A 57,671-nucleotide genomic window follows, 5' to 3' on the forward strand; every position below is an offset into this window, starting at 1 on the left:
AAATTTTGCGAGATCGTCTTCGGATTTTTCCTCATTGCCAAGCGCCAGATCAGAATTCCCTGCAAGCAAGGCAGTCACAACAGCTTCGGCATTCTCGCTTTCCGCTTTGATCCGTTCTTTTTCGGCCTGCTCGTCTTTACGATCCATGCCTACAATGACTGAAACCGGGCGGTAGGCGAAACTGTCAAACATCACCCCGGGACCACGGAACATGCGCAACCAGTCCAACGCGGTTTGCAAGCGGTCAGGGGTGTGAACCTCCATCGCCTTATCAATCGCCTCAAGGAATCCATCGGGATAGCCATTGAAACGTCCGGCTACCGGGATGTATGGGTCGTCTTGTCCGTTGTTGAATGCGTTCAGACGTGTCTGACCATCAATCGGCCGCTCGCCACCAATCGCGTGATACAGGGTTGCAGCAAGCACATAAAGATCACTGCTAGGCCCTTGTTCCGCCCCACGCACGTAAAATTCGTGTGGTGAATACCCATCCTTGATCACGCGCAACGTCAACAGGGCCGCCGATTTGTTCGCTGCCTGTTCGCGTGCTGCGCCAAAGTCGATCAGGACAGGCTCGCCATTTTCGTCAATCAGGATATTGTCCGGCGATATGTCGCGATGCAACATGCCGCTTTGGTGAATGAACGACACCGCAGAAAGCATCTTTTCGGTGACCTGAACGATGAAATCAGGCCCGCTTTTGTTGTCAGGATTTTCGACATAGTCCAACAGATCGCAGCCACGGATCAGGTCCATAGCGATATAGGCGGTGTTGTTGTCTTCAAACACCTGATGCACGTCGACAATGTTTGGGTGGACTAGCCGCGCATGGTTGCGCGCTTCCTGAATAAACAGATCGATAATGGCGCGGAGATCATCCTTGTGGTCGGGATTGGCGGCTTCGACCAGATCACCATTCCGCTGACAAAGTGCGCCAGGATAGCATTCCTTGATGACTACATCGCGATCCAGACTATCGCGTGCGAGATAGGTTATACCAAATCCACCGTTGCTTAGAAAACGGAGAATTTCATACTGACCGCGCAGCAGCTTCGCGCCTGGCTGCAATCCTTCGATCTGAGGTTCGTCGTGCGTTGTGCCGACAGCCTGGTTGTGGCTCATTTCTTCCCGCCCATTCTACTCGTTTTTTGCGGCTTAGATAACCAGGGCTTTAGCCCGCGAACTCACAACCAAACACAACCGCAGGACACTTTAGACGGTTAGACGTTTCAAATTTGACTTTATTTGGGCCACCTGATGGCTTCACTAAGGATCAAAAATTCAGAAATCACACATATAGTAATGCCTAACGCTCTGCATACAATATATTGTATTCCCAAGGTGAACTAATCGGATTCTATATCTTCAAAAACCGCGCTTGGTCCACGATATCGAAACAATAGCGCGGTGATTCCGATCCTTTCGAATCGCTGCGTTGCGGCTCAATTATTGCGGGAAAAACTTACGTTCCGGTTTTCGAAGGGGCAGACGCGACAGAGCTGCCGGCCCATGCAAGGTTGTCGCTAAGCTGTGCAAGGATGCTGATCGCGTCTTTGAGAGGTGCATCGCCACTCTCGAATTGTAGTAGCAACAGCAGATCAGTTGCTTTTTCAAACTCAGCCGGAATCCAATCAGCCTCGGGGTCGATTTCGGATCCGGATTCCAACCTCTCGGCAAAATCCTCTACAATTTCCTGACAACTTTGCAGAAAGGCCGCAGGCTCGATATCCGAGCTTTCACGCAGGTCGTTGTAGATACTGGCGATGGCTGCAAGCCAATCTTCGAGAATTGGATTATCCAGAGGGGGCAGGGCGGTTTCTAAGCTTGATTGGACCGCAATGCCATCAGCCTTAGCGTCACGTTCTTCTTCAACCCCCGTGAGTTCTTCCAGATAAGGCAGAAATTCTTCGACCAAGTCCTTCTGAGCTGCTTCAAGATCATGGCGTCGATGGTCAGACGCAACGCTTAACACCTGTTCGGCCAGATTTTGGCCACCACAGGTCTCCCAAAGATCAAAGTCAGGCTCGGGTTCCTGCTCCATTGCACGAACGGCAACCGGCGTGCCAATGGGCACAACCGCACGGAATAGATCACCTTTTTCTTTATTCAGTCGGGCAACAACCCGATCCAGAGAATCCCGAACCGGAGGCAAGTCGGCGTGGGTTACGGCCAACAAGCTGTTATCGCGCAGCTTCTGTGGCACCTGCGCCCACAAGTGCCGTTCAGTTTCGCGCCAGGCGTTGGTTCCGTTGGTACACCAAATGGCGCAGTCCACATACTCCAGCAATCCCAGTGTCTGCTTGTATGTATCATCCAAAGCACCGGCACCGGGCAGGTCGAATAGCGAGATCTCTTGTAGGGCAGGGGTATTCAACCCGACCGAGATGAAATCAGGTTCGTCAGCTGCGGCTTTTTCCAGCGCTATCCCTGAGTAGACCTTGGGTTCTTTGTCCCACCAACCAACAGTGGTTTCAGGTGTATCAGCGTAAGCGACGATAACCAGCGGCAGTTTCAGATGCTGCGGCCCGGTGGGCAGAATGTCAGCACCTGCAAGCATGTTCGCAAGGCTGGACTTCCCGGCGCCAAATTCCCCGGCAAAACCGATGGACACCGCATTCGAAAGCCGCTCGGCATGAGCCAAGGCACGGGAACGCATATCGTCCAGCTCAACCGACGAAGGGGCGTTTTCAGTAGCGGTCAGGAAACGCTCTAACTGGCGCACTTCCTTCTCGGTTCCGGGGAATTCAATCATTCTGCGGCCTCTGCCTGTCGAGTGTCCACGGGTGCGGTTCCATGCACCGCACCCAGTTCATCGCTGATGCGGCGGGCCTGGTCAACCGCACGTTGAGCGTCGGCACGAGCATTTGTATCGTCGGTTCCGGCGCGATGTTCCAGATGTCCGGCAAGCAGTGCCAAATAGTGATCCAGCACCGTTTGCATGCGTTCGATCAGATCGATTCTGGCGGTATCCACCAGATCGTCACCAATCATCTCGAATTCCTGTACGATCATTCTTTCCGCCCGGTTCAGAACGCTGCGGCGCGAAATCAGTCGCGATAGCCATGTCACACGCAGTTCGACCGTAATTCCCCGCGTCAATGCACTGGTGTCTGGTCTGAACCAACGCACTGCGCTGGTATTCATGCGATTGTCCACCGGCTCCTGCCAACCAGGCAGGGCACGCAGGGCAGCATTGCTTTGCATGTCGATCGCATAGAGCTCACTAAGCATGCGTTGACGCACCACCTGAGTCGCGCCTTGAACAAGCTCTCGCATCCGCTCACGCAGCGGTGTGAAATTCAACTCGGTATCACCGTCTTTGGTCAACAGAGGGGATTGGCCATCGGGACCACGTACGACAATCGAAACGGCCTCGGCAACCGTGTCGTCCATTACGCCACGCAGATTGGCCAGCACGTCATCCATGTCGTTGGTGATCGCCCGGGATTTCTCTGCAATCAACGCGCGCAGATCTGTAAGTGTCTTGTTATTCTCTTCAACATTTGCCGTGTCAGGCCCGTCCTGCTCCTCAATCGCACGGAGCCTCGCGTTGCTGCGCTCAAGCTCACCCTGGGCAAAGCTGTTGAGGTGCTGCCAAGCCATATTGAGTTGTTCCTGACGCGGGCCTTCCGTCAGAGCTTTGGTCACATGGCGGCGCAAATCGGGCAGGCCCGACGCGATCATTGCGGCAAAACGTAATACGCCTTCGCGGCTGATAGGGCCGGGGCCTTGCTTGATCTCTTCGACGCCATCCAGGTATTGCTTCATCTGTTCAGGATGAGCCCGAAGCCAAGCGAGTATCTGATCGTGGTCAATGCCGGTTTCATCACCGGTCAGAGCGTAATGCGCCCATTGGGCACTGCCCATCAGGACATCGATATCCGAATTACCTAAAGCATTCTCAAGCCCGTCCAACACATCAGCGCGCACCTTCGTGGCATCCTCGGCACCACCGCCCAATTCATCGACACGGTTGATGAAAACCACAATCTGACCAAGCTCTAGCGCTTGCATCAAACGGAACAATTTCAGATCCGCGCGCGACAACGCCTGATGCGCCGAAAGCACCACCACAAAGAAATCTGATTCCTTGAGGTATTGGCGCGAAATTTCCTCGCGGATCAGCAGCGGGTCATTGACACCCGGTGTATCGGTAACGGTTACCGGATACGGGAAATGGCCGATGTCAAAATAGACTTCGGCCTTGCGGGTGATATCGCTATAAAGACCTCGGTCCGAACCGGGGTCATGTTCCCCTTCATCCGTTGGGTCATCTCCGGCACAAACATAACGTGCCAGATCGTCTGATGTTAGTTCATCGAGATCGTGATGCTGGCCCAACAAGTGTTTGTAGCTATCACCAAGACGCAGCTTGGCGCGGGTTTTCATCGCCTCAACCTGCTCTTCGATCATCTCGCGTTTATAGCTGTCTTCCTCGTCCGGGAACATATTGCGCAGCTCTTCGCCTTCAGCGATCAGAGCTTGCCATTGGCGATTGTCGAAGAAGTGAAATTCGGCACCCGATTTCCTGCCGGATGGATGGCCGAAATGCATGTCGGTGATCACAGTTGTCCAAGGGTTCACGTCTGAGGGTAGATATTCCGCCTGCCCGGTGAAACCATTGATCAAGCGAGATTTGCCAGCCTTGATCTGGCCTACGAAGGCGATCGAAGGCTTGAGGTTCGACAGATCGTCAACAATGCGTGAGATGAAATGACGTGTTTCGTCATTGCTCATCCCATTCATGTCTTCTGCGATGCGAATAAGCTCGCGGCGGTTTAACTCACTCATAAGATTTACCCTGGTAACTCGTATTTATCATCTAGCTTTGCAAAATGGACACTATTTGGCAGGAACGCGGTCATTCGACGGCGTTTTTCAAAGATTTCCACAGGTTGACAGCAGCGCCCAGCTTACGGGTGTCATGAAACGCGGCTGCAACGTCCTCATCATCGCGCAGGATCGCAAGGCCAACACCTTGACCCCCGGACGGTCGCAATACGATCAATTGCGGCTCTGACAGTATGTTAGATACATCTGCTTGCCAGCCGAGGAGATCTTTGGTGAAACGCGCCAAAAGGTTTTCGTCTGGATGCGTAGGCTGCCCTTCGGAACAAAGCCCATCAAATTTGACCTCATCGCTAATCAAAAAGCGTCCCAAAGCAAAGCGTTCAGAACCTTCATAGAATGCATCAGTTATCCCCGATGGGCTCTGTTGATCCGTTTCTGGTTCAGGTTCAGGGGTGGCATCCGGAACGATCGTCATACGCCGCTCATCCGGTAGATCAATATTTCCGCAAGCCGCCTCTACCTCAGAAAATGTTATGCCCACATCATCCGCTTCAAGCGCCGAATCCGGTCTGAGCGAAATCAACTCTAAAGGGCCGGGGGCGATCGCGATGTCAGAAACCAGTTGGGCTAGTCGGCCCGTCAAGTTTTCACGGGCATCGGTTTCAAAATCGGGTAACGGCCCCGAAACACAGCGAAAGACATCGGTGATCCGAGAGCTGTTCACTTCAACCGCCAGCATTCCTCCGTCGGCCGCCTTGAACTCTAGCCTCCTTGGCAGGATCGTGCCGCGAATAGCGTTCAGTACCTCACCTCGTCTTGCCTTCGCAGTTTCGCCCGACAGATATACTGCGGGAGATAAGCGCGCGACCGAAGATTGCCCGATTTCTTCGAGCAATTCGAGTATTTCGCCATCCATCATACCGTGAACCCCCTCTGGTTCCGTCTATACCGCAGCAGCCACCGAGCTGAGGCTGAGATGTGATTTTGTAAGCGCAAGCCCGGTATTCGCACTATCGCGACAGATATAGCAGACAACGTGATCCGGGTATTTCGGCGTTCTCAGAAAGATATGTATACGATCATTGGCGAACACCGCGATTTCCCCAAATCCGGGGTGTTCCGTTTCATCTATCTGTGCCGTGCGCAACAATTCCTCAAAGCCTTTTGTACCCCGGCTTTGAAACAGGTTAGCAACTGAAAGCGCCAGATTTTCTAAAGCATCTGAACTCTCTCGGTCTGTAGCATCAATGCCCAACAGCATCCCTGTTTCCATATCAACATACCCGGCTGCAACGCAGTCGGGTATGGTCTCGATGGCCGAGGCTAAGGCGGATTCTATCGACATTCAGATATCCACCTCAAAGAATGTTTCAGATCGCATGCCATTCTGCTCCACCGTTTTTGCGCGCTTCCGCCATCGGTCGCATGCTGGCTTCGCTATTGCGAGCGGTGTGCTCCAGCGCAATCTGATCATACTCGGACAAAAACGCAGCAAAAGCGCTTTTCAAGCCTTGGGCATCATCAGGCAGACTTTCCCGCGCTACGATCTCGCTCCACATCGCAGACGCGCTGAGTGGCGATTCCGAGGGCAGAACGCTTGGATCGACTGCTTGTTCTTCAGACGCTTCTTCATTCGACTTCGCTTCGCCACTCAATTCAACCACTTCGGCTGGCGTGAGTGAGTTTGATTCCGGTTCCGGCTCGTATTCTTCTGTAGATTCCTCAGATTGCTCAGAAAGCAAAGACGTAATCGACGAGATAGACACTTCGATGTCCGAACCCGAGCTCTCCTCATCGACCAAAGTCTCCTCGGATGTAGAGGCTTCTACCGTTGCATCTTGTTCATCTTCGGGACCGAGAATAATTAGCTCCGCATCCTCTTGGTCCTCTTCTTCATCCATGAAAGCAAACTCATCGACGTCAGGGGACGGGTTCGCCAAAAGGTTCAGATCCAGCGGGTCATCGGATTGTTCTGAGAATACGGAACGCAGATCTTCATCAGCTGGTTCTGCTTCAGAGGTCATTTCGGCGCGCATCCGTTCTGCCTCGTCTACGTCAATTCGCGGGCGCTCAGCTTCTTCTGAGCGGCGCTCGACGCGGGCAGGGCGGATTGGAAAGCTTGTGACAACATCACTGCTCGCTTCAGCCGGAGTGTCAGCCAGCGGATCCTGATGCACCAACGGTACATCTTCCATTCGGCTTTCCGGATGCAAATGGCTCACTTTTGGTGCTTCGGACAGGGATTTATCAATTTGATAGCGGGCTAGCATATCCGCTCGCTTGTCCATAATCTGCTCGGTGATCTCCAGGAAACTGTCGACCATCTTACCACCACCGCTGCGTGACCAAAGTTCGGCATCACCGGTTTTGTCACGGGCCATGATGGCATCACGGGCCGAGAACAGTATCGTGCGATTGAACAAATGACCCGCTTCGCGATTTACGCGGCGCAAGACCTTTTGCCTGTCTTTCTGATTTAAAGCATCCGCACGTGTCACCAACAGCAGCGATTTATGCTGCAGCCTTTCCGGCAGCGAAACCCAGGTGGCACGTTCAGTCTCGCGCCAGGCTTGGGTCGAGTGGGTGCACCACAACACACCATTGGCTTGGCCAACTGCACGCTGCCAGACATCCGTCGAAATCTTCGGGTCCGAAATGCCGGGTGTGTCGATCAAGTCGACCGCTTCAAGAATATCGGCCTCAAGGAAGATGCGAATGAACTGGGCGTCGTTGACACCAACCTGTTCAAGCTGATCCAACTCGATATTCTGCGTACTGCCATCATGGCGTTTGATATAAGCGGGTCGATTGCCCCAGCTGAACCAGATCGGCGGCAGCTGCGTAGCTGTGACCTGTGTTGGCAGTGCCTGTTTGCGTAGCAGGAAATTCATCAACGTCGATTTGCCTGCACTGAATTCTCCCATGAGCGCAAACACGGGTTTGCGGCGGGACCACTGCTCGATGCGGTTCCATGTCTTGGGAGAGACGAAGCGGGTTTGTGAATTTTTTACCATAACTCTTCTTATGCTGCTTCGTTACTAAGGTCTTTCAGGATATCGCCAAGAATGTCGTCACGCGATTTCTGTGGCTTCTGCTCGGCGATCTGTGCCGCAGCCCTGTCAGGTGAATGCGAGATGCTGAGCAACGTATCTTTCTGCTCGACCATAAAGTCGGTCAGCGTAGCACGTACATTCTCCAGCACGGCGGCAATCTGGTTCTCCTCGATATCTTTGGTGATCGAGTTCGCCTCAGATGCGATCAAGCGCGTGTAGTCTGCGGCATAGGCCTCAAAGCCCTTTCGGCGTTGCCACCATCGGCGCCACCATGTGCTTTGCAGGTCCAGCGCAATAGTGCGCCCAATCCCGAGTGGCGGAGGCACGCGTGGCACGATCGGAGCTTCGATATTGAATTCACCCAAATGGTTGCCCAATAGTTTCTGGTACAGAGCCTCAACATCCGCCGCAGCAGCCGAATACAGCGCACCGGCTTCCTTGCGCATCGAACGGGCAAAGCTGAAATATGCGGCTTTCTGCAAAGTTCGTAGCCCGGCCGGGTCATATTGCCATGTACCCTGCTCTCCATTTTGCTCAAGGTGTGAGATCAGAGAATCGGTCGCGCGCTTGACAAAATTCGCTTCTGCCGAGGCAAGTCGCTCCAGTACCTTGTCGCGTAGTTTGGTTGTCAGCTCGGAAGCTTGCTTTTCGTATTCGGCTGTAACCTTCGCAATCGCGTCTTCTGGCGACGCACCATCTAAATCCCGAACAATTCCATCCGAGTTTGACAAGGTCTTAGCAACAGCTGTCGCCCGAATCTGACTGGCGATATTGCGCGCCCGATGTCGGACGCGATCCAAAAGCCGCGTTCCAGCGCCTTCGGCGATACGCTCATTCATCGCGAGCAACAAATCGGGCAGGCCGGAAAGCGCCCAGATCTTGTCGAGTGACGCCGCCTGATCGCCGAAACCGGCAGCCAGGTAGAAAGTGTTCAATGCCTCGCGCGATTCTTCTGTCAGAATGTCCGGGTTTCCAGTGAGAGCGGCCTCAGCCCACAGGGCGCTGCCAAAGACAACGCTTGTGTTGGCGTCAATGTTGTTCTGCTTCAGGGTGTCCTGGATGCGATCGCGAATCTCGGGGACCTGATTGACCGGGTCAGACAATTCATCAATCCGGTTCACAAACAGAATGATCTGCCGGTTTTCGAACTGAGCGATAATACGCATCAGCGCCATATCCATCGTGGTCAGTGCCTGGCTTGCAGCCAATACAACTATGCAAACCTCTGACCCTCGCAGGCTGCGCAAAGTGATCTGTTCGCGCACCATGAATGTATCGTTCACGCCCGGCGTATCGCACAGCTTAAGCGAAATCGGATATTGCGGGATATCCATAAACAGCTCTGCTGATTTTGTCACATCCGCAAAGCGGCCCGTCTTTGGGTCGATATCTGGGTCATCCTCATCCCCAAGACAGACATACCGTTGGACAAGTTCATCATCGAAATAGTCATACTGGTGACTTTGGCCAAGGATCAGGTCGAAGTGTTTGCCCAACCTTTGCTCGGACTTAGACTTCATCTCCCCGATCTGACGACGGATGTCATCCATCTCATCATCAGCACCAGCACGGTTTGCGAGTTCGCCCAGGCGACCGCCGCCAACCATCAGGTTGTCCCATTCTTCCTGCTCGAAAAAGGTAAACTTGGACTTGGTGCCCCCTTCAGTCCGGGTATTGATATTCAGGGTGGTCACCACAGACGTCCATGGGTTCACATCCGAGGGTAGTAGATTTGGTCGCCCCGCTAGAATGTTGACAATGGATGATTTCCCGGCCTTTACCTGCCCCACCATTGTGACACTGGCTGAAAAATTCTCCATTTTAGTCTTGAGCGCAGCGAGCCGCGCGGAAGAACGCGCATCCGCCACCTCTGTCAGCTGGTCGATCTGCGTCGTCAACGAAGTCATGGTCTCTGTCATTTCGGACAGAGCCTCGTTTCCTACAGACAGAAGGTGGTCGTTACGCGCCATGGTTAGCCTCCGGTACCGGTTGCGGCAAATTGGTCCCCTGCCCCGTCCGGCAGGCTCGCAAGCGTGTCGATGCGCGCGATAAGGTCCAATGCGTTTCCGAGGATCACAGCCTCGGTTTGCGGTGAAATTGATTCATATGCGAAGGAATCAGCAAGCACTTCGATAGAACTGAAGCCTTCCCCATTTTCCAGGCAGGCGACACGGCGCCCCGTTGGAAAATCTTCTGATTTGTTTGCCGGCAAAGGCATGCGGGCATTCGCCAGCAAATAGCGATTGCCCGAATGGGTTTTGAGCGCAACGCCGAAACCAGTGCCAGGATGCTGGCGGTTCAGAGTTTTTAGCTCGCCGATAAAACTTTCTCGGGCAAGACTTACAACGTCCTGCTCGGAAGCAGCGGATTTGATCAGGTTGGTCACGACAGAGACCCTTGTTCTGGAGTTGAGCAGAAACTCGCACGGTGCCAGAAGGCAAAAAGACTCATTAACTCCTGCGTTCAATCAATTACGATTTCCGCGGTGTTATTTTGACGCGAATAGGATATTTTGGCGTTTGAAATGTGGCACAAATAAGGTGATGGACCTCATAAATACCTCAACCTATAAGAGAATGCCTAAAATGCACGCACCAACTGGACCCGTGACCGATTCCAATACTGACAACTCTAATCTGGTGCGCTGGATCAGAATTGAGTCTCAATATATCTTATATTTATTTGTTTTTTAACAAAATTAATCGATCCCCTTCACTAGGTGTAACTTTGCTTAAATTTCCTTCAGGCTACTCACACAACACCCAAAATATCACTCTGGCGACCCTTCGCCCACAAGCCTCGTGGTGAGCTCAACTTATAGGTGCAACACGCTTACGATCAAAAAAGGTCCACAAGTTCACTTTTTGGAAACAATAATAATGTCAAGATTGAGCCTACTCTGACATCTCAACGAACAGAAAATCTCTGCACTTTGATCTAAACAAACCCGCCCTTCAAAGACATTTCCTTTTCGACGGATTGCCACTTCGGACTTGCACTCGATTCTCAGGAGTTTGGATGAAGTGCAATTCGACGTCTTATTGTTTCTCGTATGGCGATAATAATCTTGTGTATTGTCACACTTTACCTCTCGCGCTCCCTCAAAAGCTTTGCTATTGAGCGCCTCGTCGCGATGCTTTGGCATCGGGTTGCGGGTGTGGCGAAATTGGTAGACGCACCAGATTTAGGTTCTGGCGCCGCAAGGCGTGGGGGTTCAAGTCCCTCCACCCGCACCAAAAAATACCAATAATTATTCAATTACAAAGGGTTATATGATTTTCTCTGCTGTTAGCCCCACTAACAGGCCAACTTTGGTTTTGTGATGGAATGCGCGAATCTCTGGTCTGCGAACTCGGAGAGCTATGGCAAGCTTTCTGGACCGGGATGACGCCAGATTTGCATCGCTCCAAGCACAGGGTGATGGAAAGGCGCCTCAAATTTAGCGCCCAAGCGTTTTACCAGGGCAAAAGATCGGGGATTGTTATCGACGATCAAGCTGATTGCGGTCGTCCAGCCGATAGTTGAATACGCAAATTCGCGAGCCGCAAGCGAGGCTTCGAAGGCGATGCCCTTACCCTCGCCGCCTTCGAAGACTGACCAAGCAACTTCAGGCTCAGGCCAACCTTCGGGAAACCACAACCCTACCACCCCAAAAGGCTCATCAGATAAGCGGTCTGCTACGATCCAACGACCAAATCCACGGAGAACCCAATGGCCAAACAGTTCACCGAATTGAGCATAGACCTCTGAGCGAGTGAAAGGACCGCCAACCGTCACAGCCCGTTAAGACATTCGGAACTCGGCGAATGGCTCGAAATCAGACGCCAGCGGTACGCGAAGGCGTAGCCGCTCTGTTTCGAGAATTGGGATATCTACCAAGTGCGGTGTCATGTTTTCTCAGACGCGGATTGTCTTAATGCCACTCATTTTAAGCTTCAGGCTATGTCTGCTTTGGACTCGGAGCAGCCGTTCGCCGCAACCCTTACAAACGATTGCTTCGCGGACAAAGTTGCCGATAAGTCAGTTTTTCGGGATGTGTGATAACGCCCCGAGCAGTCCTTTAATGCAAGCGCAGCGAACGACGGCTTGACCGACTTTACTTGCCGTCCTGATGCTCTCCGAAGACCGTTTCAACCTCTTTGACCTCTTCGAATATCAGTTCAGGCGCCACTACTTCCCAATTGGCGCGTTTCATCAGGTGATGAAAACGATCATCCGCATCCTCCTTACGCCAATTTATGATGGCCGCGATCTCGCCAGTGACAAATTTCGTGCCCATCGGGGGAGCGAATGCTTTTGCCATCCGCCCGAGGGCCCGCCCTTGAAGATCCTCGATCTGCCAGCGATCTCCGACACTGGAGAGCCTGATTGGCGCGCCGACCTGCGCTTCAGCGATCGCCTGGTGAACGATGTGCCGATCACCTTGGCGGCCTGCAAATGACAGGTCGACCATCTTCATTTCGGGCGATTGAAAGAACCGCCGTGCGCCGGGCCGCCAGCCAGGCGTTCAGATCGGCGCCGTGATAGGCGATCCGCCGACCGATGCGGATAAAGGCCGGGCCACACATGCGGTGGCGCCATTGAGCCAGCTTCTCGCGGTTTCCCAGCAATTTCATCTCAGGGTCTTCTGGGAAATAGACTCGGCTTCGTCTCAACTTTGAGTTTATACCTTACTTTCGCATAGCCGCCTTAAGACTCCTTTTTAGGTTGGTGTCTTTCGACTTGGCTTCTGCACCCAGTTCGCCATAGTGCTTCTCGTATTTCTTAATCAGCCCCTCAACCGCTTTGCGGGTCTTTGGAGATACATTGGGGTTCTTATGAACTTTCTTCAATTCATCTTGCAGCATGACCTTGTACTTCTCCAGCAGCCGAAGCCTCTTAGACACGCCTTCCCAAATTTGCACGTCACCCGAAAGGTTCTCCGCGTACTTCGCGGAAACCATATTCCAAACCTTTCGACGGTTAACTTTAGGCAAAAGTTCCCAATCGTCGCTGGCGAGAGCGTTTACACAGGACAGCATGTCAGAGTACTTTTTAGGGTGCCCAGCATTTGCTCCAGTGGCTTCCACGAGCTTTGGAATCGGGGATTTTATGCGCTTTAGAACATCGTTAATCGTATCGATGGTCACATAACCCGTATATTCGCGCGCGTCTTTTTCGACCTTCTCAATGATTTTCCACATCGGGATTGTTTCAGGCTGCGCTTGCAGCCCTTTCTTCATTTTCATGAGGTTTGTTTTTCCTAATCCCGCATAAATTGCCCCTCGATTCGGGATTGGCATGATCACTTTGCTATACTTTGAAAGCCAATTGTTGAACTCTTTCAAGTTTTGCTTCTGTCTGTATTCTACGGTAGCGTTTCTATCCATGATTCAGCCTATCATTCGACGGAAAACTTTTGATCTTCTGCATACCACGGCCATACAAACACCTCTTGTTCAGACACACACCTGTTGGTAAATGGCTATCATCGAAAACGCTGCACTGCGGCGAAATTCAAAGGATCGTTAAGAATTGCACCGAGATTGATTCTAACGGAATACTTTAGAGTGACACAATTTGCTTCAAGAGCTTTTTATCATCACTAATTATGGCTCGAAACTTCTTCAATTGTACTTCTGAGCTTTTCTTAAGCTTGCTAGTCTGCACTTGCAGGTCTTTTGCAGGATCCCATGTTACGGCCCGAGACCAAGCTGCCCAAGCGTCTTCAAACTTGCCCTTTGCTATATCTCGAATTATTCGGGATTCACTCAGTTTAACATAGGTTTTCGCCCAGAAAGACGGACTAGTGTAGTCAACCCAGGCTTGGAAATAGGCCGCGCCAAGCTGCTCAGCAGCAGAGTTAGACGATTTCAGTTTTTCTGCGATTGGTTTAAGTACTGGCTTGACGACCGCGTCCTCAAGGTAGTCCTTACGAAAGTCCATCATTTGTTTATAAAATTCTTTGTTAGCCTTGGCGAGTTCGTCTCCACTCTTTTTCATTGCGACAGAAGCCTTCGATCCCACTTTATAAATTTCACGAGTAAGGTTGATTAGTGTTGCGGCTAAATCGACAGCATCACCCGTCTTTTTTGCTTTCTGCAGAGCGGCGCTAATTTCTCGTACCTGTGCATCTCTGGTCTTTTCGATATCCGAGCAAATCTTCTCATAAGCCGCTATCCTACGTTCGTAGCGCGAAATTAATGCCTTTTTGGACTTAATGCCTTGCGAAGTATCAAGATGACTGGGGATTAAAAGTTTGCTACCGGGGATGATGAGTGCCGGGTTAGGATTTTCCTTTCGAAACTTTGTGTTAATCCCTGAATTGTAGATATCTTTGTGCGATCTAAAACCATACATTCGAGCAATTTTATCTAATGTCTCGCCCTTTTTGACCACATGGATACGAACTCGTTTAGACATAGTTGACCCCCCAAAAAGAATAAAGAATACACTCCCGATCTTCGTTTTACTCGCCCGCGAAAGACCCAACGGCACGAAAACCGCCGCTTTCCCCATCACTTAAGGCGAATCCTCCGACGAGCCCGCCGGGAACAGTTAGCGAACCGCCACCAACGGTAGTCTTTTCGACAGCGCCGCCAATAAAGCTTCCATTCAACTCACCGGATATCCCACCACTTCCAGTTACAGAGCTCGTGTAGTTGTCGAAACCGCCTCCGACTAACGAACTATTCCCTGCCACGGTCGCTCCACCGATTGACAATTCTGCTCGGCCTGTGCGGGACCCAAAGTCAAAGGTGTCAGAAAATGTCCCAGTCTGGGTTGAGACGATCCCACCCATCACAACATTTCCGATGGCATGACCAGAGTATTGAACAGTTGTGGGAAGGCCATTCTCCATGGCCTGTCTAACCGATTCGTTTATGAGTCCAGTTTCTGTTGTTGTCAGCCGGTTCCCCGCGGCGAAAGTTCCCATATGGGCATGTTCTCTGCTCTCAGAGCCCAATCCTGTGTCGATATCACCAAAAAAGAACCCCCACTTCACATGCTCATATCCATCCGTGGTCGATGAAAAAGAGTCACCGATGCCTTCAGCTACAAGACCACCAGATATTAACGCGGCATCACTCGCATCATCAGTACTGCGAGCCCCAAATTCAGTGTCGCTGACATATGCACTCGCTCCACCTTCGCCTCCTAACGTCAAGTCGTCGATTGAAACTTGGAAGCTATTCGAGGCGGCGTCGAAGTTGGAAAAGCGTAAATTGGGTGCCGAAAAGGTATCCGGAAGCAAATCTGGGTTTCCCATTGGTCGGATTGTCGAGCCTCCAGGAGTTTCCACATCAACAAGGCCTACCGCATATCCAATGGTGTCATTAAGAGCGACCCCAAAGCCGGTTCTGTTGCTGGGCAATGCGTCGGTCCCCGTCGCAACACCTAATCTTAATGCAGCGTACTGGACCGAAGGTCGGTTTTCTCCTAATGGGCTCTCTACCCCTCCCGCCAGAACCTGGTCAGTTCCTTCAACATCATCGTAAATCTCTCCAGCATTCTCCAACACGAAGAATCCCAACCGCCCCGGCGTTGGTTCTGATCCTGTAGAAATATTGGGATTACCGCCACCAGTGGCGGAGCTAGAGTAAAATGAGCTTAGTAGCACAGGGCTTTCGGAAGCGCCGCTGGACGTTAATCCACGCGAAGAACCAACTGCCTGAGCAGTAATGATGGCATCTACCATCTGCTCGTTCTCGAAACCTTGACCGGCGAATAGGTCATCCCGAAATCGATACCGAACTTCCCCAATAGTTGCGGAGATTGTCGAGACTTGGCGCCCATCTGAACTATTCGCTAAACCAAAATCTGCGTAGAGCAATTTGGACGTTTCTGGAGTCGTTGAGCCGTCCAAGTTGATAATGTTGCCCGACGGATTAATGATATACAGATCGCTTTGAGTGAGTTGTGACGTGTCCAATGAAAGCGAACTCGCTAAAAAGTCATCGTCAAGCTCGCTCCAAGTTTCTCCGCGAAAGAACGCACGATCATCCCCACCAAGGAACATTCCAGGGTTCAAATCTGACAAGCCGTTTGTGATAGGTCCGGCCATACCTGCAGAAAGGTGGAAACGATCCAAACTGGTACCAGGTACGGGATTCTGTATCACGCCATCCAAGTCGCCGGCGGCAAATATGAACCTTCTGGTTTCATCTGGATCTCGAATCAAGAATGCGCCGGTAGCCCCGGTTTCCGAACCGACAGTAGTTTCATAGTACCGTTCTTCATAAACCTCTGATTGACCAAGCTCACCCAATAAACGATCTCGTTCCGACTGAAAGCGGGATGAGCAATTTGCTCCGCAACTTGTTGCAGCCCAGTTGTAGGATGCAAGCACTTCCATATCCAAGAATATGAAGTTGTCGCCTTGTGGCCGTTCAGTCCTTGGTTCTTGCGCACCGTCCAAAAAGTCGGTTCCATAATTAAACCCTAGAAGTCCGACCCCTTTACTGGAATGCCAAATGATCCCCTCATCGGAAATCGGCTGCCTAGTAGCAGTTCCGAATGTCGTGTCAGCCCGCACAAGGTTTTCAATTGTTGGGATATTCGTAAAAAGTGGTCCTACAAAATGAAATGAACCAGATCGAAGTAAGCCTTCAGAAAACCTTGGAAATCGTACAAGCCCTCCATTTCTGCCAAAGTTGTTGCTTCTGTCCGTCAGACCATCGGCGCCTTCGTCAAAACTGGCAAACCCATAGTAGTATACGACACCTTCTGGGTCTCCTCCAGCCGTCAACGCCGTTAGTGGCTCTAAATCGTCGACCGCCAAAGATAGTGTATTCGTCGGGAAAATTCTATTCGTAATTGGGCCGGCATATCTGCGCACCGGAAGCGACAAATGGTCTTGGCGAATTCTTGTATTGGCTTCAGAGGTCGTGGTCTGGTTCTCCGTAATCGGCGTCGAAGTTTCACCAAGCGATGGTGAAAAGCCTCCGCCAGCAAGATCAAATGAAAAATCAATAGGCTCCGAAGAGGGCGATGAACCTGAAGAACCTTGGCCATTAGACTCAGATCCAGAACTTCCCAAATCATTGGGGCTTGAATCGAAGCCGACAGCATTATCCAAGCGAGAGATCTCTTCGACGGCCTCAGCAATCTGAACATTTTCGTCCGCGACCGATATATCCTCAGTTAATTGTTCACTTGGCAGCGCCGAAGAACCAACCCGTGTTGAACCCAGTCTGGGTAATGTCCCGGTCTGCAGCCCCCGACTAAGTGAGTTCAGATCGTTTACAATGTCTTGAGTGCTCATGCGTCTTGGAGCAGTGGTTCGCCCATTGCTAGCGACAATCTGAAATCCGGTGCGATAGATCGTTTGGCTGCGCCCGCCGCTCGACACCAATATTTCTTTGCCATTCAGCAAATGTGTGCGCGTACTTTCCGGGCCCACTTGAATAAACGCAGATCCAGACTTGAGAGAGAGAAGCGCATGAGGCGTCATGATTGAGATATTCTGCGTTCGGTTCAACAAACCCCCAGTAACTCTTAAAGTCCCTCGCTCAACGCGAATAGCAATCGGTTGATCTTTCGATGTGATCACGGTGACAAGACTGCCAGGCGCAATGACGACCGATGTGCCGTCCACCAAAATTATTTCAGCGGTCTCGTTTTCGCCTGTCTCCACCGTTCGAGATTGAGAAGAGCCGAGGACAAACTGTTTCATACGCTGGTCGGATGTTGCTGCACTAACTGCAAAATCACTTGTCGTTAGCGCCAATGTTCCGGCGAGGAGTATCGCAAATTTTGTCAATGAAAACTTCATGTTCTTCCCTCCCACATTCAAACTTAAAATGACTTGGTTACCGAAAATGCCAGGTACGTATTGTCAAATTTATCCACCGAATAGTTTGAGTTTTGGTCGAAATGACCCAGTTCGAGCTGAAGCTCTACGCTGTCTGTCAGCGGAACGAACATAGACGTCCTTAAGACAACCCTTTCGTCTTTTTGTGATGTATCATCATCGATAGCGAGGTCGGGCTCGTCGTACTTACGCTGTCCGTAACCTACAGCCGCAGAAATCTTCCAGGGATCTTCGGCTTTTCCTAGCAAAGGTGGAATTTCTCGAAGTACTTCCACAAAGAAACCGCTGTCACTATACGCTTCGAAACCTTCTTCTGCAGACTTGTCAGCGTAAGCAAATACGAGGTTTAGCCCTGTCTTTTCCGTCAGTAGTCTCGAATAACGAAGAGAGAACCCGTTTCTTCGACCATCGCGATTGTCGTTTGACGGATCTAACGTAGTCGCGTGATAATCTTGATCGAAAGTAAACGCAGTTACCTCGAAACTATTCTGCGCATTTGGAACGGCACGAAACCTAGCGACCCAACCGTCTTCACTAACATACCTTTCATCATCGCGACGCAGCGAACTCGTGGAATATCTCAGCGCTAATTCGGCGGGAAAGCTTAACGCTCTTGTCAAATTGAGATCGGTCCCGAATGCGATCCCCCCGCGAGACAGATTCAACTGAGTTTGATCACGGTAACCTCGGGCAAACAGATTTACGTCCAAAGCGAGCAGGTGACCTGCTTGAAGACCCAGATCGTACTTCAACTTGCCAGTTAGACCAACAAATGCAGATACGTCGGACTGGTCCGTAAACTCCGGCAGAACGACGAAACCCCTGACTTGGGTTCCGTTGTCCGGACCCGCGTTCGCATTTGAGTCCACGATCACACCGGCAGCAGCACGACCGGTTAATCGCCACCTGGAATTTGATCGTTCAGCGATGGCTAGAAGTTCTTCCGCTCTCGCTCTCACTGCGGGCGGCGCATCAGGTGATTTCAGTGCTTCGCTTATATAATTCTCAGCAAGCTTGGTAGCGCCCTGTCGTAGATATAGGACACCAAGTTCGAGCTTGATGTTCGCAAGTGCCGGGTTAAGCAGAAGTATCCTTTCAAATGCAGAAATCGCAGTTTGGAAGTCACCTGTTTGAGCAGCAATTTGCGCTAAACGAAACGATGCCTCTGGATCTGAAGGGTTTCGTTTAACTCTGTCTAACGCTGACAAATACTCTGAAGGTATTTGACTTGATTGCGCCGAAACCGTCCAACTGGTAGCGCTCAGAATACAAACAGCAACCAAAATTACCCGAATTGTACTAAGGAAGAAAGGATACCCACCAAACAACAATGTAACCAAAACTTACCAATCCCTGTAGCCGAAAACCTTTGCAATAAACTTAGAACAATATTTTGCTATAGTTTACGAATGAAGTGTGTTGAGTCAATCTGCCAGCTACTTTTGCGCTCCTCGAGCGCCTTAACGGCTGTTCTCTTTGCGTTTTTCTTAGGAATAACTGCGCCTGGAAACGCACAAACAAAGCAAATCGATTTGATAAATTTGCTCAGCGAAGCGCGCGATCTAGGCAATTCTGGAAAACCAGCCGAAGCAATCAAACTTCTCGAAGAATTGCTGACGAAAATTCCGAAGTCAAATGAGCGAGAAACTTATAACCACGCATTTTTGCTAAACGAGATCAGCGTCTTAAAGCGCGATGCTGGTCTATCCCACGAAGCTCTTGAAGATGTTCTACGCGCTGAAAACATTTTAATTAGAAATGCTTCAGAAAATGAGCTTTTGGTCGCTGTCATCCTCAACTCTGCTGAGGCTTTGAGCCTTTTAGGAGAGAGCGAAAAGGCAAACGGCAGGTTCCATCGGGCTGTTGTTCTTGCAGAAAAGCTAGAAATTGACTCACTCATTACTCATTCACGGATTCGATTTGCGGGAACCAGCCTAGAGCTTGGAAGCTGGAAAAAAGCTGTAGCTGCAGTTGAGCCGTTAGAGCATCTCAGCAAATCGCAGGCGACGCAAGTCGCAACGATTCTGGGTCAAGCATACCTTACTTTGCGACTGCCAAAACAAGCCCGGACTTCAATTGATGCTCTTGAACAAGTCGATAGAAGCGACCCGCATTTTGCCCTTATCAACGCTAGAATAGATCTTCAACTTGGCAACGTTCAGGAATCTTTGGATAAGCTAACGGCTCTTCTGGAAGAATTGGACGAGAGCCAAACCGCTCTTTTGGCTTCAGCCCGATACAACCTGTCGGAAGCCTATTTTCAGATAGGACTGTTACAGGAGGCGTACGCGAATAACGAGCACGCAATGTTGATAGCCGAGGAGAGTTTGCGCAAAAACGAGACACTGGTTGGACAAACGCTCCATCGGCGGGCCATGTTTCTTGGGCTGATCGGAGATATCGAAAACTCCATAAAGGGATTCGAGGTCGCTGCATCTGTTTTTACCGAAAAAAACTCGCGAAGCCGGCGCGCAAGATTTTATACAAAATTGGAACTTACAAGGGCATTAAGTTCCAACAACAGGAAGGCAGAAGCCTTAACTCTAGCACGCAAATTGATCCCTGAAGCGCCAATTATCTTCGGTGAAGAGGCTATAGAAAACATGTTTGCATTGACCAATTTGGGGTCTTTGCTGGTTGAAGTCAGAGAACTAGAAGAAGCCAAATCCCTATTACGCGATTCTCAAATGTTTGCGGTTGAGGGAAGATTTTCCAAACCTGATCTTGCACCAACTAAGGTGAGCCTTGGAAAAGCTTATATGTACGATGGAATGTTTGAGGAAGCTGAAAGTGTTTTTTTGGAAGTGCTTCAAGACTATAAGGAGTTTGGGGCAGGCGAAAGTGTTGAAAAGTCTGGTGAAATTAGACGGCTATTGAGCGAAATTTATTATTCTAGAAACGATATTGGGGATATTGAGAAAGCTGTGCACTTGTCGCGCATTAATATTGCTGGAATCAAACAAAGAATAAAGGAAGTTGCAAAATCGACTACCTACGCTCGACAGTTTTCTTCATCATCTATCGATCTTCAAATAGGCAACACTCTCACGGTGTTGAACGAATATCAACGAAAAGGCTTCGCGAACAACGAAGAAATGTTTGAAGCCGCTCAACTCACTCTTCTGAATGAGACTGCAACTGCAACTAATGGGTTTCTACGGCACTTCAAAGCTAAGGATCCGAAGTTAGCAGAACTGTTCGCAGAGCGGCAAGCTGCATCAGCTCAGATCCGCGCCCTAACAATTCAACCGGATCAACAAAAACAAAAGGTTCTCGATCAAATCAAACTACATATTCAGGATATTGACAGTCAGATTTTGTATACAAGTCCTGATCTCGTGGCTTACTTGTCGCCATCCGTCATCACTTTAAATGCAATTCAAACGCTGCTGGATCAAGATGAAGCTCTCTGGACGAACTTTTCGTTTGAAGGCGGCACATTTATTTTCCTTGTAACAAAGGATGAGGTTTTTGTTGAATCAACAAACGCTAACATCGAGCAAGTCGACCAACTTGTAAGAAAGCTCAGGGAAAATATGGACCTTGAAGGTCGCTCCACACCGCCACCTTTTGACTTTGAATCCTCCACCCGACTGTACAATGTTTTATTTGAGCCTTTTGACAGAGTACTTCAAAAAAAGAAAAAACTGCTTGTTGTCCCACAAGGTCCAGCGCAACAGATTTCTCTCGCAGTCGCGACTAGGAGTGTCGCACCGATCGGAAAAACACCCGAAAATGCAGATGCGCGTTTCTTGGGACTAACGCATTCGATTACAGTCTATACTTCAGTCGAGAACCTCCTGTTTTCCAAGTTAAATCCATCCAATGATGTTGAACTCAAAAGTATAACAGGATTTGCGAACCCCTGGTTTTCAAACCGTTCTTTAGACACCGGGGATCTCAGCCGCGATATTGAAATCAATCCCAAAGCGTTGCGGTTAGGCAGCACTGTAAACTACTTTGAGCCATTGCCGGAAACAGAGCGCGAGTTGGATTTAATATCCAGATCTTTGCCGGGTTCTTCCGCTACATATTACACCGGGAAAGATGCGTCAGAAGAGGTTTTTAAATTACACGAGATCAAAGGTGACGTTCTCGTTTTTGCAACACACGCAATTGTCTCTGGTCAGTTTGGCAACTTGCGAGAGCCTGCACTAGTACTCAGCTCTCCTGCAGAAACCTCCGGCATTGATGACGGATTTTTAACAGCGAGCGAAATTGCTCAAAAGCAGATCGCAGCCAAGATCGTCGTGCTATCAGCATGCAACACAGCATCCGCCTCAGGACAATTTGGGGCTCCGGGTTTGTCTGGATTGGCACAAGGTTTTTTTGAAGCAGGCGCTCAGTCTTTGGTGGTAAGCCATTGGACAATTTCCACCGTTTCACCTCTTTTGTTAATGCCGAGTTTTTTTGAAGGCATTTCCAATGGTCTAGCACCCGATGAGGCGATGAAAGAGGCAATGATTGAAGTGTCGACGCGGGAAGATTTGAAAGCGTTAGGGCACCCCGCCATTTGGGCACCGTTTTCCATAGTCGGTAACTACTAATCGCATTCATTTGAATGACGGTTTGACTAATATTCGATTTGTGCGTTCCAACAGCCGTGGGTATGAAATGTTTGGACTCCAAATGGCAATCGCTTGGCAATGAATACGAATACTCGGCGATAGGGGTTTGCCCCGACCATGGGCGATTTTCCGTTGCCTTTGCCCTGTTCGATGTAGGCCCGCCGAAGACGAGCGTTAAACATCTCTGATCTATTCTGTTTGAGAGACGCTTGAATCCCCCGGTGGCTCAAGTTCAATCAAATTCGAAGCTTCCATGAACAGTGTCGTAATTCACGTTTCGCCGGCCGACTGAAAACGCCGGATGGCAGTTCTTTTTGAATTCGAACGTAGATGGTTTGCAAAAACCTAAATGATCCGCTTATTCAGTTTTTTGTTGGCGCGGATAAGTTCATTGATCGTCTTGCGCATTTGCCTTTGGGAGACCGGCGCCTACTCATCGCGACACCTCCGTTGGAAATGCTCGGGCAGCGCGTCCAGTTCGGGAATATCGCAGCCGATATACGCCCGGACGAGCCGGGTTAGGCCTGATTTGGACGCACAATACCCGAGCGTGTCGCAGGCCGCTCCCCCGGCCGGAAATTGCGGTCTCTGACGCTGAAACAACCATTGGATACCGTCCCGACAAACTGCGACGCGGTAAACACCATGGCGAAAGAGCTCGCCCCGGTAGTTCTCAGCGGTTTCTCGATGATCGGTCTGGGAAAGGGGGCCGTCTTCCAGCCCGCTTTCATAGTTTTGATTGCGCGATTTGGAACAGGACATATCAACCATGCTCGATCCGTCCTTTCCGTACGATCACCCGTTCGACCGAATGGCTCAAAGGCGACCAGTAGTACCGGCGCTCGTTTTGTCTTGTCGGCGCGGGGCATCCTGTGGCATCAACTGAACTTGCTAGGGTGGCAGTTGATGTCACTGGAAAAGCCCCATCTCCGCGCTTGGAGTTGGGGTTTTTCATCAGATGACCTCCGGACGGTTCTCTAGCCACCCACGAATCAAGCTTTCTGGCCAGCCAACAGCTTTCGCGGTCAACCTGACCGGGCGGGGAAACTCTCCCCGGTTCATCATGTCGTAGATAGTGCTTCGGCTCAGGCCGGTGATTTCTTCAACTTCGGTGCGCCGGTAATGTTTCTCCAACATCTCGGTTGCCTCCTGCATGGTGTGGAACATGCAGGAAGGGTGGCGTCCTTATTGTTGTTTTTCAAAGATATGAAAGCCCAATACTCTGTGTCATCGGCCCACAATTGAACGGCAAAACCATATCCATTTTGGGCACTACTTTTGGGCAGACTATTTTAGGCGTCAGTTATGTGACATTAGCAAGCCATCGCTGCACTGAGGATCTGCTTACTTTTTCTTCAAGTATATATTCCGCCCATTCGATGGCGGCGTGAATATTGGCCTCTTGTTTATCTGCCAATTCGCACCGGTTCTTTCTTGCAGAGAACTCATTTTGGATTGCTGTGCGCACCAAACCGCTTCCTTTTGGGGGGCGTCCCAATCGCGTATTTTTTCGCGGCATTGAAGCAGAAGTGCCTTCCAAAATTATGCTTCCGGCTGAGAGTAACCCAGTTATCTCAACCGCCACCCCAATCGGCGACGGAAACAACTCAAACAACTTGCTAACACTTACCAGGGGCCCCCTGAACTCCTGAGCACCGGATTTTAATGTGACTTCCTCCCAGTCAAGATGTCTCAAAGTCCATTTTTCGGGTGAGATATCGACGAGCCTTCCTCCCCGCCCTCCGTTAGGCCCTTCACCGTCGTTCTGCGCCTTCTCAAGGTCCGAATATGCAAGCCAACCTCTCGCAGAAAGCCTACCAGATGCCAACGCATCAAATACCAACGCGCGGGCTCTGTCTATTGCAGCGTCAAAAGGCTCCTCCTGCGATGCAGCCCAATCATATTCTCGTGCTTCCGTTTTGGCCTGTGCCAACTGGGATTCACGAATCTTCTCATAGTCTGGGTTGATGGCCTTATTATCGTTCATGCGTTCCAACTCCTTGGTTCTAAGGATGTGGTTTCGAAGGTGTTCATCGCCAGGAACGCCGCATGTGCCATAGATTCCATTGATGTAGCGGTTGTAGTCTATATCAATTCCAAAGGCTCGAAATTCAGACTCAGATATATAGTCATCATAGTCTCCCACCTCCCCGTTCCACTCAGAATCTTCTCCGAGGCGATAATCGACATGTTCGTATTCGCCTGGGCGAACTCTCTTATCGACCATTTGAAATGCTGGTACGCGCCCCAACGCCACCCAATTAGCTGCTTCGGTGACGTAACATATCTCGGGCACCTCTGCTTCAACAAACAGCCTCATCAACCAATCCTCATAATATCTGCTTGCTTTCCCATCACGAAATCTGACCACCGCTGCATGAGTAACCGGCGCTGGTCCAGATGATCCGTCCGTCGGTACGCGCGCTCAACGGTGCCCCCCACAACATGCCCCAAACAGGTTTCAGCAACCTCATGCGGTGTGTTTGTTGTTTCTGCGACCCAATCCCGGAAACTGGAACGGAACCCATGTGGCCGCGCCTCCATTTCCCTGCGCTCCATCAAGCGGGACATTGTTGCGTCGGAGATTACGCCCTTGCGGACACTTGGAAATAGGAAGCCGTCGCGCGATTGCTTCTTCGTTGCTTCAATCACATCCAGCGCAGCATCTGTTAGCGGAACTCGGAAATCTTCGGTGGCATCTCTGCGCCCCTTTATAATCTCGGCAGGGATCGTCCAAACGTCACCTTCAAACTGATCCTTATGCGCTTTTCGAACCGGCCCAGAGCGTACGGCGGTTAGAATCAACAAGCGCAATGCGAGATGTGTCGTCGTGCCATCGTTCAGGCTGGAATAGAAGTTTGGAACAACTGGCCAAGGTAGTGCAGGTATGTTCTTGGGTTTATGGCGTTGCTTCCCCAAGAGAGCCCGTGCCTTCATGGTGGCCTGCAGATCCACGTCCAAACCAAGAGCGGCGGCATGCTTTAGACAGATACCCAGGCGATCCATTGCCTTGCTGGCGGTTTCGGCCTTCTCGTGCCAAATCGGGGCCAGCGTGTCCCGGATATCAATTTGGTCAATGTCAACGACTGGAACCTTTCCGAGTTTCGGAAGCACATGTAGTTCTAAAGGCGAGTACCACCGCCCTGCCTTACCATCGCCCTTTAGCTCTGCCTTGCGGGTATCAAACGCATCAAGGGCAATGTCTTTTAGCAGGTTCATATTCCGCTCTAACTGTCTACGCTCCCGCTCTCGCTCTTTTATCGGGTCCAGGTTCTTGCGAACGACGGCCCGCCATTTCTCGGCCTCTTCGCGCGCCTCTTTCAGTGTTACGCCCGGATAAGCCCCGAGGCCCATTTCCCTACGGCGTCCGTGCACGGTGACCAACAGCACCCACTTGCCTTGTTTGGTGTCCCGCTTATGCAGCCACAGCCCGCCACCATCGCCATACTTACCGGCATCGGCAATTCTGACCTTGGCTCCGCTCAGCTTGTTTGTTTGGCGCATGGCTGGATAGGCATTTCTATTAGTCCAACTTTCAGTCCCACTTCTATATCTTGTATATCACGGAGCACACCGGAACAATCAGGAACGATAAATATTAACGTTTATCGGTATTTGCGGAGTTGAGGGGACGTGCCGGAATACAAAAGAACATCGAAGAAGGCCTGTTCAATTCCCTCCACCCGCACCACAAAACTTCACAGAATCGATTCGTTGCTCTGACGTTGGGTCGTCAAACTCAAACGCCGTAGCGTGCCATAAACATATCGACCGCCTGCATAGCAACCTCGTCAATCTCGCTTTGGCTGAAACTGTTTTGGATACCAAAAGCGGCCCGTCCCCATAGCCTTACCTTACACAGCTCCGAAAACTGTTCGGCCGCAATATTGACGTCTTCGACAGCCAACTCTCCTTTTGCGACCGCATTGGTCAGATACTCTGCCATCTGCCGCCGACCATTCTGAGGGCCCGCTTCAAAAAAGGCCTTACCGAGTTCCGGGAATCTGTCTCGCTCGGCGACGCAAATGCGAAAGACTTGCTGCGCAAAGTCTGAAACCAGAAATGCAGTAAGCTGAGTTGCTGCAATTGTTAGCACCTCGCGCGCAGGTTTGGTCTCGTCAATCATTGACAGGATACGCTCGGACATTAACCGGCACTCAGTCTGGGCGACTTCGGTGAACAACAGACGCTTGTCGGGGAAGTAGCTATAGAGAGTGGCCTTCGACACGCCCGCTGATCGCGCAATGTCATCAACGCTCGCGCCTTCGAACCCATCCGCCATGAACACCTCGCGCGCCCCGCGCAAAACCTGATCGAATTTTCGGCCTGTACGCAGGATGGCGGCGGCTTGAGTCATGATGTCTCCTGAATGCGATATTCTACAACACTATAAACCGTTCGGTTCAGTTTCAACGCAATTCAACTGGATCGCGGTTTTGTCACAACGTTTAACCGTCAAGAGTAGCTTCTGCCGCGCGTCGCCCTTGCGACCCCGGCCTATCATGTTAACACACAGCTATGGTCGAGATCTTTCTGCGCACATTGCCCTTCTTCGCAATCATCGGCCTGGGATTTTGCGCCGGTCGCAGCCGATTTTTCCCGCCCGAGGCTACTGCTTATCTGACCAAATTCGTATTTTTCTTCGCCTTGTCTGCAATGCTGTTTCGATTTGCAGCCACCTTGCCCTTTGCCGAGATCTTCAATGGTCGTCTTGTGATCGGGTATCTGATTGGAACGGCGGGTGTTTATACACTGGCGACGGCCGTCGCCTATCTGCGCGGATTGGATATTCCAACGGCTGCCGTTGAAGCTCAATGCGCCGCGATCGGCAATGTGGGGTTCCTGGGCTTGCCAATGCTGGCGCTCTTGTTTTCTGAAGCGGCCATAGGACCCGTGATGCTGGTTCTAACCGTTGATCTTGTTGTGTTTTCCTCTTTGATCGTAATTTTGATCAACGGTGGTCGAGATGGCCGGCTCGGTCTTGCGACGGTGCGCTTGATTGGGGTTGGCTTGCTGAGAAACCCAATGATCTTGTCAATCTCTGCCGGGTTGATCTGGTCGGCATTCAATGTGTCCGTCCCGGCCCCATTGAACGACTTTCTAACAATCCTGGGGGGTGCGGCGACACCGGGTGCGTTGTTTGCCATTGGCGCGTCACTTGCCGACAAATCGGCGGAACGCATACAGATTGCGGGTTGGCTGAGTTTTTGCAAACTGGTTCTGCATCCCTTTTTTGTCGCACTTATGGTGATCTGGCTGATTCCGGTTGCATCCTTTCCAGCCATGGTCGCCATCGCGGCGGCGTCTTTACCCGTTGCGGGCAATGTCTACATGCTGGCCGCGCATTACAGAGTGGCCCCACAGCGCGCATCCGCAGCAATCTTACTGTCGACTTTGGCCAGCATCCTGACTGTCCCGCTGGTAATTGGTTGGGTCAGCACCCTCTGATCTTCAAACTTTTCTAATAATCCACCCGCCGGTAGCACTCGCACTTTACGCGGACGCGACAGAGCGATAGCCATGACGCCGACACAACGTAAGGATCAGAGCGATGGAAACCCTTTCGGAGAATGCCTGTTTTGGCGGTGTGCAAGGCGTCTATCGCCATGCCTCCTCGGCTTGCAAATGTGATATGACATTTGGCCTTTTTCTTCCGGCCGAGGCAAAGGACGGCCCGGTTCCGATTTTGTGGTATCTATCAGGCCTAACCTGCACACATGAAAACGCAATGACCAAAGCCGGAGCGCAAGGCTGGGCGGCAGAACAAGGTATTGCTCTAGTGTTCCCCGATACGTCACCTCGCGGAGATGGGGTCGCGGATCATGAAGACTATGACCTTGGTCAGGGCGCGGGATTCTACGTCAATGCCACTCAAAAACCTTGGGCCCCTCACTTCAACATGTGGAACTATGTTGCCGAGGAACTACCTGCGCTGTTGGTAAAGAGCTTTGCAATCGATGCCGACCGCCAGGCAATCACCGGGCATTCGATGGGCGGACATGGTGCATTGACGCTGGCGATGAATCTGCCTGGGCGGTATCGGTCGGTTTCAGCCTTCTCGCCGATTTCAAACCCGATCGGGGCGGATTGGGGTCGCAAGCAGCTCAGCGCCTATCTAGGCGATGATGAAGCGGCATGGGCTAAGCATGACGCGTCAGCGATGATGAAAAGCACCGGCTTCAACGGTCCCATCCTGATCGATACTGGTGCAAATGACCAATTCATGGACCTGTTGCGCCCAGAAGCATTGGCGCAGGCAATCGCCGAACGTCGCCAACAAGCCACCTATCGTCTGCAGCCGGGATATGATCATTCCTACTATTTCGTGTCCACCTTCATGGAGGACCACATCACCTTCCACGCCGAAGCATTGTATGGGGAATAAGGCATGAGCAAATATGATTATGACCTGATCATCATTGGCTCAGGTCCTTCGGGACGCGCGGCGGCTATTCAGGCCGGAAAACTGCAGCGCAGGGTGCTGGTGATTGACCGTAAAGACCGTTTGGGAGGCGTTTCAGTGCATACTGGGACAATCCCGTCCAAAACTTTACGGGAAACGGTGCTGAACCTGTCAGGCTGGCGTGAACGCAGTTTTTATGGGCGCTCCTACCGGGTTAAGGATCAGATCAGTGCGGAAGATCTGAAGGCGCGGCTACACATGACGCTCGACCACGAGGTCGACGTGCTGGAACACCAATTTAACCGAAACCATGTGGAAACGCTGAGCGGGCTAGCCAAGTTCATCGGACCGCATGAGGTTGAGGTCGCAACCGACGCAGGCGAAACAACGCGTTTGACAGCTGCAAAATTCCTGATCGCGACCGGCACCAAAACATATCGCCCCGATTACGTTCCCTTCAACGGTAAAACCGTCGTCGACGGAGATGACTTCCTAGAGATGGAAGAAATACCGCGTTCGCTTTGTGTGATCGGTGCCGGTGTGATCGGTGTTGAATACGCGACCATGTTCTCGGCGCTGGATGTTCGCGTTACGCTGATTGAACCACGCGAGACATTTCTAGATTTCATCGACAAGACGCTCATCCACGACTTCACACACCAAGTTCGTGAAAATGGTGTTGATCTGAGGTTGGGATCGGCCGTCGAAAAGATTGAAGATGCGGGCAGTCATGTCGAGATTACACTGGACAACGGTCGCCATGTCCGGGCTGAGATGTTGTTGTTTGCCGCGGGGCGCATGGGTGCAACCTCGGCCCTGAACCTAGACTCTGTTGGGATTGAAACCGACCATCGCAATCGGATCAGCGTGGACCGAAAGAGTTATCAAACCTCGGTGCCTCATATCTATGCCACCGGAGATGTCATCGGGCATCCCTCGCTGGCCTCAACGTCTTTGCAGCAAGGGCGAGTCGCCGCCTGTCATGCGCTTGAGACACCGACCTTGCCGGAAAGCCCTTGGTATCCATATGGGATCTACTCGGTTCCCGAAATATCTACTTGCGGCATGTCTGAAGAAGAACTGCAGGAACGTGGCATCCCCTACGAGGTCGGCGTGGCTCGGTTCCGCGAAACCTCGCGCGGGCATATCATGGGGTTGGAACATGGGATGCTGAAGATGCTGTTCTCGCTCAAGACCCGCCGCGTATTGGGAGTGCAGATTGTAGGTGAAGGGGCGACAGAGCTAATCCATATTGCGCAGGCGGTGCTGAACCTGAAAGGCACGGTGGATTACTTCGTGCAAAATACGTTCAACTACCCGACTTTGGCCGAAGCTTACAAAATTGCGGGATTGGACGCTTTTAACCGGATGCCTATTCCCGAAGAGTTCAAGGTACGCAAATCCACCTCGAAGGCGAAAGTGTCGACAAAGGCCAAAGACGCGTGACGACGCTTTACATCGATGGCGACGCTTGCCCTGTGAAGGCCGAGGCCGAACGCGTCGCAACCCGACACAAAGTGCCAATGGTCCTGGTCTCCAATGGTGGGCTGCGCCCCTCGGCCAACCCGCTGGTGCAGGTGGTGATTGTCGCGGCCGGTGCGGATGAGGCGGATAAGTGGATCGCAGAGCGCTGCGGCGCAGGCGATATCGTGGTGACGTCAGACATCCCGCTTGCCGCGAAGTGCATTGAAGCCGAAGCTCGTGCGTTGCGCCCGAACGGTGAGGCCTTTACGGCAGCCAATATCGGCCAGCAACTGGCGATGCGCGATCTGATGGCGGATCTTCGTGCTGCCAATCCTTTGGGAACTGGCGGCGGTGGCAAACCATTCGGCAAAGCAGATCGATCGCGTTTTCTTGACGTGCTTGAGCGAGAGATACGCGCCGCATTGCGCGGGTAGCGCTCACGCCGGTCCGTGGCGCACCAAAGATGCGCAACGTCCCGTTGGGCCAGGCAACGCGTACCGCGCTGTGGATGGTGCTTGCATCTTCGTCCGGTGCTTGGTTCAGTCGGCGGCAATTGATTAGGTATGGGATTACCGTATGACCATCGAAGCCGTCATATTTGACATCGGAAACGTACTGATCGAATGGCAACCCGAGCGCTACTATGATCGCGTGATCGGCGAGGAACGTCGGCGTGCCATGTTTGCCGAGGTCGATCTGCATGGAATGAATGATCTGGTGGATCAGGGCCATCACTTCACCGATACGATTTACAGGTGGGCGGACAAGTACCCGGATTGGCGAGACGAAATTCGGATGTGGCACGACAACTGGATCGAACTGGCCGCGCCTGAAATCCCGCATTCAGCACGACTGTTGCGAGCGCTACGCACCAAGAAAATACCTGTTTTTGCGCTGACCAATTTTGGGGTTCAGAACTTCGACTATGCCACCACCGTTTATCCGTTTTTGAACGAATTTGATCGCCAGTATGTCTCGGGCCGGATGAAAACGGTCAAGCCTCATACCCCTATTTATGAGATGGTAGAGGCCGATTGCGGCATCGACCCCGCCGCTCTTTTGTTTGCTGATGACAGGATCGAAAACCTCGAAACGGCCAAGGCGCGAGGGTGGCAGACCCATCACTTCATCGGCCCAAAAGGTTGGGCGGATCGGTTGGTGTCGGAGGGACTGTTGACCAAGGAGGAGGCCAATTAGGTCAGACTGCCACACTAGCTGGTTCGCGGTTTTCCCGGATGGGCAGGTGAATGATGGCGCTGAAGCCCCCGATGGCGACTCCGATCCACCAAACCATGGTGTAATCACCAAATTGATCGTACATGCGTCCGCCCAGCCAGATGCCCAGGAAGCTACCGATTTGATGACTCAGGAATACGATGCCGTAGAGCGTTCCCATGTATCGCAGGCCATAAAGATGCGCGACAAGTCCAGACGTCAGCGGCACTGTTGCCAACCAAAGCGATCCCATCACCAGTGAGAACGCGATCACCGACAAGGGCGTGATTGGTAACACGATGAAAGCCCCTGCCGCAATCGTACGGCCAGTATACACTGCAGCTAGCAAATACTTCTTCGGAAAGTGGTTTCCCGCCCAACCTGCCAGAAGCGTTCCAACGATATTGGCCAACCCAATCAACGAAATGGCTATTGCACCCAGGGCCGATGTCGCGGTGATGCCCATTGAATACAACAGGCCCCCAGGCTGGATCGGGCCACACATCTCGGTAACAAAGGCGGGAAAATGCGCAGTGACAAAGCCCAGTTGATAGCCACAGCTGAAAAAACCAATTGCAATCAGTGAATAAGAAGGGTCGCGGAAGGCTTTGGCAAGGATTTGCCCCATGCTTTCTTCGAGCTCAGTTTTGCTGATCGGTAGAGGCGCCCGCATAAACGGCAAGGTTAGGATCAAAGCGAGAATTGCTGCGGCAAAGACAAGGAATACCTGCTGCCAGGGTAGAAAAGTCAGCAACCATTCGGCCGTCGGAGCACCGATAACCTGCCCGAAGCTGCCCGCCGCCGTGACAATCGCCAGTGACATTGACCGGTTCGAGTCGGATGAGGCACGACCAACAACCGCTAGCACAACGCCAAATCCTGTACCGGCAATCCCGAAGCCCACAAGCCACGCATAGATTTGATGTTCAAATGGTGTCACTGACCAAGCCGTCAGCACCATTCCCGCCGCATAGGTCAAAGCACCCAGAACAATGGCGCGCCGATCACCGATCTTTTCCGCGATAGCACCAAAGATCGGCTGACCGATTCCCCAGGCAAGGTTCTGAATCGCTATGGCCATAGAAAAGTCGCTACGCAGCCAGCCGAACTCATCTGCTATTGGGATTTGAAACACGCCAAAAGAAGCGCGAACCGCAAATCCGACGGTAATGACGATGCAACCGACGATCAGGATCGGATTCATCAGGCGGGTAGATTGCGGCATTGGGCCTCCAGGGAGTGGTTCGTAAAGACGTTAGCGGCGCGACCACACACGTCAATTCTGGAGTTTTGCGACGCCAGTTCAGCAAAATTGATGTGTCGGGAAAAAGGTTTCTTTTCAATACGTGAACCGGGCGGTATGGCTCAAGACATGACGGATTTAACTTCGCTCTACGAAGATCGCATCGCCGATGGTTCTCTGACACGGGATGACGCCCAGGAAGCGGTGTTACCCCGGTTTGATCGCATTCGGGCGGCACTAGCTGAACCGGTTAAGCGTAGTTTTTTTCGCAAGGCCCCTCCGCCGCCCAAAGGCTTGTATCTTTGGGGTGGCGTCGGGCGCGGCAAGTCAATGCTGATGGACATGTTTGTTGATACACTGGGCGATATCCCGGTTCGTCGGGTCCATTTCCACGCATTCATGCAGGAAATTCACGCAGGCTTGCACAAGGCACGTGAAGACGGTGTCGAAGATGCGCTGGTGCCGGTCGCCGATGCCGTGGTCAAGTCTGTGCGTGTTCTGGCTTTTGATGAGATGCAGATCACCGATATCACAGATGCAATGATCGTCGGACGGCTGTTTGATTTGCTTCATAATGGTGGGGTTGTTGTTGTCACGACATCAAACCGCCATCCGGATGATCTGTACAAGGATGGGCTGAACCGGCAACTGTTTCTGCCTTTCATCCAGCACATCAAAGAACAACTGGAAGTATGGGAGCTGGTTTCACCCACCGACTACAGGCAGAACCGGCTTGAAGGTTCTCCGGTCTATTTCACACCTATCGGACCCGAGGCGCGAGAGAAGATTCGTGCTGTGTGGAATGATTTGTCAGGTGGGCCGGCGGAGCCTTTGGCTTTGCAGGTCAAGGGACGCGAAGTTGTTCTCCCCGCCTTCCGAAACGGAGTGGCGCGAGCATCGTTTTATGATCTTTGCGGACGGATGCTGGGCCCCGGTGACTATTTGGCAATAGCAGAAGCGCTGAAGGTGCTGGTGTTGGAAGACATCCCGCGATTGTCACGCAACAATTTTAACGAGGCCAAGCGCTTCGTGACCCTGATTGACGCTCTGTATGAGGGAAAAGTCCGGCTAATCTGTTCTGCCGCTGCTGAGCCCGAGATGCTGTATGTCGAAGGGGAAGGTACATTCGAGTTCGAACGTACAGCGTCACGGCTGCGTGAGATGCAGGATAAGGATTGGGGGAAATAGGGTACCTCGCCCCCGCCCAAGCTAAATGCGCGGGTTCCCCGGAGTATTTTTGACTGAGTACCGGATCAGGCGTTTTCTCGGAGAATGTTCCCTGCGAGATAAAGGGACCCGCAAATCAAAACCCGCGCGTAAGGGGTTTGGGCAGTGATTGCCGCAAGCGCGTCTGCAACGCTGTCAGCGGTTGTTGCGGTAAGATTCACTTTGGCGGCTGCAGCGGCTGTGTCTTCAGCGCTCAGCGTATTCTGTTCGCCGGGAATGGAGACAGCGGTCAGGCTGGCAGCTTTTGTGGCCAAAGGTGCGAGATAGCCAGTGACATCCTTGGTGTTTAGCATACCGCAAATCATATGCGTCGGTCGTTCTGGCAATGACAATAAAACATCAGCCAACGCCGCCCCTGCAGCTGCATTGTGACCGCCATCAAGCCACAGCTCGGCTTGAGGGGCTTGCTCGACCAGAGGGCCGGTTTTCAGCCGCTGCATTCGGGCAGGCCATTCGGCTTTGGTGACCGCAGCCTCGTAGGCATCATCACCCATTTGTAGGTGACGCAATGCAGCCAGGGCGGCACCGGCATTCTGAATTTGATGCCCCCCCAACAGGTTGGGCATGGGCAGATCGCGCAAACCGGTTTCATCCTGATAAATTAGGCGACCATTCTCCGTGTGCACATGCCAGTGCTGCCCGTGCATGAACAGCGGAGCGCCGAGACGAGCCGCAGTGTATTCGATGACTTCCAGTGCCTCATCCTGTTGCGGGCCGACAATACAGGGAACCCCTGGTTTGATGATTCCCGCCTTTTCAGCGGCGATCTTGCCAAGTGTATCGCCAAGAAACTGCTCATGGTCGATTGAGACGGGTGTGATTACCGTCAACGCAGGTTGATCAATCACATTCGTGGCGTCCAGTCGCCCGCCCAATCCAACCTCAAGCAATGTATAATCGGCTTTTGAACGAGAAAACGCGAGCAGTGCAGCGCTGGTTGTGATTTCAAAATAGGTGATTTTTTCACCACCATTGGCGGCATAACACTCATCCAGAACGGCGGTGAGGTCGGCTTCGGAAATCAACTCACCACCCAACCGGATTCGTTCGTGAAACCGGGCCAGATGTGGAGACGTATAGGCATGGACCGCGCGCCCTGCCCCCTCAAGACCTGCCCGGATCATGGCTTGGGTCGAGCCTTTGCCGTTGGTTCCAGCGATATGGATGACAGGCGGCAGTTTTGTTTGCGGATTGTCGAGCGCAGCCAGTAAACGCCAAACCCGGTCCAAGGTCAGATCAATGATCTTGGGGTGCAGCGCCATCATCCGGTCGAGGATGACATCCGAGGATTGGGCGGTCATTTTTTGACCGCTTCCTCGGCAGGCGCCTCTGAAGTGGCCTCTTCGGGTTCAGGCGCGGGTAAGTCGCCTTTGATCGCTGGGGGCTGATTCATAAGCATGCGGGTGATCGTGATCAATTCTTCCCGCATCTCGGTACGTTTCGTCACGCGATCAAGCATGCCGTGATCCAACAGATATTCGGCGCGCTGGAATCCTTCGGGCAGTTTTTCGCGGATCGTCTGTTCGATAACGCGTGGTCCGGCGAAACAGATCAATGCATTGGGCTCCGAAATGTGAACGTCACCCAGCATGGCATAAGATGCGGTGACGCCGCCTGTGGTCGGGTGGGTCAGGACAACGATATAGGGCAGGTTTGCCTCTTTGAGCATTTCAACTGCCACCGTTGTGCGGGGCATTTGCATAAGGCTCAGAATACCTTCCTGCATCCGCGCACCGCCCGCAGCCGAGAACAGGATCAAAGGGCGTTTCAGCTTCACAGCTTCTTGTGCGGCGGCGATGATGGCGTTGCCGACATACATGCCCATTGATCCGCCCATGAACGAGAAATCCTGCGCGGCAGCTACAATCGGTGTACGGCCGATCTCGCCAAGGGCAACCAGCATCGCCTCTTTTTCGCCGGTCTTTTTCTGGGCAGCCTTCATCCGGTCGGGATATTTTTTCTGATCGCGGAACTGCAGCGGATCATCTTTTGGGGCCGGAACCTCGACTTCCGAGAAAATACCACCGTCAAACAGATGCGTGAATCGGTCCCGTGGTGTGATCGCCATATGATGGCCGCACTGGGTGCAGACATTCTGGTTCTCCGCCAGCTCGCGATGAAACAGCATGGTTCCACATTCGCCGCACTTGTGCCAAAGATTTTCAGGCACCTCGCGGCGCGAAAAGATCGAGTTGATCCGGGGGCGTACGTAGTTTGTGATCCAGTTCATGTGGGAACCTTGATATTGCGGCGTTGACGTCAAATAAGACGCAATGCCCGGAAATGCAATCAGCGCCTGAGGACCAATCGCGCGGTGAGCCACCCAACGACCATCAGCGCGAAGTCTACAAACAACCAGGGTCTGAGCGCATCCGCATCGGATGCCTCGTAAGGCAGGTGAAACAAGGCCAAGCCCCCAAGGTTGTCGGGCAGAGAAATGACCAGAAGTGCGGCAAAGTTGTTAAAAAAATGCAGCGCAATGGCAGGTCCAAGTGTCCCTGCCCGCGCAGTCAGATCAGCGGTCAGCAATCCGAAGGTAAGAGCCCAAATGGAAATCAGGATCGCATTATCACCAACGGTGGCAGGACTATAATGACCTGCAGCGAACAAGATCGACGGCAGCCCCATCCAGATAACTGGAGACCGAAACCGCGCAGCGAGACTTTGTTGAAGGTAGCCGCGAAACAGAATTTCTTCGGCGCTCGTCTGAATGAAAACCGCGCCCAAGGACAAAGGTAACAATAGAAGCCATTTGGACCAGCCAAGGTTAACTAACAATGGTTCACCCAGATCGTAGGGCGGTAACGCCAATATTACGAAACTAAGTATGAGCAGCGCGCGAAGGACGCGCCAGAACTGCCGCAGGGCGATCGACTGATTTCCGACGATGGAAGACAGCGAACGGTGCTGAAACAATCTTGCACCCAGCGCGACCCCCAGCGTGGCAAAAATAAAACTGGCTAGCACGATAAGCAGCGCAAACGGGGAAGACCCCGTGAGAAAGGCAGCCGCTGACCCGGGCGGGCCCAGGCTGACGACAGTAGCAAATAAAATTGCGTTGAGCGTCACCACAACCACTGCTACCAGCGCTAAGCCTGCAAAAAGACGCCAGATCTCTGGATGCCTGCTGGCGTCCTCAATCAGGTGTTGATGGCTCTTATAAGCGCCGGGCTGTTCTCTAGTGTTCATCGTTTCGCTCAACATCTGTCACAGGCGGTTCTTCACCAATCAGCGTGCTACCGTTACGCAGCCGTTCAGAAACGGTGGTCAGATAGCCGGCCACCGTTTCAAGGAGCCTAACCGCCACACCTGCATCACTTTCGATTACTGCCCGTAATTCTTCGGCACCAATTCGTAGGAAGGAACAATCCGTGAGAGCCACCAGATCCAATTGGCGGGGCTCATTGGTAATGATCGCCAAATCACCGATCAGACGCCCTGGCTCTACCGTCGAGATTGAGCGTTTTTCACCGTGCTCATTGATCCAGTTCACGGTGGCCTTACCAGAGATACACAAATAGGCTGCATCGGGCGCCTGACCACGCGCAAATATGGTTTGACCTGCCGCCGCCTCGTACCATTGGGCCGAAAAGGCAAGAAGGCGTTGGTTGCGCCCGTCCAAGCGTGCAAACAATTCGGTAGAAGAAATGATCTTCAGCTTTCGGCTCAGATCATCCGACGTGTCCTCCTCACCTGTTGTGGCAACACGCGACACACCGTCAATTCGACCATCTTTGATTTCCACAAACAAATCATAGGCTTCAGGATGGGCGAAGTGATCCTCCATGAAAATCATAACTGAATCGGGCAACAATTCGCGTAACTTCAGGCGGGTTCTCAAACGGCTCTCTGAATCATGGCTGGCCAGCGCTTTGTCTAGGATCAATATATCCGGTCGCTTTATTCCCGCTCGTGAAAACGCAGCGCGTTCCTGAAACACAGTTGGCAGGTTGTTCCCACCCAGTCCGGACGGCAGGTCATATATGATTGCGGCAGCCCTGCGGCGTAGCCCAGCCTCGTTCAGCACTTCGGCCACAAGATCTTCGATCTCTTCGGCCTGAGCCCCGGCCATGATCGAGACGCGACCATAGAGAGCATTCTCCATGGCTGTTAGGCGTGGAACATAGGTGTCCGGCGACACCGGGATAAACATTGACCCCATGGCAGCCCGCAAACGTTCGGCCTGAGTGTGACGGATGGAAAGGATCTTTTCCTTGTATTCCTCAGGGAAGCTGGGGCCAATTTGCTCGGCAGTCAGCATAAACGGCACGGTCAGCAGAAGTGCGCGTTCCTGATCACCGATAGAATCATCTCCTTTGGTCTTGCGGCGCTCTTCGATATCCAGCAGACGGTGATACATGTCCTTCGTCATGCCGAGCCTTAGAAACAGCGGGTGATCAGCGCCGTCACGCCCGAAAGTCTGGTTCAAGGTTTCCAGTACAGCCTCGGCAATCCCCAGCGCATCACCATCAAGATCATTGGCCCTGAGCAGCGATAGGAACCGGTCATCACCTGCAAGGATGTCAGGCGCTATGTCCTGCGTTGGCGAGGCAAAAAGCAGGTTACCACCCAAAGGAACAGCTGGATTGAACTGGTGCGGATCGAACCGGTAAACATATTTGTCCAACCCTCGCTCCTGCAGTCGGGTCGCAACAGTATCGCGCAGATTGACGATTTCCTCTGCCAGCGCCGGGTGCACTTTCGGATCGAATTGAGAACGCAACGTTCGGCGAAACATAAATTCATCGATGCCCATAGCTTCGACAAGCTGGAACCACCAGTCGCGAATGTCTTCGATGTCGTCGAGACCCGCTAGACCTGGGTCGACCCATTCATCAGACAAGGAATCCGGAGGGTTCCCTGCCCGAACCGCCTCGATTTGACGGCGCGAGGGCACTCTGAGCGCATCTTGTTCGTGCTGAGGATGCGTGCGCAATGGCATCAAGAGGTTGTCCCCCAGCGTTCCGTCAAACAAATATGGTCGCGAGTAAGCATAGCCGATCCTTGCGGCAATCACCGCTTGATGAAGGTCGCGCAGGTTATGACCGGCCATCAAGACCTCTCCCTGAACCGGAAGCAGCTCGCGCGTCAGTAGCTGCGCAAGCGCACTACGCTCAGAGGCGTGTTTGGACTGAATGGCGATCCGGGCCCCTTTCGGAATTATCAGATCGATATCTTCGAGGATCGTCTTGCCGTCATCGTCACGAACCGTCACGTTTCGCAACTCGATATCCCCGGTGAGATGCGGGATGGTATCTGGAACGCCATCAAACAACCGCTCAGGTATCATGTTTGAAGGCGCAAAACGCTCGATCACGATTTCCCAGCGCAGCGACATATCCTGCACCTGATTGTAGTAGGTCAACAGGTCTTTCCACGGGCCGCTGAGGTCCTTGTAGGCACCAAGCGCGGCAACCAGCGCGCCCACTGTCACCTCACCGGTGATCGCCAGATACCCGCCCACCGAGTAAAACAAAAAGGGCGTAATCTGAGTGATCAGGTTATTGAGGAATTTCATGAAGAACTTTTTGTTGTAGATCTTGAAACGGATCTCGAACAAGGTTCCCAGACGATGGCTGAACTGCGCCAGTCTATAGCGCCAGCCACCGTTGGTGCGCAGGTCGCTTATCCCGGCAGCGCTTTCCCCGATTTCAGAGCTTAACCGCCTAACCTCCTGAATGCGGTCTTTGTTCAGCAGGTTGATCTGGCGTTGCAGCTTGGGGATCAGCCAGGCCTGCAGCGGGATCAATGCTATACTGGCAAGTCCGAACCAGACGCTTTGCATGAACAAAAAGGTGACGATGGTCATCATTTGACCAAACTGAAAAACAGGCTGCGCAATTGCATCGCCCATCAGCCCGCCCATTGGCTCGGCCTCGGAAGTAATCATCGACACCAGCTCACCCTGACTGGTTGTCGCAAAATAGGATTTGGGAAACCGCATAGAGCGGCTGATCAGACTAAAGCGAAGACGCCGCAACATCCGTTCGGCCAAAATGCCTTTCATAGTGTTGATGCGCATTTTCATGACACCGCTGGCGATCACCGTCGCCAGGAAGGCAAAACACAGAATCATCAGGTACTGCACCTGGCTCACAGTGATACCAAGCACAGTCACAGTGTCCGTTGGTGCACCAATAGCATCGTTGATAATCTGCTTTGGAAGCTCCAATGAGGCATAGAGAAACGGAAATGATAAAACCGTCAAACACAGCAGTACCAGTTGCTGTTTCTTCGAATACTTCCAGATGAATGAAAATAGGGTGGGTTCCATGCCCCTGCCTCGTCGTGACTTTAATTGATCTGGGGTCATTTCGCCAGAACGCCGACGGTAAGCTGCAGCCCAGTCCATTGCAAGAATTGTGAAGTACCGCCGCCGTAAATTCCAGTTGATCTGCGTGTCTTGTTCAGATCTCAAAAATATCACTCGTTATTAATCAGGACAGGTTTGTCCATTGCACGGCTTTTGACTAAAGAGAGACAGGTTTGGATGAGAGGACGATGAGGGAAATTCTGGATCGCTATATTCTGCGCAAGACAATCCGGCGGTTTCAGCGGACAGAGCAGTTGGCCGACCAGTTGGCTTTGCCCAAGCTTAGGCGTCAACGCGATGAGGCGCGGCAATTGCGGGGACAGCTGGAACAAGTCATCCAAATTGCTGATAATCGATTGATCCAGCCGCGGCTTGGCTCTGATCAAATTCCGAAACCACTGGGAACCGACTGGTCATGGCGCCCAGATTTTTGGCGTTTACCTGCATCGCGTAAGGGACTGGCATCCGCACCGCGTAAGGCGAAGATAGATGGGCAAGTTACCTTGTTTCACGACTGCTCTTTGAGCGAGATTGGATTGCAGCAAACCCGCAACCGGCGGGAAAAGGACTTGGCCCCATTTAGCCAGGCGATAGAGATCTTTGATTTTCAAGGGTCATTTCTGTCGTTGTCCATCGAGCTTCCACCAGATGCCGCCGTTGGATTGACTCGTCAGCACATGATGCGGGTGGACACTGTGATTGAATCCGAACGCCCGACAACCGTCTTTTCCCGACTCAACATCCAACATGGCCCCAACTCCGAGCAGGTTCTGCGCGAGCTCGATCTTTCGACGCCAGAATGCTCGGTCGATTTCGACCTGGCACATCTAGAATTGCACGAACGTCGGATTGAAAAACTCTGGCTGGACCTGATTATTGATCAACCTGCAATGAATCGTGTGGTTTTACGCGATTTGACATTTTGCCGCCATCACAGGGCAGATCTTTAGAGGCACATGATGACGCAAACAAGCTTAACCCCAGTTCGTTTTGAGAACGCTGTATGGGAAGGTCACCTGAGCAGTGAAAGTACTCCTCAGGTTGAAGTGCAGTATCTGGGTGAGCAATTGCCAGATGTCGAACTGATACCCGATGATGAGGGGTGGGTTTTGCGCATTCCAGTACCGTCTTCCGCCGTTTCCGAAGGTGTGCAGTGTTTCTTAATCCGTGACACGATAACCGGTGAGAAGTTAGGTGATTTTACCGTCATTGCCGGATCTCCCGCTGCTGATGATCTGCGGGCCGAGGTCGCGTTACTTCGCGCTGAACTTGACATGTTAAAGCGCGCGTTTCGCAGATCTCAGGCATCTTAGACCCGTTTTGTCGCGATCACTAACAGCCATGCGCGGCAAACTTCTTTCTTTTCAGCGTTGTCCGTGCATCATTGAGGCTTACCGTCATCAAGTGATGAGGCCATGGATCGCAAGAGCATCATAAAAATCATCGCCCTGATGGTGACGGCATTCGGTATCGGGATCGATTTCACCGGGGCTCTGATGCTGGTGCCCGCAATTGAAAGCAGCTTTGACGCAGACATAACCAGTACCCAATGGGTTCTGAATATCTACGCCCTGTTTTTTGCCATGACGATGGTGGCCGGTGGTCGCTTAGGTGACATGTATGGCCATCGCAGGATGATGATCATTGGCCTTTCGATTTTCTTGTTTGCGTCGATTTTGTGCTTTGTCTCGCCCGGATTGGACTATTTGATCGGAGCGCGCGCGTTGCAGGGGATAGGGGCAGGATGCGTCTGGCCCTGCACTCTTGCGTTTGGTGCGACCAAAGTTGCGAAAGAGGAGCACCGCGCGCTTGTTATGGGGTTAATTCTAGCCGGTGTTACCACAGGCAATGTCTTCGGCCCAATGATCAGCGGCGCAGTGGTCAACCTGGGTGACTGGCGGCTATTTTTCCTGGCAAACGTAGTGTTCTCCTGCGTTTCAATGGCCACAGCCATCCTACTGATGGAGCGTGAAACCGAGCATAAGAAAGGGGAGCATATCGATTTTGCAGGTATGGGCATCCTGTCATTGGCGGTATTGTTACTGCTTTACGGCTTGGACGTAGGGGCCGACTGGGGCTGGACGTCGCTACCTCTCATACTGCTGTTTTTTGTCAGCGCTGTATTGTTTTTCTTGTTTCCGAAGGTCGAAAAGAGGGTCAAGGAGCCATTGCTGCTGCCCCAGTTAATGCAGAATCGAGAGTTTCTGATCACCCTGGGTCTGAACATGTTCAATGTCTCCGCCGCTTTCGTGGGGTTGTTGTATTTTCCACAATATATGCAGAAAGTTCTTGGGTGGTCTGTCTTTCAATCCGCGTTGGGCCTGGCCCCGCTGACGGTCCTGTTGGCCGTTGGCTCGATTGTCTCGGGCACGCTTTACAATGACTTCGGACCCAAACGATTGCTCTTTTGGGGATATGTCTGTTCGACACTCGGCGCAGCAAGCGTGGTCGTAATGCCTGCCAGCGCCGGATATTTTCAGATATTGCCGGGAATGGCCCTGATAGGATTGGGTGCAACGCTGACAGTTGGTCCGTCCGGCACAGCAGCTGTATGCGCAGTCAAGCCCGAACGCGCCGGTCTGGTCGGGGGGCTGAGTTTCATGACCCATCTTGTCTACGGCGCTATATCTGTCGCCTGCGCGACTGCGGTCATGTATGTATCCAGTCTGCAAAGCCTGAAAACTGGGCTTGCGGCTGCAGGCATTGATATGTCTGACGCCGATCAAAAGGCAATTAATGGTGGGACGCTGACCACAGAATCTGCAAAAACTGTAATGCAGAAACTAGGATCGGGTGAAATCGAAAAAGTTAAGTCTGCAATTACCGCAGCCTTTGACACCGGAATGAACATGGCCTTTGTCTTCGCCACTTTCTCGGTCGCGGTAGGAATTATCCTTGCCCTGATGCTGGACGAGAAAAAACTGCACAAGATCGAAGAATAAAGCTGAATAAATTGGAGGTGGGGCCGCCTATTGCGGCCCCACGACTATTATTGCGAAGGTCCGGTTGGGTTGAATGCCGAAAGACCTTTGAGGATGTCGATTGCATAGGCCAACTGGTAGTCTTCTTCCCGAAGTTCTGCTGTCGCTTCAGCTTTGGCCCGGTCCTCTTCAATCTGGCGAATCTCGTCTTCGCTCAGGCTGTCATTGTTCAGGCTACCACGAAGATCGGCCTCAGACCGGGTGCGGGCGTTTGCATCGTCCTCATCTTCTTCATCGGGTCGGTTACGGGGTTGCTCTACAATGATGTCCGGGCTGACGCCAAGCGCTTGAATCGAACGACCCGAGGGCGTGTAGTAGCGAGATGTAGTTAGACGCATCGCGCCATCGCCTCGAATTGGCATTACCGTTTGGACTGATCCTTTGCCAAAGCTCTTAGTGCCAACCACAATCGCACGATGGTGATCCTGCAGTGCGCCAGCCACGATTTCCGAAGCCGACGCTGAGCCGCCGTTTATCAGGACAACAATAGGCTTACCACCGGTCAGGTCACCGGGTGTGGCGTTAAACCGTTCACCGTCTTCTGGATTGCGACCACGGGTCGAAACGATCTCACCTTCATTCAAAAACGCATCTGAAACCTTGATAGCCTGCGTCAGCAAACCACCCGGATTATTCCTCAGATCCAAAACGACACCGTTTACATTTTCGATACCACCCGCCTCTTCAATTTGTTCTTCCAACCCTTCCTTGAGGTTTGGGAAGGTCTGATCATTAAAGGTTGTGACGCGCAGCACCACACTGGTGCCTTCAGTGCGCGCGCGGACGGCTGTCAGTTTGATTGTGTCGCGCACGATCGTAACATCAAAGGGTTCCTGCTCACCTTCGCGCACGACCGTGATAACGATCTCCGACCCTACCGGGCCACGCATCAAATCAACTGCTTTATCCAGAGTCAGCCCAAGAATACTTTCGCCATCTACATGGGTAATGAAATCACCTGCTTCGATCCCGGCCGCGTCTGCCGGGGTATCATCCATGGGCGAGACAACTTTGACAAAGCCCTCTTCCTGCGTGACTTCGATCCCAAGACCACCGAATTCGCCTCGCGTTTGCACACGCATTTGTTCGGCATCATCAGGCGACAGGTAGCTGGAATGCGGATCAAGCGAGGTTAGCATCCCGTCAATCGCCGCTTCGATCAATTCATCGGTTTCGACTTCTTCGACATATTGGGCGCGGATACGTTCGAAAATATCGCCAAACAGATCAAGCTGCTCATACACTCCAGCCTTGTTTTCGGCCTCTTGCGCCAACAAGGGCCCCGCAATCTGTGTGGTTGCGATTAACCCCGCCACGGTGCCGGCCAGACCGGCGATCACAAATTTCTTCATACTCGTTTATCCATCCTTGTCCGTCCGGAACCATAATTCCGGGTCCACTGGGCTGTTATCTTCTCTTACCTCTATATAGAGCGTTTCTGACCGATCAGTTCCAGTGCCATCACCGCTTGTTGACATAATAGCGCCGATTCCCGGGGTTTCACCCGGCATTAAACCCACTGGAGTGCCTTCGGGGATCACCTCTCCCGTATTGCCATACACCTCTTGTAAACCCGAGAACACAAAGAGCAGCCCAGGTTGAGGCTCAAGGATCACTAAGTTCCCCAGATCCAGCAATGGTCCTCGGTAGCGGATCGTTGCGGCTGTGGGTGACGTTACCAATGCGCGAGGCCGCGTTCCCAACACAAGACCGGCGCGCGTAACGCCAGACGCATCTGTTTCCCCCGATCGGTGAAGAATGACCCCTTTGGTGGGTAGGGCGATATGGCCTTTCTGATCCGCGATACCGGCGTTTGTATCTGCGATTTCGCCATCGGAAATCTCAGACAATCCACTGGCAAACCCGTCCAGCGTTTCGGTCGAAGATATCAAAATAGCAGTGCGCACGGGATCTTCGACAAAGCGGCGCGGTAGGTCAGTACGGTCCGCAATAGCCTCGCTCAGTTTCGTACGAGCATCTTGCACCCCCGTCAGACCTTTTGTCAGGGTATTGGCGGCATTCTGCTGGAGCTGGCGCAGCGTTTGGACTTCTTGCAAATCGGCTGCAAGATTCTGGGCTTGAGTGTTCAGGCCAGGCGTAACCTCTGACAGCATCATACCCGTTCTAGCCGCTCCCAATGGGCCGGAGGGGTGCAGCATCAGTACCGGTGGCGCGGTGGTCTCGATAGTCTGCAGAACACCAAGCAGCTGCGCCACCTCCTGCTCTCTCACCTGAAGTTCCGCCGTCAATTGCGCTTCTCGTAGGGCCGCACGACGCAGGCCGTCACGCATCGCGGTCAGACCAGCCTCGTACGCCTGAAGCGTTTCGGTCAGCGCTTTGACCCGATCACGTGCACTGTCAGCCTCGGTCAGAGCTATCGAGGCTTGCTCAAGCATCTCTGCCGCCTCTAGCGCCGCCATAGACGGGTTAGTTTGCGCGATGACAGGCGTCGACCAAATCAACGCTACTATGAGGACCGGGCGAATCCTCATGTCAGCAGACTTTCTCCAGTCATTTCTGTAGGTTTTGGTAGTTCCATAAGTTCCAGCAGCGTTGGTGCCAGATCGGCCAGTCGCCCGTCGCGCAGGCTTGCATTTTCGGGGCCGCCAACCAATACAACTGGAACAGGGTTCAAAGTATGGGCGGTGTGCGGACCGCCGGTTTCCGGATCAACCATCATTTCACAGTTGCCATGATCGGCGGTCACGATCATCGCGCCACCCACCTGCTTTAAGGCAGCTACCACTTGTGCCAATCCCTGGTCGACCGCCTCGCAGGCATCAATCGCAGCCTGCAGATCACCGGTATGACCGACCATGTCGGGGTTGGCATAATTTGTGACGATCAGATCATATCCGTCATGTATCGCCTCGACGAATTTACTGGTCACCTCGGCCGAGGACATTTCGGGTTGCAGGTCATATGTCGCCACTTTGGGCGATTTGGGCATGAAACGATCTTCGCCCTCTTCGGGTTGTTCTATGCCACCGTTTAGAAAAAAGGTCACATGGGGGTATTTCTCAGTTTCGGCCAGCCGAAACTGGCGCAAACCCTGTTTCGCAACCCATTCGCCCAGAGTATTCACAATGTCCCGCTTAGGGAATACGGTCGTCATATAGGCATTGTGGCCGTCGGAGTATTCGACCATGCCAAGCAAAGCCGATAACTGCGGGCGCGGGCCAGTGTCAAAATCTGCAAAACCTGGTTCGCCAATTGCGCGCAGTATCTCGCGGGCGCGGTCGGCACGGAAGTTCAGACAGAAAAATCCGTCACCGTCCTGGATGCCCGAGTACCCGGTGACCACCGTGGGCGCGATGAACTCGTCTGTCTCGGATTGGTTATAGGCGTGATCAACAGCCTCATGTGCCGAGACCACGGTACGCCCCTGTCCCTTGACTATCGCGTCATAAGCCTCAGAAACGCGTTCCCAGCGATTATCACGGTCCATGGCATAGTATCGCCCGCAGACCGTGACGATCTTTGCCCCTTCAGGCAAACGGTCTTCGAGCTCCGCAATGTAGTTTAAAGCTGATTTCGGCGCCACATCGCGCCCGTCTGTGATGGCATGCAACGCAACTGGAACGCCGGCATCGGTGATGGCTTTAGCGGCGGCTACAATGTGATCAAGGTGTCCATGTACACCGCCATCCGAGACCAATCCCATCAGATGGCCTATGCCACCTGTTGCTTTCACCTTGGCGATAAAATCTTGCAGTGCTTCATTGTTGGAAAAAGAACCGTCTTCGATCGCCAGATCGATCTGACCCAGATCCATCGCAACCACGCGCCCTGCCCCAATATTGGTGTGACCGACCTCGGAGTTTCCCATCTGGCCGCTTGGCAGGCCCACATCCGGCCCGTGCGTAATCAGTTGCGCATGTGGCCCTTCCGCCATGAGGGCATCAAAGGTCGGCGTGTTTGCCAGATATGGCGCATTGGCTTTGGTGTCGTCGGACAGCCCCCAACCATCAAGGATACACAGAACAACGGGTTTGGGGGCGGTCATGAGTGCTCTCCGATTTCGGCGTCGCCATCTTCTACCCCCTGCCCGTGCAAGGTTGAACCGTCTTTTGAAGCTACAAGAGCAGAATTAATCTGACGTGTAGTCGCCAAAGGGCCGTGCCTTACGGTTGCGATACTTCACAGTCAGCTCGAGCGGCATATCATTTTCGTCATAAATGCCGATCACGATGCCAGTTCCGCCGCTGGAACCGCGCATGTTTAGCAGTTGCTCTTCGGACCGGGTGGTACGCTGCGAAGGACGGCGGGTCCAAGCAAACAAGTGGTCATACATTTCTGCAATGATGTCTGCGTGCTCCGCACTATCACCCAGATCGGTCAGCTCATTTGGATCATTCTCAAGGTCAAACAAGAGCGGGCGAAAACCACCCTCGCAATGGATCAACTTCCACTTCTCGTTCGCGACCATAAACATGACCGCATCCCGAACCGAGACATTCAGCTTCTGAGCTATTGGTGATGCAGAGTAGTCATATTCACAGATTGCCACATCGCGTGGCGTGCTATCGGCCTGACCATGCAAAATAGGCAGCAGCGAATGCCCTTCGAGGATGTGGCCTGCGGGCTCCCCGCCAGCAATCTCAAGAAACGTGGGGGCCAGATCGATGGACTCGACCAATGCGTTACAAGTGGTCCCGCGCGTGGAATCAGCCTCAGACGATGGATCGTAAATGATCAGGGGCATTTTTGTTGAAGCATCGTGGAAAAATGTCTTCTCTCCCATCCAGTGATCGCCCAGAAAATCCCCGTGGTCCGAGGTTAGCACGATCATGGTATCCTGCATCCGCCCGGTTTTCTCCATCCAGTCGAACAGCCGCCCCATCTGGTCATCGGCTTGCTTGATTAGGCCCATATAAGCAGGGATAACGGCCTCGCGTACGTCCTGACGCGAGAAAGTTTGGCCAATTTTCGTGTCCATGAACGCCTTAAGCACGGGATGCGCATTCTGGCGTTCTGACTCAGACCGAACCACCGGCAGAACGTGCTCGGGACCATACATCGATGCATAGGGTTCCGGCACAATATAAGGCCAATGAGGCTTGATATAGCTGAGATGACAACACCAAGGGCCGTCATGAGAACCCATGAACTCCATCCCACGGGTGGTCAGATATGGGGTTTCACTGTCTTCCTCGGCAATATTGGCCGCCTCGGAGGAGTTTTTCAGAAACCACCCGGACAGAACATTACCATCCGCATCCAATCCCGAATTGGCAAAGTCGTGCCAGGGGTTGTCGCTCTCATACCCTTTGTCCTTCAGGTATTCGTTATACTTCTTGGCCCCATCCGGATCGTAAAAACCATCTGGTCCCTCGGCTCGCAATCCATCGTCACGCTCGAACACGTCAAACCCGCATTCAGCCACGCGCGCACCAATCACACTGTCGGGCTCCAATCCCAGCCGGGCCATGCCTTCGGCATCCGCAGCCATATGGGTCTTGCCGACCAGCCAGCAATCCATCCCCGCCTTTCGCAAGTGATCACCCAAGGTGATCTCTCCGACTTTCAGCGGGATATTATTCCAGGACGCGCCGTGCGAATGCACATAGCGACCGGTATAGGTCGACATGCGCGAACTGCCACAAATGGGGGACTGAATGTAAGCGCGGGTAAACCGCACGCCCCTCGAAGCGAGCCTATCAATGTTTGGCGTATGGAGATGTGGGTGTCCGTAGCAGCTGAGGTAATCCCAGCGCAATTGGTCGAACATGATGAAGAGGACGTTCTTGGCTTTGCTCATGCCAAGAGGACTATCCTAGCCTTCCATCTGTTGCAGCATCTTTTTTGCACGCTTGCACTGCAACTGATCACGCAGGGGGCTATCGGGGTCGATATCCTTTTGACAAACCACACATTTGTCAGCACCGGAAATTGCATTCAAGCCACCGCAACTGCCTTTGATGGTCTTACCCATCAGCATTACGCCCAACGACATCCCGACCATGATGATCAGTAACAATACGAATGCCAGAATAAAGGTGCTCATAGCAGTGCCTACCGATCAGTTGGTTCCCAGCGCATCCTTGAAAGCGCTGCTTTGTACGGTGATATAGGCTTCTTCCCCGCTTGTCACATCGCGCGAGATAAAAAACACGGCAAGTTTATTCTTTTCCGCGATTTCCATTCCTTTTTCCTGACCAAGTGCCAGCATCGCTGTCGCCCAGGCATCTGCCATCATCGCATCATCCGCCAGAACCGTTACGGAAGTGGTGCGATGAGTGATCGGCCGTCCCGTGACCGGGTCGATAATGTGCGAGTAACGCACACCGTCTTGTTCAAAGAAGTTCTTATAATCACCCGAAGTTGCCATCCCCAGATTATCCAGCGGAACGATTAGCTGGATGGCCTGTGCGTCAGCTTCGGGCTTTTCGATACCGATCCGCCAGCTTTCGCCCTTGTCGTTCTCACCCATGGCCACCAGATCACCACCAATCTCGACCATATAGTTCTCGATACCAGCGTCGCGCAGTTGTGCAGCAACCGCATCGATACCATAGCCTTTGGCAATCGCAGACAAATTGATCCCCACGCCTGCGTCTGATTTCGCAAGGGTGCCGGCTGCGCTATCCAATGTCAGTAGGCGGGCCTGACCCACCTGAGCTAACGCTGTGGCAATTTCAGCATCGGCAGGAACCGGGTCTTCGGGCTTACGTGGGCCGAATCCCCACAACTCGATCAGCGGACCAAGGGTGACATCGAACGTACCGCCAGACTTCTCATGCACCTCGTTTGCGGCTTCGATCACGAACGCAAACTCATCTGAAACCGGCATTGGTTCTGTGCTGTCTGAGGACGAGAAGGTCGAAACCTCGGAATTCGGGTCCCAGTTTGACATCTTTGCGTTAACTTGTGCCAGTGTCTCCTGAACCGCCTGACCCAGTGCAGCTTCGTCCAGATCATCGCCGATAGCGGTAATGTTGAATGTGGTACCCATAGTCTCACCGGACAGGCGCACCACATCAGGTTCCTTGTCAAACAGGCAAGCCGAAACAAACAACAACGAAGCCAAGGCAATCAACGGGCGCATGGGGCGATCTCCTGCGAGTAGTCTTGCCCGGCATATGCCAGCGGCCCTGTTCAGAGTCAAACCGGCGTCAGATCTTGAGCGGCAAAAACGCAAGGGCAAGAAGCCCAATCGTGGCTGGCACACCAAAGATCCATGCGCGTTTTTGCCAGCCTGAGGGTTGTTGTTTCCACACCATGCGGAAATTGTGACCACAGACAACGACAACAAAGAAGATCAACGCAGCAACCGGCGGGGTCAGGTAAAGCTCGCTCAAGAACTTGGAACTCCTTGTAAAGTAGTCCGGTTACATCGGTTTTCGAATTTGCACCTATACAGCGCCTATCCCTGCGGTAAGGTAGAGAATAAGGACACTACCTGTGAAAGAGGAGACCGCCCATGGCCCCAAGCTCTTACCAGCCCCCGACCCGTGGCGACAAGGCCGCGAAGGCGACTCGCAGTCAGTCAGTTGAAACAAACCTGTCACACACACAGACAACGGTTTCAAAACTGCTGGAAGGCAAAGGGGATGCTGTTTTTTCTGTACGACCCAACGATACGATCCATTCAGTTGTAGATATCTTACGGGAAAAGCGCATTGGTGCAGTTGTGGTCACGGATCAGAATGGTTCGTTGCAAGGGATCCTATCTGAACGTGATATTGTTCGCCGAATGGCGGAAACACCCGGTCAGACATTGCCTCAATCTGTGGCCGACCTGATGACGACTGAGGTCAAAACCTGTAGCCCAGACGACTATCTGAACGATGTGCTGAAAACTATGACCGAGGGTCGCTTCCGGCACATGCCTGTTTTAAGTGACGGCAATTTGCGCGGCGTTATTACTATTGGGGACGTAGTCCATTTCCGATTGAAGGAACTGGAATATGAAGCGCTTAGAATGAAACAGATGATTGTCGGCTAACTCTTAAGCCGATTCCCACTCGATTCCGGTGTGACTCGCCGAGATAAATCGGACAGAACCGGGTGAGATTTCCGCGGCGGTCAGGCGGTCGGTGACGAATGCACCGGTGTCGATAGATATGACGTCATTCTCAATCATGGGCTCGTCGACGATCGTATGCCCGTGCACTACCCATTGCCCGTCTTTTCGACGTTTCTTACGAAATTGCGGGTGTCCCCAGAGGCAGGTGCTGTCTTGCTGTCCGTCGACCAGCTGCGACGGGTCAAGCGCAGCGTGAACAACGGTCACATTGCCACTTGTCCAGGTCAGCGGACGATCTAACAGCCAATCCACAAGGGATTGCCCCATCGCGCCCCGAAGCGCTTCAGCGACGGCATCTGGATCGGAGAGTTCAATATCTGTCAGGTCAAATGAGGCCAAGGTCTGGGCACCACCATTGTGCAGCCAAACACGCTCCCATTTTCTTGGAGCATCTAGAAACCCAAGCAACATGTCCTCATGATTGCCCTTAAGGCAGATCGCTTTCTTTTCCGAACGTGTGTCCAGGTGGTGTAACTGACGCAAAACCTGTGCGCTGTGCTCACCTCGATCAACATAGTCGCCAACAAACACTGTAGGACAAGCACCGTCCAATGCAGGCAAAAGCATCTGCAGGAGGTCCAGCCTGCCATGAAGGTCGCCGATGGCATAGAACTTCTCTGTCGGTGCCAGTGAGGATGTGCCTATTACTTGATCAGGTAGCGCTTGAGACGCAAAAAACCTTTTGATCCATCCGGTTAGCATATCGCCTGTTACCTTCTGAGACAAAAACGGCGCAGCATCAGTCGAAAAATAGGGCACCGGGGTGCCTTTTGACTGATCAACTCTGAGAAAAAAATCGGCTCCAAAGGATGGAACCGATCAATACTGTTTATCCGCCGAAATCGTCGAGCATGATGTCTTCGCGATCCACGCCCAGATCCAGCAGCATGTTGATGACCGACTGGTTCATGATTGGCGGGCCACACATGTAGTATTCGCAATCCTCAGGCGCCGGGTGGTTCTTGAGGTATTCTTCGAACAGAACGTTATGGATAAAGCCGGTGTAGCCTTTCCAATCATCCTCGGGTTGGGCATCCGACAGAGCGACATGCCATTCGAAATTGTCGAACTCTTTGGCCAGAGTGTCGAAATCCTCGACAAAGAACATTTCTTTCTTCGAGCGCGCGCCATACCAGAAACTGATCTTGCGGTTGCGGTTCTCAAGACGTTTGAGCTGGTCAAAAATATGACTGCGCATCGGGGCCATACCAGCACCACCACCGATGAAGACCATCTCTTTCTCGGTCTCGCGGGCGAAGAACTCACCAAACGGGCCCGAGATTGTGACTTTGTCGCCCGGTTTCAGGTTAAAGATATACGACGACATCTGACCCGGCGGGATACCTTCGGACCCCGGAGGGGGCGACGCCACGCGGACGTTCAGCATGATCATGCCTTTTTCATCCGGGTAGTTGGCCATGGAATAGGCGCGTTCGATCGGTTCGGCGACGACGGATTTGTACTGCCACAGATTGAAGCGATCCCAATCCTCGCGGTACTCCTCTTCGACGTCGAAATCCGTATAAGCCAGCTGGTGCGCAGGCGCTTCGATCTGGATGTAGCCACCGGCGCGGAAGTTCACATCCTCGCCTTCAGGCAGGTCCAGTGTCAGGGCCTTGATGAAGGTTGCTACGTTCTCGTTCGAACGAACGGTGCATTCCCATTTTTTGACGCCAAAGACCTCTTCAGGAACTTCGATATCCATGTCCTGCTTGACGGCAACCTGACAAGATAGGCGATCACCGCAAGCCGCCTCACGCTTGGTGATATGGCTTTCCTCGGTGGGCAGGATAGATCCTCCGCCCGAATGCACTTTGACACGACATTGCGCGCACGTCCCACCACCGCCGCAGGCCGATGGGACAAACAGCTTCTCCGCCGCAAGAGTTTGCAGCAGTTTGCCTCCTGCGGGAACCGAGATTGTTTTCTCGCCATTAATGGTGATGTTGACATCACCGGTCGACACCAGCTTGGAACGGGCCGCCATAATGATGGCCACAAGCGCCAGAACGATCAGGGTAAAAAGGATTACGCCAAGGCTAAAGGTTTCCATTGCGCCCTCCTTACAATTTCACGCCCGAGAAGGACATGAAGGCCATAGCCATCAGACCTGCAGTGATGAAGGTGATGCCCAGCCCCTGCAGGCCATCTGGAATGTCCGAATATTTCAGCTTTTCCCGAACACCTGCCATTGCGGTAATTGCCAGCGCCCAGCCAAAGCCCGAAGACAGGCCATAAGTCGCGGCCTCGGCAAAGTTATAGTCGCGTTCAACCATGAACAGCGAGCCGCCTAGGATGGCGCAGTTCACGGTAATCAGGGGCAAGAAGATACCCAACGCGTTGTAGAGTGGCGGGAAGTACTTATCGAGAACCATCTCAAGGATTTGCACCATCGCGGCAATCACGCCGATGTACGAGATCAGACCAAGGAAAGTCAGGTCCACATCCGGGAAACCCGCCCAGGCCAGCGCACCCGGTTTCAGCAGATAACTGAGCAACAGGTTATTGGTCGGCACAGTGATCGCTTGCACGACCATGACCGAGATACCCAAACCCAGTGCAGTCGAAATCTTCTTGGATACGGCGATGAAGGTACACATCCCCAAAAAGAAGCTGAGCGCGAGGTTTTCGACAAAGATGGCCTTTACGGCCAGAGAAATAAGCCCTTCCATCAGTGCGCCTCTACCTGCTGGATTTCATATTCACGTTCTTCGACCTGGTTCGGCTTCCAGGTGCGGAAAGCCCAGATCAGCAGGCCGATCACGAAGAAGGCCGAAGGCGGCAGCAACAGCAGACCATTCGGTACATACCAGCCGCCATTATTCACAGTTTGCAGGATCGTCACGCCGAACAGGCTGCCCGAGCCAAACAGTTCGCGGATGAAACCAACCAACATCAGGATCAGACCATAGCCGAGGCCGTTACCTACACCGTCGATGAACGAAGCAATCGGAGGGTTCTTCATGGCAAACGCTTCGGCCCGCCCCATAACGATACAGTTTGTGATGATCAGGCCAACAAAAACCGACAGGGTTTTCGATATCTGGAAAGCATAGGCCTTAAGGATCTGATCCACCAAGATCACCAGTGAAGCGATGATCACCATTTGCACGATGATCCGGATCGACCCCGGAATCTGGTTGCGCAACATGGAGATGAACATTGACGCAAACCCGGTCACGAAGGTCACTGCCAGCGCCATAACGAAAGCAACCTGTAGCGATGAGGTCACCGCAAGTGCGGAGCAGATGCCCAACACCTGCAGTGTGATCGGGTTGTTGTCGACGAGCGGATCGACCAACAGCTCTTTCTTGGTCTGGGACATCATAGATCTCCTGCTTGCAGTTTGGCCAGGAACGGGCCGTAGCCCGCATCGCCCATCCAGAATTTTACCAGGTTATCAACACCGACAGAGGTCAGCGTGGCACCAGCCAACGCATCGACATAAAAATCGGCACCAGCTGCGGGCTGAGATTTGGCGACTGTGATCTGCAGATCACCCGCATCGTCCCGCAGTTTTTTACCGTTCCACAGCGCTTTCCAGCGTGGGTTATCCACCTCGGCACCTAGACCCGGGGTTTCACCATGCTGATAGAACTGAAGGCCGTAGATATCGTTGCCGTTATTCTCCAAAGCAATAAAGCCATAGAGCGTCGACCAGAGGCCATAGCCATGCAGCGGAAGGATCACCTTATCCAGATCACCGGCATCATCGCGCAGAAGGTAGATGACGCGATACTTGGCCTTACGACCGATCCCGGCCGGGTCATCGTCCAATGCAACGCTTAGTTCCGGGTCACTGGCAGCAGCGATATCGTCAAACGCGGCAGGATCGAACTGGTCGTCCACAAAGTCACCTGTCGCAAGGTCCAGTACATGCGGTTCAAACGCGGCGAAGGCTTCGGTTACATTTATGCCGGGTTCGTAAACACCCGCGACTTGCAAAACATTGACCTGTTTGTCCTTCAGCTTGTTCGCTTCCTGCACAGGGCGCAGGCTGACCGCGGCTGCTGATACGACCATCGACGCAACTAGGCATACAGCCACAGCGACGAAAATCGTCTTGCCAACAGAATCCGGCGAGGCCGCAAGAAACTTGGCAATCGCGCCTTTTGGTTCTTGGGATTGCGGATCAGACATGGCGACGCGCCCTCCGTTTGATATTTGCCTGGACGACGAAATAGTCGATCAGCGGTGCAAAGACGTTTCCGAACAGGATCGCCAGCATCATGCCTTCGGGGAAAGCCGGGTTCACCACACGGATCAACACAACCATGATACCGATCAGCGCCCCGTAGATGTAACGCCCAACATTGGTGTGGCTGGCAGAGACGGGCTCGGTGACCATAAAGGCCAGCCCGAAGGCATACCCGCCAAGTACGATGTGCCAATACCAGGGCATGGCGAACATTGGATTGGTGTCCGACCCAATCACGTTCAGTAGCAGGGTAAAGCCGATGGTTCCGGCCAGACATCCTAAGATCAATCGGTAGTTCGCGATCTTGGTCAGAAGCAGGAAGCCCAAGCCGATCATACAGGCCAGTGTCGATGTCTCACCGAAACTTCCTTGGATGGTGCCGTAGAATGCGCTGGACCAAGTGATGCCTTCGGCGGCCAGAGCCTGAACCCCCTCGGCTGCGGAAACGGCCAAAGCCGTCGCACCCGAGAACCCGTCAACCGGTGTCCAAACCGAGTCGCCAGACATCTGAGCCGGATACGCGAAGTATAGGAACGCGCGGCCCACAAGCGCAGGGTTGAGGAAGTTCTTGCCGGTCCCGCCAAAAACCTCCTTGCCGATCACAACACCGAATATAATGCCCAGGGCCACCTGCCACAGCGGTGTCGTTGCCGGCATGATAAGCGTGTAAAGCATAGAAGTAACAAGAAAACCCTCGTTTACCTCATGGCCCCGCACTGTCGCAAAAATGACCTCGAAAATACCCCCTGCTACCAAAGTCACGATATAGATCGGCAGGAAGTAGAGCAGCCCATGCGCCACGTTGGCAAAGATGCTAGACGGGTCCAGCGAGATGCCAAACATCTGCAAAAGGGCGATCCGCCAGCCCGTTGCCGAATCAGGTCCAAGCGCGGCAATCGCCGAGTTCGCCTGATAACCGGTGTTCCACATCCCCCATAGAATGCAGGGGATCGTAGCGATCACGACATAAGTCATGATCCGTTTCATATCCACATAAGACCGCGCGTGAGGGGCAACGGAAGTTACGGTTTTCGGAGTGTAGATGAAGCTTTCGACCATCTCGTAGATGGGAAAATACTTCTCGTACTTGCCGCCTTTGGTAAAGTTCGGCTCGATCCGATCAAAGAAGCTGCGCAAACCCATTCGGCTCAGCCCTCCTTTTCAATCTTGCTAAGGCAGTCGCGCAGCGCCAACCCGTATTCATATTTCGCCGGGCAGGCAAAGCCCACAAGGCCCAGATCTTCTTCGTCCAGTTCCAACGCGCCCAGAGCTTGAGCAGTGTCGGTATCCATTACCAACAGAGCGCGCAATAGCTGTGTCGGCAGGTAATCCTGTGGCATCAGCTCTTCAAACGTGCCGGTCGGAACCATGGCGCGTCGTCCGCCATTCAAATTGCTGGTCAAGGCATAGAGTTTATTGGCAAAAGCAGACCCCAGGACCGGCTGAACGGCAAATTTCGACGGCATGGGGAGAATCCAACCCATAGTGATCTGGTCGGGATCTTCGCGGATGATGGTGATCTGACGTGCAAAACGACCGAGATACGCAGTCGGGCCTTCAGCATGGCGTCCAGACAGGATCGAACCCGATATGATCCGAGCGGCTCCATCGACATTGACCTCATCACGGATCAGATCGTCGGTTGAGGCGCCCATGACCGTACGGATCAAGCGTGGTTGCCGCGCACCCGGTCCGGCCAGTGCGATCACAACATTCGGATCAAGGTGACCGGATTGCATTAGGCGTCCGATGGCAATCACGTCTTGATAGCCAATTGTCCATACCTGCTTGTCAGCGGCTAAAGGCTCTAGAAAGTGAATATGTGTCCCGGCGAGCCCGGACGGATGCGGGCCCGAAAAAGCCGCTGCCTCAACTTCGGAAAGATCAGCACCTGGGATGGCTTCTCCATCTTTGTAGCAAAGATAGGTTTTTCCTTCAGTCAGATGTGAGATTGCGGTCAAACCTGCCGTAAATGCCTCTGATGCATCGGCGATTACCACGGCAGCATCTGCAGCCAGTGGATCGCTGTCCATCGCGGTGACAAAAATCGCTGCTGGTGTCGTCCCCGGTTCGGGCATCTTCGAATAGGGTCGCGTGCGGAAAGAAGTCCACAGCCCGGCCGCACACAGCTTGGCGGTGACACCAGCGCCTGAGACCGCATCACCAACGCCCGAGAAATCAACCCCGGTATCATTGACGTCGGATACTTCGATCACGACGCTTTGAAGAACGCGCCGCGCACCACGGTTAACGGCAACAACTTTCCCGCTCAGCGGTGCGACCATCATCGCCTCTGGCGCGTCCTTGTGACAAAACAGCGGTGTACCGCGCTGAACATCATCACCTTCCTGAACCAACATGCGGGGTTTTAGACCTAGATAATCCCCCCCCAG

Annotated in this window: 51 protein-coding genes and 1 tRNA gene (2 of these 52 cut by a window edge); 12 read left to right on the plus strand and 40 right to left on the minus strand. The window is 52.8% G+C overall.

Features of this window, described 5'->3' with window-relative positions; translation table 11 throughout:
• The 8 genes from ACR3EJ_RS19820 to ACR3EJ_RS19855 all read right to left on the minus strand — a co-directional run.
• Window positions 1–1,122, minus strand: the 5' portion of a protein-coding gene (locus ACR3EJ_RS19820; RefSeq protein ID WP_170544193.1) for a serine/threonine protein kinase. Its footprint begins 1,074 nt before the window's first position; the window shows 1,122 of its 2,196 coding nt (coding positions 1–1,122); its start codon is at window positions 1,120–1,122; its stop codon lies off the left edge, out of view.
• 340 nt (window positions 1,123–1,462) lie between these two features.
• On the minus strand, window positions 1,463–2,752 hold the full coding sequence (locus ACR3EJ_RS19825; RefSeq protein WP_170544195.1) for a dynamin family protein: 1,290 nt from the start codon (window positions 2,750–2,752) through the stop codon (window positions 1,463–1,465).
• Window positions 2,749–4,791 carry a dynamin family protein gene (locus ACR3EJ_RS19830; RefSeq protein ID WP_170703407.1) on the minus strand — a complete coding sequence of 681 codons (2,043 nt, stop codon included), beginning with the start codon at window positions 4,789–4,791 and terminating at the stop codon, window positions 2,749–2,751. Before ACR3EJ_RS19830 ends, ACR3EJ_RS19825 begins: the two co-directional genes overlap by 4 nt.
• A 70-nt stretch (window positions 4,792–4,861) precedes the next feature.
• Complete coding sequence (locus ACR3EJ_RS19835) at window positions 4,862–5,710, minus strand: hypothetical protein (protein WP_170544199.1); 849 nt, start codon at window positions 5,708–5,710, stop codon at window positions 4,862–4,864.
• Between the two features lie 24 nt (window positions 5,711–5,734).
• Window positions 5,735–6,136, minus strand: coding sequence for a hypothetical protein (locus ACR3EJ_RS19840; RefSeq protein WP_170474977.1), 402 nt, complete (start codon window positions 6,134–6,136; stop codon window positions 5,735–5,737).
• A gap of 25 nt (window positions 6,137–6,161) precedes the next feature.
• Window positions 6,162–7,805, minus strand: coding sequence for a dynamin family protein (locus ACR3EJ_RS19845; RefSeq protein ID WP_170544200.1), 1,644 nt, complete (start codon window positions 7,803–7,805; stop codon window positions 6,162–6,164).
• A gap of 8 nt (window positions 7,806–7,813) precedes the next feature.
• Window positions 7,814–9,814: a dynamin family protein gene (locus ACR3EJ_RS19850; RefSeq protein WP_170544202.1), complete on the minus strand. Its 2,001-nt coding sequence runs from the start codon at window positions 9,812–9,814 to the stop codon at window positions 7,814–7,816.
• Between the two features lie 2 nt (window positions 9,815–9,816).
• On the minus strand, window positions 9,817–10,230 hold the full coding sequence (locus ACR3EJ_RS19855; protein ID WP_170474967.1) for a hypothetical protein: 414 nt from the start codon (window positions 10,228–10,230) through the stop codon (window positions 9,817–9,819).
• A gap of 765 nt (window positions 10,231–10,995) precedes the next feature.
• Here ACR3EJ_RS19855 and ACR3EJ_RS19860 point away from each other — a divergent pair.
• Window positions 10,996–11,080, plus strand: a tRNA-Leu gene (locus ACR3EJ_RS19860).
• Between the two features lie 124 nt (window positions 11,081–11,204).
• Here ACR3EJ_RS19860 and ACR3EJ_RS19865 read toward each other — a convergent pair.
• The 7 genes from ACR3EJ_RS19865 to ACR3EJ_RS19895 all read right to left on the minus strand — a co-directional run bounded on the left by ACR3EJ_RS19865 (window position 11,205) and on the right by ACR3EJ_RS19895 (window position 18,977).
• A complete protein-coding gene (locus tag ACR3EJ_RS19865) occupies window positions 11,205–11,621 on the minus strand; it encodes a GNAT family N-acetyltransferase (protein WP_480423416.1) in 417 nt (138 codons plus the stop codon).
• A 319-nt stretch (window positions 11,622–11,940) separates the two neighbouring features.
• The gene (locus tag ACR3EJ_RS19870; protein WP_480423418.1) at window positions 11,941–12,297 is read right to left on the minus strand and encodes a hypothetical protein; all 357 of its coding nucleotides are present in this window, start codon (window positions 12,295–12,297) and stop codon (window positions 11,941–11,943) included.
• Window positions 12,263–12,460: a MerR family transcriptional regulator gene (locus ACR3EJ_RS19875; protein WP_480423420.1), complete on the minus strand. Its 198-nt coding sequence runs from the start codon at window positions 12,458–12,460 to the stop codon at window positions 12,263–12,265. Before ACR3EJ_RS19875 ends, ACR3EJ_RS19870 begins: the two co-directional genes overlap by 35 nt.
• Before the next feature lie 54 nt (window positions 12,461–12,514).
• Complete coding sequence (locus tag ACR3EJ_RS19880; protein WP_480423422.1) at window positions 12,515–13,213, minus strand: hypothetical protein; 699 nt, start codon at window positions 13,211–13,213, stop codon at window positions 12,515–12,517.
• Between the two features lie 175 nt (window positions 13,214–13,388).
• On the minus strand, window positions 13,389–14,246 hold the full coding sequence (locus ACR3EJ_RS19885; protein ID WP_170544205.1) for a LysM peptidoglycan-binding domain-containing protein: 858 nt from the start codon (window positions 14,244–14,246) through the stop codon (window positions 13,389–13,391).
• Window positions 14,247–14,292: 46 nt separating this feature from the next.
• The gene (locus ACR3EJ_RS19890) at window positions 14,293–17,598 is read right to left on the minus strand and encodes a FecR domain-containing protein (protein ID WP_170703406.1); all 3,306 of its coding nucleotides are present in this window, start codon (window positions 17,596–17,598) and stop codon (window positions 14,293–14,295) included.
• Window positions 17,599–17,621: 23 nt separating this feature from the next.
• The gene (locus tag ACR3EJ_RS19895; protein ID WP_170544209.1) at window positions 17,622–18,977 is read right to left on the minus strand and encodes a tetratricopeptide repeat protein; all 1,356 of its coding nucleotides are present in this window, start codon (window positions 18,975–18,977) and stop codon (window positions 17,622–17,624) included.
• A gap of 69 nt (window positions 18,978–19,046) precedes the next feature.
• On the opposite strand from ACR3EJ_RS19895, the gene ACR3EJ_RS19900 reads away from it, so the two are divergent.
• A complete protein-coding gene (locus ACR3EJ_RS19900; protein ID WP_170544211.1) occupies window positions 19,047–22,184 on the plus strand; it encodes a CHAT domain-containing protein in 3,138 nt (1,045 codons plus the stop codon).
• 450 nt (window positions 22,185–22,634) lie between these two features.
• Here ACR3EJ_RS19900 and ACR3EJ_RS19905 read toward each other — a convergent pair whose 3' ends face one another.
• From ACR3EJ_RS19905 to ACR3EJ_RS19930, 6 genes are all read right to left on the minus strand, one after another.
• Window positions 22,635–22,976, minus strand: coding sequence for a hypothetical protein (locus ACR3EJ_RS19905; protein ID WP_170544213.1), 342 nt, complete (start codon window positions 22,974–22,976; stop codon window positions 22,635–22,637).
• Window positions 22,969–23,160, minus strand: a complete 192-nt coding sequence (locus tag ACR3EJ_RS19910) for a hypothetical protein (RefSeq protein ID WP_170703405.1) — start codon at window positions 23,158–23,160, stop codon at window positions 22,969–22,971. Before ACR3EJ_RS19910 ends, ACR3EJ_RS19905 begins: the two co-directional genes overlap by 8 nt.
• The gene (locus tag ACR3EJ_RS19915) at window positions 23,160–23,342 is read right to left on the minus strand and encodes an AlpA family phage regulatory protein (RefSeq protein WP_170545880.1); all 183 of its coding nucleotides are present in this window, start codon (window positions 23,340–23,342) and stop codon (window positions 23,160–23,162) included. Before ACR3EJ_RS19915 ends, ACR3EJ_RS19910 begins: the two co-directional genes overlap by 1 nt.
• 166 nt (window positions 23,343–23,508) lie before the next feature.
• Entirely contained in the window at window positions 23,509–24,525 is a 1,017-nt protein-coding gene (locus ACR3EJ_RS19920; RefSeq protein WP_170545884.1) for a hypothetical protein, read from the minus strand.
• Window positions 24,525–25,709: a site-specific integrase gene (locus ACR3EJ_RS19925; protein WP_170545886.1), complete on the minus strand. Its 1,185-nt coding sequence runs from the start codon at window positions 25,707–25,709 to the stop codon at window positions 24,525–24,527. Before ACR3EJ_RS19925 ends, ACR3EJ_RS19920 begins: the two co-directional genes overlap by 1 nt.
• Window positions 25,710–25,944: 235 nt before the next feature.
• Complete coding sequence (locus ACR3EJ_RS19930) at window positions 25,945–26,562, minus strand: TetR/AcrR family transcriptional regulator (RefSeq protein WP_170545889.1); 618 nt, start codon at window positions 26,560–26,562, stop codon at window positions 25,945–25,947.
• Window positions 26,563–26,723: 161 nt separating this feature from the next.
• Here ACR3EJ_RS19930 and ACR3EJ_RS19935 point away from each other — a divergent pair, with 161 nt between their 5' ends.
• From ACR3EJ_RS19935 to ACR3EJ_RS19955, 5 genes are all read left to right on the plus strand, one after another.
• Window positions 26,724–27,653 carry an AEC family transporter gene (locus tag ACR3EJ_RS19935; RefSeq protein WP_170545892.1) on the plus strand — a complete coding sequence of 310 codons (930 nt, stop codon included), beginning with the start codon at window positions 26,724–26,726 and terminating at the stop codon, window positions 27,651–27,653.
• A gap of 103 nt (window positions 27,654–27,756) precedes the next feature.
• A complete protein-coding gene (fghA, locus tag ACR3EJ_RS19940; RefSeq protein ID WP_170545896.1) occupies window positions 27,757–28,590 on the plus strand; it encodes an S-formylglutathione hydrolase in 834 nt (277 codons plus the stop codon).
• A gap of 3 nt (window positions 28,591–28,593) precedes the next feature.
• Complete coding sequence (gene sthA, locus ACR3EJ_RS19945; protein ID WP_170545899.1) at window positions 28,594–30,054, plus strand: Si-specific NAD(P)(+) transhydrogenase; 1,461 nt, start codon at window positions 28,594–28,596, stop codon at window positions 30,052–30,054.
• Window positions 30,051–30,506 (plus strand): YaiI/YqxD family protein, encoded by a 456-nt coding sequence (locus ACR3EJ_RS19950; RefSeq protein ID WP_170545903.1) that lies wholly within the window; start codon window positions 30,051–30,053, stop codon window positions 30,504–30,506. Before sthA ends, ACR3EJ_RS19950 begins: the two co-directional genes overlap by 4 nt.
• A gap of 142 nt (window positions 30,507–30,648) precedes the next feature.
• Window positions 30,649–31,269 carry an HAD family hydrolase gene (locus ACR3EJ_RS19955; protein WP_170545906.1) on the plus strand — a complete coding sequence of 207 codons (621 nt, stop codon included), beginning with the start codon at window positions 30,649–30,651 and terminating at the stop codon, window positions 31,267–31,269.
• Between the two features lies 1 nt (window position 31,270).
• Here the strand turns inward: ACR3EJ_RS19955 and ACR3EJ_RS19960 are convergent, their stop codons facing one another.
• The gene (locus tag ACR3EJ_RS19960; protein ID WP_480423425.1) at window positions 31,271–32,512 is read right to left on the minus strand and encodes an MFS transporter; all 1,242 of its coding nucleotides are present in this window, start codon (window positions 32,510–32,512) and stop codon (window positions 31,271–31,273) included.
• A 147-nt stretch (window positions 32,513–32,659) separates the two neighbouring features.
• Between ACR3EJ_RS19960 and zapE the strand changes: the two genes are divergently transcribed.
• A complete protein-coding gene (gene zapE / locus ACR3EJ_RS19965) occupies window positions 32,660–33,718 on the plus strand; it encodes a cell division protein ZapE (protein WP_170545912.1) in 1,059 nt (352 codons plus the stop codon).
• A 65-nt stretch (window positions 33,719–33,783) separates the two neighbouring features.
• On the opposite strand, the gene ACR3EJ_RS19970 is transcribed toward zapE, so the two are convergent.
• The 4 genes from ACR3EJ_RS19970 to ACR3EJ_RS19985 are packed head-to-tail and all read right to left on the minus strand — an operon-like array spanning window position 33,784 to window position 40,031.
• Entirely contained in the window at window positions 33,784–35,058 is a 1,275-nt protein-coding gene (locus ACR3EJ_RS19970) for a bifunctional folylpolyglutamate synthase/dihydrofolate synthase (RefSeq protein WP_170545914.1), read from the minus strand.
• Window positions 35,055–35,987, minus strand: a complete 933-nt coding sequence (accD, locus tag ACR3EJ_RS19975; protein ID WP_170474877.1) for an acetyl-CoA carboxylase, carboxyltransferase subunit beta — start codon at window positions 35,985–35,987, stop codon at window positions 35,055–35,057. The genes ACR3EJ_RS19970 and accD overlap by 4 nt, the downstream gene beginning before the upstream one ends.
• Window positions 35,988–36,046: 59 nt before the next feature.
• Window positions 36,047–36,946, minus strand: a complete 900-nt coding sequence (locus tag ACR3EJ_RS19980) for a CPBP family intramembrane glutamic endopeptidase (protein ID WP_170545917.1) — start codon at window positions 36,944–36,946, stop codon at window positions 36,047–36,049.
• Complete coding sequence (locus tag ACR3EJ_RS19985) at window positions 36,936–40,031, minus strand: ABC transporter transmembrane domain-containing protein (protein WP_170545919.1); 3,096 nt, start codon at window positions 40,029–40,031, stop codon at window positions 36,936–36,938. The genes ACR3EJ_RS19980 and ACR3EJ_RS19985 overlap by 11 nt, the downstream gene beginning before the upstream one ends.
• A gap of 227 nt (window positions 40,032–40,258) precedes the next feature.
• Here ACR3EJ_RS19985 and ACR3EJ_RS19990 point away from each other — a divergent pair, with 227 nt between their 5' ends.
• The 3 genes from ACR3EJ_RS19990 (at window position 40,259) to ACR3EJ_RS20000 (ending at window position 43,012) form a co-directional block, all read left to right on the plus strand.
• The gene (locus ACR3EJ_RS19990) at window positions 40,259–41,020 is read left to right on the plus strand and encodes a DUF6478 family protein (protein ID WP_170545922.1); all 762 of its coding nucleotides are present in this window, start codon (window positions 40,259–40,261) and stop codon (window positions 41,018–41,020) included.
• A gap of 9 nt (window positions 41,021–41,029) precedes the next feature.
• Entirely contained in the window at window positions 41,030–41,383 is a 354-nt protein-coding gene (locus ACR3EJ_RS19995) for a hypothetical protein (protein ID WP_170545925.1), read from the plus strand.
• A 102-nt stretch (window positions 41,384–41,485) separates the two neighbouring features.
• Window positions 41,486–43,012: an MFS transporter gene (locus ACR3EJ_RS20000; RefSeq protein ID WP_170545928.1), complete on the plus strand. Its 1,527-nt coding sequence runs from the start codon at window positions 41,486–41,488 to the stop codon at window positions 43,010–43,012.
• A 47-nt stretch (window positions 43,013–43,059) separates the two neighbouring features.
• Here ACR3EJ_RS20000 and ACR3EJ_RS20005 read toward each other — a convergent pair whose 3' ends face one another.
• The 7 genes from ACR3EJ_RS20005 to ACR3EJ_RS20035 form a co-directional block, all read right to left on the minus strand.
• Entirely contained in the window at window positions 43,060–44,403 is a 1,344-nt protein-coding gene (locus ACR3EJ_RS20005) for a S41 family peptidase (RefSeq protein WP_170545931.1), read from the minus strand.
• A 6-nt stretch (window positions 44,404–44,409) separates the two neighbouring features.
• A complete protein-coding gene (locus tag ACR3EJ_RS20010) occupies window positions 44,410–45,543 on the minus strand; it encodes a peptidase M23 (protein ID WP_170545935.1) in 1,134 nt (377 codons plus the stop codon).
• Window positions 45,540–47,057, minus strand: a complete 1,518-nt coding sequence (gpmI, locus tag ACR3EJ_RS20015) for a 2,3-bisphosphoglycerate-independent phosphoglycerate mutase (protein WP_170545938.1) — start codon at window positions 47,055–47,057, stop codon at window positions 45,540–45,542. Before gpmI ends, ACR3EJ_RS20010 begins: the two co-directional genes overlap by 4 nt.
• A gap of 84 nt (window positions 47,058–47,141) precedes the next feature.
• Window positions 47,142–48,812, minus strand: coding sequence for a sulfatase-like hydrolase/transferase (locus ACR3EJ_RS20020; protein ID WP_170545942.1), 1,671 nt, complete (start codon window positions 48,810–48,812; stop codon window positions 47,142–47,144).
• 15 nt (window positions 48,813–48,827) lie between these two features.
• Window positions 48,828–49,058 (minus strand): (Na+)-NQR maturation NqrM, encoded by a 231-nt coding sequence (nqrM, locus tag ACR3EJ_RS20025; protein ID WP_010441352.1) that lies wholly within the window; start codon window positions 49,056–49,058, stop codon window positions 48,828–48,830.
• 15 nt (window positions 49,059–49,073) lie between these two features.
• Window positions 49,074–50,099 (minus strand): FAD:protein FMN transferase, encoded by a 1,026-nt coding sequence (locus ACR3EJ_RS20030; RefSeq protein ID WP_170474848.1) that lies wholly within the window; start codon window positions 50,097–50,099, stop codon window positions 49,074–49,076.
• A gap of 67 nt (window positions 50,100–50,166) precedes the next feature.
• Window positions 50,167–50,352 carry a hypothetical protein gene (locus tag ACR3EJ_RS20035; RefSeq protein WP_170545946.1) on the minus strand — a complete coding sequence of 62 codons (186 nt, stop codon included), beginning with the start codon at window positions 50,350–50,352 and terminating at the stop codon, window positions 50,167–50,169.
• Between the two features lie 122 nt (window positions 50,353–50,474).
• On the opposite strand from ACR3EJ_RS20035, the gene ACR3EJ_RS20040 reads away from it, so the two are divergent.
• Window positions 50,475–50,999 carry a CBS domain-containing protein gene (locus tag ACR3EJ_RS20040; protein ID WP_010441346.1) on the plus strand — a complete coding sequence of 175 codons (525 nt, stop codon included), beginning with the start codon at window positions 50,475–50,477 and terminating at the stop codon, window positions 50,997–50,999.
• Window positions 51,000–51,002: 3 nt separating this feature from the next.
• Here the strand turns inward: ACR3EJ_RS20040 and ACR3EJ_RS20045 are convergent, their stop codons facing one another.
• The 7 genes from ACR3EJ_RS20045 to ACR3EJ_RS20075 form a co-directional block, all read right to left on the minus strand.
• Window positions 51,003–51,839, minus strand: coding sequence for a metallophosphoesterase (locus tag ACR3EJ_RS20045; RefSeq protein WP_170545949.1), 837 nt, complete (start codon window positions 51,837–51,839; stop codon window positions 51,003–51,005).
• A 70-nt stretch (window positions 51,840–51,909) separates the two neighbouring features.
• On the minus strand, window positions 51,910–53,133 hold the full coding sequence (gene nqrF / locus ACR3EJ_RS20050; protein ID WP_010441342.1) for an NADH:ubiquinone reductase (Na(+)-transporting) subunit F: 1,224 nt from the start codon (window positions 53,131–53,133) through the stop codon (window positions 51,910–51,912).
• Window positions 53,134–53,143: 10 nt separating this feature from the next.
• A complete protein-coding gene (nqrE, locus tag ACR3EJ_RS20055; protein WP_010441340.1) occupies window positions 53,144–53,752 on the minus strand; it encodes an NADH:ubiquinone reductase (Na(+)-transporting) subunit E in 609 nt (202 codons plus the stop codon).
• The gene (locus ACR3EJ_RS20060; protein ID WP_170545951.1) at window positions 53,752–54,405 is read right to left on the minus strand and encodes an NADH:ubiquinone reductase (Na(+)-transporting) subunit D; all 654 of its coding nucleotides are present in this window, start codon (window positions 54,403–54,405) and stop codon (window positions 53,752–53,754) included. Before ACR3EJ_RS20060 ends, nqrE begins: the two co-directional genes overlap by 1 nt.
• Window positions 54,405–55,220, minus strand: coding sequence for a Na(+)-translocating NADH-quinone reductase subunit C (locus tag ACR3EJ_RS20065; protein WP_170545954.1), 816 nt, complete (start codon window positions 55,218–55,220; stop codon window positions 54,405–54,407). Before ACR3EJ_RS20065 ends, ACR3EJ_RS20060 begins: the two co-directional genes overlap by 1 nt.
• Window positions 55,213–56,421, minus strand: a complete 1,209-nt coding sequence (locus ACR3EJ_RS20070; RefSeq protein WP_170545957.1) for an NADH:ubiquinone reductase (Na(+)-transporting) subunit B — start codon at window positions 56,419–56,421, stop codon at window positions 55,213–55,215. The genes ACR3EJ_RS20065 and ACR3EJ_RS20070 overlap by 8 nt, the downstream gene beginning before the upstream one ends.
• A gap of 5 nt (window positions 56,422–56,426) precedes the next feature.
• Window positions 56,427–57,671 carry the 3' portion of a Na(+)-translocating NADH-quinone reductase subunit A gene (locus tag ACR3EJ_RS20075; RefSeq protein WP_170546201.1) on the minus strand. The gene runs 99 nt beyond the window's last position, so the window shows 1,245 of its 1,344 coding nt (coding positions 100–1,344); its start codon lies beyond the right edge, outside the window; its stop codon occupies window positions 56,427–56,429.

It is taken from the genome of Ruegeria sp. AB11 (assembly GCF_056536325.1).

What these genes read in the sequence shown, in the direction of transcription:
- zapE (WP_170545912.1), top strand. Translation starts at nt 32,660, where the DNA reads ATGACGGATTTAACTTCGCTCTACGAAGATCGCATCGCCGATGGTTCT.
- ACR3EJ_RS19905 (WP_170544213.1), bottom strand. Translation starts at nt 22,976, where the DNA reads ATGGTTGATATGTCCTGTTCCAAATCGCGCAATCAAAACTATGAAAGC.
- ACR3EJ_RS19835 (WP_170544199.1), bottom strand. Translation starts at nt 5,710, where the DNA reads ATGATGGATGGCGAAATACTCGAATTGCTCGAAGAAATCGGGCAATCT.
- ACR3EJ_RS20005 (WP_170545931.1), bottom strand. Translation starts at nt 44,403, where the DNA reads ATGAAGAAATTTGTGATCGCCGGTCTGGCCGGCACCGTGGCGGGGTTA.
- ACR3EJ_RS19930 (WP_170545889.1), bottom strand. Translation starts at nt 26,562, where the DNA reads ATGACTCAAGCCGCCGCCATCCTGCGTACAGGCCGAAAATTCGATCAG.
- ACR3EJ_RS19920 (WP_170545884.1), bottom strand. Translation starts at nt 24,525, where the DNA reads ATGAGGCTGTTTGTTGAAGCAGAGGTGCCCGAGATATGTTACGTCACC.
- accD (WP_170474877.1), bottom strand. Translation starts at nt 35,987, where the DNA reads ATGAACTGGATCACAAACTACGTACGCCCCCGGATCAACTCGATCTTT.
- ACR3EJ_RS19840 (WP_170474977.1), bottom strand. Translation starts at nt 6,136, where the DNA reads ATGTCGATAGAATCCGCCTTAGCCTCGGCCATCGAGACCATACCCGAC.
- ACR3EJ_RS19915 (WP_170545880.1), bottom strand. Translation starts at nt 23,342, where the DNA reads ATGTTGGAGAAACATTACCGGCGCACCGAAGTTGAAGAAATCACCGGC.
- ACR3EJ_RS19885 (WP_170544205.1), bottom strand. Translation starts at nt 14,246, where the DNA reads ATGTCTAAACGAGTTCGTATCCATGTGGTCAAAAAGGGCGAGACATTA.
- ACR3EJ_RS20030 (WP_170474848.1), bottom strand. Translation starts at nt 50,099, where the DNA reads ATGCGCCCGTTGATTGCCTTGGCTTCGTTGTTGTTTGTTTCGGCTTGC.
- ACR3EJ_RS19970 (WP_170545914.1), bottom strand. Translation starts at nt 35,058, where the DNA reads ATGACCGCCCAATCCTCGGATGTCATCCTCGACCGGATGATGGCGCTG.
- nqrF (WP_010441342.1), bottom strand. Translation starts at nt 53,133, where the DNA reads ATGGAAACCTTTAGCCTTGGCGTAATCCTTTTTACCCTGATCGTTCTG.
- ACR3EJ_RS19875 (WP_480423420.1), bottom strand. Translation starts at nt 12,460, where the DNA reads ATGAAATTGCTGGGAAACCGCGAGAAGCTGGCTCAATGGCGCCACCGC.
- ACR3EJ_RS19995 (WP_170545925.1), top strand. Translation starts at nt 41,030, where the DNA reads ATGACGCAAACAAGCTTAACCCCAGTTCGTTTTGAGAACGCTGTATGG.
- ACR3EJ_RS19830 (WP_170703407.1), bottom strand. Translation starts at nt 4,791, where the DNA reads ATGAGTGAGTTAAACCGCCGCGAGCTTATTCGCATCGCAGAAGACATG.
- nqrE (WP_010441340.1), bottom strand. Translation starts at nt 53,752, where the DNA reads ATGGAAGGGCTTATTTCTCTGGCCGTAAAGGCCATCTTTGTCGAAAAC.
- ACR3EJ_RS20060 (WP_170545951.1), bottom strand. Translation starts at nt 54,405, where the DNA reads ATGTCCCAGACCAAGAAAGAGCTGTTGGTCGATCCGCTCGTCGACAAC.
- ACR3EJ_RS20070 (WP_170545957.1), bottom strand. Translation starts at nt 56,421, where the DNA reads ATGGGTTTGCGCAGCTTCTTTGATCGGATCGAGCCGAACTTTACCAAA.
- ACR3EJ_RS19985 (WP_170545919.1), bottom strand. Translation starts at nt 40,031, where the DNA reads ATGGAACCCACCCTATTTTCATTCATCTGGAAGTATTCGAAGAAACAG.
- ACR3EJ_RS19845 (WP_170544200.1), bottom strand. Translation starts at nt 7,805, where the DNA reads ATGGTAAAAAATTCACAAACCCGCTTCGTCTCTCCCAAGACATGGAAC.
- ACR3EJ_RS19870 (WP_480423418.1), bottom strand. Translation starts at nt 12,297, where the DNA reads ATGGTCGACCTGTCATTTGCAGGCCGCCAAGGTGATCGGCACATCGTT.
- ACR3EJ_RS19990 (WP_170545922.1), top strand. Translation starts at nt 40,259, where the DNA reads ATGAGGGAAATTCTGGATCGCTATATTCTGCGCAAGACAATCCGGCGG.
- ACR3EJ_RS19890 (WP_170703406.1), bottom strand. Translation starts at nt 17,598, where the DNA reads ATGAAGTTTTCATTGACAAAATTTGCGATACTCCTCGCCGGAACATTG.
- ACR3EJ_RS19960 (WP_480423425.1), bottom strand. Translation starts at nt 32,512, where the DNA reads ATGCCGCAATCTACCCGCCTGATGAATCCGATCCTGATCGTCGGTTGC.
- ACR3EJ_RS20010 (WP_170545935.1), bottom strand. Translation starts at nt 45,543, where the DNA reads ATGAGGATTCGCCCGGTCCTCATAGTAGCGTTGATTTGGTCGACGCCT.
- gpmI (WP_170545938.1), bottom strand. Translation starts at nt 47,057, where the DNA reads ATGACCGCCCCCAAACCCGTTGTTCTGTGTATCCTTGATGGTTGGGGG.
- ACR3EJ_RS20040 (WP_010441346.1), top strand. Translation starts at nt 50,475, where the DNA reads ATGGCCCCAAGCTCTTACCAGCCCCCGACCCGTGGCGACAAGGCCGCG.
- ACR3EJ_RS19880 (WP_480423422.1), bottom strand. Translation starts at nt 13,213, where the DNA reads ATGGATAGAAACGCTACCGTAGAATACAGACAGAAGCAAAACTTGAAA.
- nqrM (WP_010441352.1), bottom strand. Translation starts at nt 49,058, where the DNA reads ATGAGCACCTTTATTCTGGCATTCGTATTGTTACTGATCATCATGGTC.
- ACR3EJ_RS19825 (WP_170544195.1), bottom strand. Translation starts at nt 2,752, where the DNA reads ATGATTGAATTCCCCGGAACCGAGAAGGAAGTGCGCCAGTTAGAGCGT.
- fghA (WP_170545896.1), top strand. Translation starts at nt 27,757, where the DNA reads ATGGAAACCCTTTCGGAGAATGCCTGTTTTGGCGGTGTGCAAGGCGTC.
- ACR3EJ_RS19910 (WP_170703405.1), bottom strand. Translation starts at nt 23,160, where the DNA reads ATGAAAAACCCCAACTCCAAGCGCGGAGATGGGGCTTTTCCAGTGACA.
- ACR3EJ_RS19935 (WP_170545892.1), top strand. Translation starts at nt 26,724, where the DNA reads ATGGTCGAGATCTTTCTGCGCACATTGCCCTTCTTCGCAATCATCGGC.
- ACR3EJ_RS20065 (WP_170545954.1), bottom strand. Translation starts at nt 55,220, where the DNA reads ATGTCTGATCCGCAATCCCAAGAACCAAAAGGCGCGATTGCCAAGTTT.
- ACR3EJ_RS19955 (WP_170545906.1), top strand. Translation starts at nt 30,649, where the DNA reads ATGACCATCGAAGCCGTCATATTTGACATCGGAAACGTACTGATCGAA.
- ACR3EJ_RS20000 (WP_170545928.1), top strand. Translation starts at nt 41,486, where the DNA reads ATGGATCGCAAGAGCATCATAAAAATCATCGCCCTGATGGTGACGGCA.
- ACR3EJ_RS19900 (WP_170544211.1), top strand. Translation starts at nt 19,047, where the DNA reads ATGAAGTGTGTTGAGTCAATCTGCCAGCTACTTTTGCGCTCCTCGAGC.
- sthA (WP_170545899.1), top strand. Translation starts at nt 28,594, where the DNA reads ATGAGCAAATATGATTATGACCTGATCATCATTGGCTCAGGTCCTTCG.
- ACR3EJ_RS20020 (WP_170545942.1), bottom strand. Translation starts at nt 48,812, where the DNA reads ATGAGCAAAGCCAAGAACGTCCTCTTCATCATGTTCGACCAATTGCGC.
- ACR3EJ_RS19980 (WP_170545917.1), bottom strand. Translation starts at nt 36,946, where the DNA reads ATGAACACTAGAGAACAGCCCGGCGCTTATAAGAGCCATCAACACCTG.
- ACR3EJ_RS19925 (WP_170545886.1), bottom strand. Translation starts at nt 25,709, where the DNA reads ATGCGCCAAACAAACAAGCTGAGCGGAGCCAAGGTCAGAATTGCCGAT.
- ACR3EJ_RS19850 (WP_170544202.1), bottom strand. Translation starts at nt 9,814, where the DNA reads ATGGCGCGTAACGACCACCTTCTGTCTGTAGGAAACGAGGCTCTGTCC.